This window comes from Burkholderia anthina, assembly GCF_001547525.1.
GTDB classification, from domain to species: Bacteria; Pseudomonadota; Gammaproteobacteria; order Burkholderiales; family Burkholderiaceae; genus Burkholderia; species Burkholderia semiarida.
In genome coordinates this window covers 115344-173014 of sequence record NZ_LNJP01000004.1, presented here as the reverse complement: position 1 = coordinate 173014, position 57671 = coordinate 115344, and the positions used below count along the sequence as shown (strand labels likewise).

41 protein-coding genes (1 of these 41 only partly in view) are annotated in these 57671 nt (G+C 69.4%); 11 read left to right on the top strand and 30 right to left on the bottom strand.

Annotated elements, in window-relative coordinates; genetic code table 11:
• The 4 genes from WS64_RS29930 to panE all read right to left on the bottom strand — a co-directional run.
• Positions 1 to 1438, bottom strand: the 5' portion of a protein-coding gene (locus tag WS64_RS29930; protein WP_060968946.1) for a sugar ABC transporter ATP-binding protein. 83 nt of this gene lie to the left of the window's left edge; the window shows 1438 of its 1521 coding nt (coding positions 1-1438); it begins with the start codon at positions 1436 to 1438; its stop codon lies off the left edge, out of view.
• 62 nt (positions 1439 to 1500) lie between these two features.
• Entirely contained in the window at positions 1501 to 2445 is a 945-nt protein-coding gene (locus WS64_RS29925; protein WP_060968697.1) for a substrate-binding domain-containing protein, read from the bottom strand.
• A gap of 120 nt (positions 2446 to 2565) precedes the next feature.
• The gene (locus WS64_RS29920; protein ID WP_060968696.1) at positions 2566 to 3525 is read right to left on the bottom strand and encodes an AraC family transcriptional regulator; all 960 of its coding nucleotides are present in this window, start codon (positions 3523 to 3525) and stop codon (positions 2566 to 2568) included.
• A 251-nt stretch (positions 3526 to 3776) separates the two neighbouring features.
• The gene (gene panE / locus WS64_RS29915) at positions 3777 to 4724 is read right to left on the bottom strand and encodes a 2-dehydropantoate 2-reductase (RefSeq protein WP_060968695.1); all 948 of its coding nucleotides are present in this window, start codon (positions 4722 to 4724) and stop codon (positions 3777 to 3779) included.
• 248 nt (positions 4725 to 4972) lie between these two features.
• Between panE and WS64_RS29910 the strand changes: the two genes are divergently transcribed.
• Positions 4973 to 6526 carry a methyl-accepting chemotaxis protein gene (locus tag WS64_RS29910; protein WP_060968694.1) on the top strand — a complete coding sequence of 518 codons (1554 nt, stop codon included), beginning with the start codon at positions 4973 to 4975 and terminating at the stop codon, positions 6524 to 6526.
• 18 nt (positions 6527 to 6544) lie between these two features.
• Here the strand turns inward: WS64_RS29910 and WS64_RS29905 are convergent, their stop codons facing one another.
• Positions 6545 to 7222, bottom strand: coding sequence for a LuxR C-terminal-related transcriptional regulator (locus WS64_RS29905; protein WP_060968945.1), 678 nt, complete (start codon positions 7220 to 7222; stop codon positions 6545 to 6547).
• Positions 7223 to 7599: 377 nt separating this feature from the next.
• Between WS64_RS29905 and WS64_RS29895 the strand changes: the two genes are divergently transcribed.
• Entirely contained in the window at positions 7600 to 8091 is a 492-nt protein-coding gene (locus WS64_RS29895) for a hypothetical protein (protein WP_059584743.1), read from the top strand.
• Between the two features lie 27 nt (positions 8092 to 8118).
• Here WS64_RS29895 and WS64_RS29890 read toward each other — a convergent pair whose 3' ends face one another.
• From WS64_RS29890 to WS64_RS29875, 4 genes are all read right to left on the bottom strand, one after another.
• Positions 8119 to 8625, bottom strand: coding sequence for a hypothetical protein (locus tag WS64_RS29890; RefSeq protein WP_059639752.1), 507 nt, complete (start codon positions 8623 to 8625; stop codon positions 8119 to 8121).
• 126 nt (positions 8626 to 8751) lie between these two features.
• On the bottom strand, positions 8752 to 10119 hold the full coding sequence (locus WS64_RS29885) for a sigma-54 dependent transcriptional regulator (RefSeq protein ID WP_373453017.1): 1368 nt from the start codon (positions 10117 to 10119) through the stop codon (positions 8752 to 8754).
• Between the two features lie 164 nt (positions 10120 to 10283).
• On the bottom strand, positions 10284 to 10868 hold the full coding sequence (locus tag WS64_RS29880) for a hypothetical protein (protein WP_060968692.1): 585 nt from the start codon (positions 10866 to 10868) through the stop codon (positions 10284 to 10286).
• Positions 10869 to 11023: 155 nt separating this feature from the next.
• Positions 11024 to 12397, bottom strand: a complete 1374-nt coding sequence (locus WS64_RS29875) for a chemotaxis protein CheA (protein WP_244166688.1) — start codon at positions 12395 to 12397, stop codon at positions 11024 to 11026.
• On the opposite strand from WS64_RS29875, the gene WS64_RS35440 reads away from it, so the two are divergent.
• Positions 12387 to 12698 (top strand): hypothetical protein, encoded by a 312-nt coding sequence (locus tag WS64_RS35440; protein ID WP_244166687.1) that lies wholly within the window; start codon positions 12387 to 12389, stop codon positions 12696 to 12698. The genes WS64_RS29875 and WS64_RS35440 overlap by 11 nt on opposite strands.
• Here the strand turns inward: WS64_RS35440 and WS64_RS29870 are convergent.
• From WS64_RS29870 to WS64_RS29855, 4 genes are all read right to left on the bottom strand, one after another.
• Entirely contained in the window at positions 12682 to 12963 is a 282-nt protein-coding gene (locus tag WS64_RS29870; protein WP_060968690.1) for a hypothetical protein, read from the bottom strand. The genes WS64_RS35440 and WS64_RS29870 overlap by 17 nt on opposite strands.
• Before the next feature lie 72 nt (positions 12964 to 13035).
• Positions 13036 to 13626, bottom strand: a complete 591-nt coding sequence (locus tag WS64_RS29865; RefSeq protein WP_060968689.1) for a hypothetical protein — start codon at positions 13624 to 13626, stop codon at positions 13036 to 13038.
• A gap of 111 nt (positions 13627 to 13737) precedes the next feature.
• The gene (locus WS64_RS29860) at positions 13738 to 14061 is read right to left on the bottom strand and encodes a hypothetical protein (RefSeq protein WP_059639998.1); all 324 of its coding nucleotides are present in this window, start codon (positions 14059 to 14061) and stop codon (positions 13738 to 13740) included.
• Positions 14062 to 15937: 1876 nt separating this feature from the next.
• Entirely contained in the window at positions 15938 to 16861 is a 924-nt protein-coding gene (locus WS64_RS29855) for an AraC family transcriptional regulator (protein WP_059584731.1), read from the bottom strand.
• 180 nt (positions 16862 to 17041) lie between these two features.
• Between WS64_RS29855 and WS64_RS29850 the strand changes: the two genes are divergently transcribed.
• From WS64_RS29850 to WS64_RS29820, 7 genes are all read left to right on the top strand, one after another.
• On the top strand, positions 17042 to 17503 hold the full coding sequence (locus WS64_RS29850) for a (2Fe-2S)-binding protein (RefSeq protein WP_006480868.1): 462 nt from the start codon (positions 17042 to 17044) through the stop codon (positions 17501 to 17503).
• Positions 17504 to 17505: 2 nt separating this feature from the next.
• On the top strand, positions 17506 to 19716 hold the full coding sequence (locus WS64_RS29845; RefSeq protein WP_060968688.1) for a xanthine dehydrogenase family protein molybdopterin-binding subunit: 2211 nt from the start codon (positions 17506 to 17508) through the stop codon (positions 19714 to 19716).
• Between the two features lie 447 nt (positions 19717 to 20163).
• Positions 20164 to 20562: a winged helix-turn-helix domain-containing protein gene (locus tag WS64_RS29840; RefSeq protein WP_059639757.1), complete on the top strand. Its 399-nt coding sequence runs from the start codon at positions 20164 to 20166 to the stop codon at positions 20560 to 20562.
• 435 nt (positions 20563 to 20997) lie between these two features.
• On the top strand, positions 20998 to 22155 hold the full coding sequence (gene sctQ, locus WS64_RS29835) for a type III secretion system cytoplasmic ring protein SctQ (RefSeq protein ID WP_060968687.1): 1158 nt from the start codon (positions 20998 to 21000) through the stop codon (positions 22153 to 22155).
• Positions 22156 to 22158: 3 nt separating this feature from the next.
• Positions 22159 to 22833 carry a type III secretion system export apparatus subunit SctR gene (gene sctR, locus WS64_RS29830; protein ID WP_059584725.1) on the top strand — a complete coding sequence of 225 codons (675 nt, stop codon included), beginning with the start codon at positions 22159 to 22161 and terminating at the stop codon, positions 22831 to 22833.
• A complete protein-coding gene (locus tag WS64_RS29825; protein ID WP_059640000.1) occupies positions 22833 to 23615 on the top strand; it encodes a lytic transglycosylase domain-containing protein in 783 nt (260 codons plus the stop codon). The genes sctR and WS64_RS29825 overlap by 1 nt, the downstream gene beginning before the upstream one ends.
• A 264-nt stretch (positions 23616 to 23879) precedes the next feature.
• Positions 23880 to 37403 (top strand): LWXIA domain-containing protein, encoded by a 13524-nt coding sequence (locus WS64_RS29820; RefSeq protein WP_060968686.1) that lies wholly within the window; start codon positions 23880 to 23882, stop codon positions 37401 to 37403.
• Positions 37404 to 37469: 66 nt separating this feature from the next.
• Here the strand turns inward: WS64_RS29820 and asnB are convergent, their stop codons facing one another.
• The 15 genes from asnB to WS64_RS29745 all read right to left on the bottom strand — a co-directional run bounded on the left by asnB (position 37470) and on the right by WS64_RS29745 (position 53798).
• Positions 37470 to 39437: an asparagine synthase (glutamine-hydrolyzing) gene (gene asnB, locus WS64_RS29815; protein WP_060968685.1), complete on the bottom strand. Its 1968-nt coding sequence runs from the start codon at positions 39435 to 39437 to the stop codon at positions 37470 to 37472.
• A gap of 267 nt (positions 39438 to 39704) precedes the next feature.
• Positions 39705 to 40736: an EscU/YscU/HrcU family type III secretion system export apparatus switch protein gene (locus WS64_RS29810; protein WP_060310650.1), complete on the bottom strand. Its 1032-nt coding sequence runs from the start codon at positions 40734 to 40736 to the stop codon at positions 39705 to 39707.
• Between the two features lie 16 nt (positions 40737 to 40752).
• Complete coding sequence (gene sctT, locus WS64_RS29805; RefSeq protein ID WP_059584718.1) at positions 40753 to 41562, bottom strand: type III secretion system export apparatus subunit SctT; 810 nt, start codon at positions 41560 to 41562, stop codon at positions 40753 to 40755.
• Positions 41556 to 42242: a hypothetical protein gene (locus WS64_RS29800; RefSeq protein WP_060968684.1), complete on the bottom strand. Its 687-nt coding sequence runs from the start codon at positions 42240 to 42242 to the stop codon at positions 41556 to 41558. Before WS64_RS29800 ends, sctT begins: the two co-directional genes overlap by 7 nt.
• Positions 42235 to 43611 (bottom strand): type III secretion system ATPase SctN, encoded by a 1377-nt coding sequence (gene sctN, locus WS64_RS29795; protein WP_060968683.1) that lies wholly within the window; start codon positions 43609 to 43611, stop codon positions 42235 to 42237. The genes WS64_RS29800 and sctN overlap by 8 nt, the downstream gene beginning before the upstream one ends.
• Positions 43608 to 44237 carry a type III secretion system stator protein SctL gene (gene sctL / locus WS64_RS29790; protein ID WP_059639764.1) on the bottom strand — a complete coding sequence of 210 codons (630 nt, stop codon included), beginning with the start codon at positions 44235 to 44237 and terminating at the stop codon, positions 43608 to 43610. The genes sctN and sctL overlap by 4 nt, the downstream gene beginning before the upstream one ends.
• The gene (locus WS64_RS29785) at positions 44219 to 44965 is read right to left on the bottom strand and encodes a SctK family type III secretion system sorting platform protein (RefSeq protein WP_060968682.1); all 747 of its coding nucleotides are present in this window, start codon (positions 44963 to 44965) and stop codon (positions 44219 to 44221) included. The genes sctL and WS64_RS29785 overlap by 19 nt, the downstream gene beginning before the upstream one ends.
• Positions 44962 to 45846, bottom strand: a complete 885-nt coding sequence (gene sctJ / locus WS64_RS29780; RefSeq protein ID WP_059639766.1) for a type III secretion system inner membrane ring lipoprotein SctJ — start codon at positions 45844 to 45846, stop codon at positions 44962 to 44964. Before sctJ ends, WS64_RS29785 begins: the two co-directional genes overlap by 4 nt.
• 53 nt (positions 45847 to 45899) lie before the next feature.
• Positions 45900 to 46376 (bottom strand): hypothetical protein, encoded by a 477-nt coding sequence (locus tag WS64_RS29775; protein ID WP_060968944.1) that lies wholly within the window; start codon positions 46374 to 46376, stop codon positions 45900 to 45902.
• A gap of 124 nt (positions 46377 to 46500) precedes the next feature.
• A complete protein-coding gene (locus WS64_RS29770; protein WP_006480857.1) occupies positions 46501 to 46713 on the bottom strand; it encodes a hypothetical protein in 213 nt (70 codons plus the stop codon).
• Positions 46714 to 46853: 140 nt separating this feature from the next.
• A complete protein-coding gene (gene sctD / locus WS64_RS29765) occupies positions 46854 to 48203 on the bottom strand; it encodes a type III secretion system inner membrane ring subunit SctD (protein WP_059639767.1) in 1350 nt (449 codons plus the stop codon).
• Positions 48184 to 50223 carry a type III secretion system outer membrane ring subunit SctC gene (gene sctC, locus WS64_RS29760; RefSeq protein ID WP_059639768.1) on the bottom strand — a complete coding sequence of 680 codons (2040 nt, stop codon included), beginning with the start codon at positions 50221 to 50223 and terminating at the stop codon, positions 48184 to 48186. Before sctC ends, sctD begins: the two co-directional genes overlap by 20 nt.
• A complete protein-coding gene (gene sctS / locus WS64_RS29755) occupies positions 50223 to 50501 on the bottom strand; it encodes a type III secretion system export apparatus subunit SctS (RefSeq protein ID WP_006480854.1) in 279 nt (92 codons plus the stop codon). The genes sctC and sctS overlap by 1 nt, the downstream gene beginning before the upstream one ends.
• Positions 50498 to 52714, bottom strand: coding sequence for a type III secretion system export apparatus subunit SctV (gene sctV / locus WS64_RS29750; protein ID WP_060968681.1), 2217 nt, complete (start codon positions 52712 to 52714; stop codon positions 50498 to 50500). Before sctV ends, sctS begins: the two co-directional genes overlap by 4 nt.
• A 250-nt stretch (positions 52715 to 52964) precedes the next feature.
• Positions 52965 to 53798: a helix-turn-helix transcriptional regulator gene (locus tag WS64_RS29745; protein ID WP_059639770.1), complete on the bottom strand. Its 834-nt coding sequence runs from the start codon at positions 53796 to 53798 to the stop codon at positions 52965 to 52967.
• A gap of 283 nt (positions 53799 to 54081) precedes the next feature.
• Here WS64_RS29745 and WS64_RS29740 point away from each other — a divergent pair, with 283 nt between their 5' ends.
• The gene (locus tag WS64_RS29740) at positions 54082 to 54990 is read left to right on the top strand and encodes a helix-turn-helix transcriptional regulator (RefSeq protein WP_060968943.1); all 909 of its coding nucleotides are present in this window, start codon (positions 54082 to 54084) and stop codon (positions 54988 to 54990) included.
• Between the two features lie 113 nt (positions 54991 to 55103).
• On the opposite strand, the gene WS64_RS29735 is transcribed toward WS64_RS29740, so the two are convergent.
• Both WS64_RS29735 and WS64_RS35035 read right to left on the bottom strand, forming a co-directional pair.
• Positions 55104 to 56750, bottom strand: coding sequence for an NRAMP family divalent metal transporter (locus WS64_RS29735; RefSeq protein ID WP_059639771.1), 1647 nt, complete (start codon positions 56748 to 56750; stop codon positions 55104 to 55106).
• A 122-nt stretch (positions 56751 to 56872) separates the two neighbouring features.
• Complete coding sequence (locus WS64_RS35035) at positions 56873 to 57010, bottom strand: hypothetical protein (RefSeq protein ID WP_167351651.1); 138 nt, start codon at positions 57008 to 57010, stop codon at positions 56873 to 56875.
• Between the last annotated feature and the right edge of the window lie 661 nt (positions 57011 to 57671).

Sequence of the window (57671 nt, the reverse complement as noted above, 5' to 3'; positions counted from 1 at the left end):
GCGTCGCCTCGATGCGGCCTTGCCGGAACACGGCGACGCGATCGCACATGCCGACGATTTCCGGCAATTCGGACGAGATCATGATGATGGCGTAGCCGCGCGCGGTAAGTTCGCGCATCAGCCCGTAGATTTCGGCTTTCGCGCCGACGTCGATGCCGCGCGTCGGCTCGTCGAAGATCAGCACCGACGTGTGATGGTTCAGCCAGCGCGCGATCACGACCTTCTGCTGGTTGCCGCCGGACAGCGTCGCGACCTCGGTGTGGATCGACGGCGCCTTTACACCGACGCGCCGCATCACGTCATGCGTGGTGCGCGCCTCGCTTCGCCGGTCGATCAGCCAGCGCATCGACCGGTACTTGCCGAGGTTGTTCAGCGAGATGTTGTCGCGAATCGAGAACGACGTGACGAGCCCTTCCGTCTTGCGGCTTTCCGGCAGGATGCCGATGCCCGCGCGCAGCGCGTCGGCCGGATCGGCGAGCTTCGCCGCCGCGCCGCGCACGCGCAGCGCCTTGCGATGCGCGCGCGTCGCGCCGATCACCGCGAGCGCGGTCTCGGTACGCCCCGAGCCGACCAGCCCCGCGAAACCGAGGATCTCGCCTTCATGCAGCGCAAAGCGGTTCACCGGGCCGTCGCGTTCGATCTGCAGCGCATCGACCTCGAGCACGGCCGGCGCGTCGGCCGGCCGCGCCGGCTTCGGCGGAAAGCTGCTTTCGATCCGGCGGCCGACCATCATGCGCACCAGTTGCTCGACGTCGGTGCGCGCGACCTCGGTCGTCGCAACGTACTGGCCGTCGCGCAGCACCGTGATGCGGTCGCACACCGCGAAGATCTCGTCGAGATGATGCGAGATGAAGATCATCGCGACGCCCTGCCGCTTCAGCTCGCGCATGATCGCGAACAGGTGCTCGGCCTCGGCCGGCGTGAGCGTGGCGGTCGGCTCGTCCAGGATCAGGATGCGTGCGTCGAGCGACAGCGCCTTGCCGATCTCGACGAATTGCTGTTGCGCGACCGACAGCGCGCGGATCGGCGCATCGAGATCGATCGCCACGCCCAGGCGCGCGAAGATGGCGGCCGCCGCGGCGCGCATCCGCTTGCGGTCGCGCGCGCCCCAGCGGTTGCGCAGCTCGCGGCCGAGGAACAGGTTGTCGACGGCATCGAGGTGCGGAATCAGGCTGAATTCCTGGAACACGATGCCGACGCCGGCCGCGACCGCGTCGTGATAGTCGGCGAAATGGCGTGCGCTGCCGTCGATCTCGATCGTGCCCGCATCCGGCTGGTGGATGCCGCACAGGATCTTCATCAGCGTCGACTTGCCCGCGCCGTTCTCGCCGAGCAGTGCATGAATCTCGCCGCGCGCGATCTCCAGATGAATGTCGGACAGCGCCTTCACGCCGGGAAAGCTTTTCGTGATGTGGCTGAGCCTGAGTATCGTATCCATCGGCTTCTCCGTGCGAAGGGCGTCGGCCGCGCCGCCGCCCTTCGCGTCGCGTCGCACGTCGTTCACCAGCTGAAACCTTTCGCGTTGCCGCGATCGACGACCTTCACGTCGACCGGAATCGCCTTGGGCACCGTCGCGCCCCACTTGCGCGCGATCGCGATGCCGAGTGCGATGCGCACCTGGTCGGCCGGGAACTGCGCGGTCGTCTCGATGAACTTCGAGTTCGGCTTCTGGATCGCGGCGATCGCCTCGGGCGCGCCGTCGACGCTCGTCAGCTTGATGTCCTTGCCGGAACCCTCGATCGCGGCGAGCGCGCCCATCGAGCCGCCGTCGTTCACGCTGAAGATGCCCTTCAGGTTCGGGTGCGCGGAGATCATGTTCTCGGTCACCGACAGCGCGGCGGCGCGCTCCTGCTTGCCGTTCTGCGTATCGACGAGCTTCACGTTCGGGAATTTCGCGAGCCCGGCCTTGCAGCCGCGCACGCGTTCGAGAATCGGCACGACCGGAATACCGTCGAGGATCGCGACCTCGCCGCTGCCGCCGATCGCCTTCGCGAGGTATTCGCACGACATCACTCCCGCGTCGTAATTCTTCGAGCCGACGAACGAATCGACCGGCCCGTTCGCGTTCGCATCGACGGCCACGACCACCGCGCCGGCCTTCTTCGCCTGCGTGATCGCCGACTGGATGCCGGTCGAATCGGTCGGGTTCACGAGCAGGATGTCGATCTTCTTCTGCAGCATGTCCTCGACGTCGCTCACCTGCTTGCTGACGTCGTGATGCGCGTCGGTGACGACGACCTGCGCGCCGATCGACGCGGCCGCGTCGTTCAGCGCCTTTTGCATCGTCACGAAATACGGGTTGTTCAGTTCCTGGAACGTCATGCCGATCCGCAGCGGCGCGGCGTGCGCGGCGGCGGCGGGCAACAGGGCCGCGACGGCGAGCGCGGCAACGGCCGCCAGGCGGGCGGCGCGGCGGGAAGAAGAAGCGGGCGATGCGTTCGTCATGACGGTGTCTCCAGATTGTGTGCGGCTTTTTCGTGGGTGAATGCGCCCCTCGCGGCGCAAGCGACGCGATTCGGCTGGGTAAAACGGTTGGGAAAACTCGGGCGGGCAACGGCCCGGCGATCATCCGGGCTGCGGCACGAGTTCGGGCGCGCCGGGCGTCAGCACGCGCGGCGGCAGCGGGTTACCGGTGGGCGCCGCATGCAGCGCCAGCTCGCGGCTGCGTGCGTTCAGGCGCTGCAGCGCGCGGAATTCGGACGGCGCCATCCCCTTCACCGCGCGGAACTGGCGGTTGAAGTTCGACACGTTGTTGAAGCCGGCCTGAAAGCAGATGTCGGTGATGCTCGCGTCGTCGGCGAGCAGCATCTGGCACGCGGATTCGATCCGCAGACGATTCACGTACTGGACGAACGGCATGCCCGTATGGCGATGGAACGCGCGCGAGAACGCGCTGACGCTCTGCCCGGTCAGTTGCGCGAGATCGGATTCGCGCAGCTCGGACGCGAGGTTCTTGCCGATATACGACAGCGCGTGGCTGAGCCGCGTCGGCGTGACGTCGGCCTGATCGTAGGCGGGGCTCGCGAGCAGCGTGCGTTCGGCCGCGCCGCACAGCCGTTCGAGAATCGTCATGAACAGCGCGATGCGGCGCATCCCGCGCGCGGTCAGCAGCTCGTCGAACAACGGCGCGATCGCGGCGCTCGTCGCGGCGTCGAAGCCGACCCCGCGCCGTGCATCGTCGAGCAGCGTCTGCGCGTCGCGGCATTCGGGGAATGCGTCCATGCAGCGCCGCACGAACGACGGATCGAACTGGATCACGAGATTGCGGCGCTCGACGGTTTCGCCTGCGGCCATGTCGCTGACCCAGTTGTGCGGCAGGTTCGGCCCGAGCAGCACGAGATGGCCGGGGCCGAACGAGCCGATGTGATCGCCGACGAAATACTTGCCGTGCGTCGCGACGATCAGGTGCAGCTCGAATTCGGGATGGAAATGCCAGCGGATCGTGCGATACGGATAGCCGTGCGACCAGACCTTGAACGACTCGTCGCGTCGCACGTCGACCACTTCGAGATCGGGGTGCATCATGTTGGCGTCTCCATTCCCTTGGTTCGCTGGCCGGCCTGTTCGGCTGTGCGCGCGTGCGCCGCGTGTCTCGCGCGGCGCCGCGACCGGTCGCATGGGAAGCAATGTAGGTCGATCGCGCGCGCGGCTCCACCAACTTTACGCCTGATTTTCGATACTTTTTTGCCGCCTGCGGGCGGAAATGGCGCCAGAAGGCAAATTTGTTGCAGCGCGCAACGGTGCGGCGGCCGTCCGCGCCGGTCGCACGCGCCGGCTTACGCCGCCGCGTGCTCGCGCGCCGTGCGCGCCTCGTACGCCTTCAGGTGGTTGTACGCGATCCGCAGCAGCGACAGCGTATCGGCCGCCTGCGGGTCGCGCCGCGCGAGCAGGTCGCCGATCACGTGATCGGCCTCGACGCGCGCATGGTTCTCGACGTCGCGCAGCATCGACGCGGTCAGCGGCGACGGCGTCAGCACCATCCGCTGCATCCGCTCGCTGGCCGCGGGGTCGGGCCGATGGCCGTTGTATTCGGCGATCGCGCTGCATTCGGCGAGCATCGTCTCGAGCAGGCGGCGGCCGTCCGGCGCGGCGAGAATGTCGCCGATCGACCCGCGAAACAGCGACGTGCTCGCGGCGAGCGTTGCCAGAAACACCCACTTGTCCCACATCCGCGCGGCGATGTCGTCGCTGAGCGTCGCGTCGAAGCCCGCGCCGCCGAGCACGTCGGCCACCGCGCGCACGCGCGGCGATTCGCCGCCGGCCAGCTCGCCGAACGACACGCCGTGCGTGTCGTTCAGATGCACGATGCGCTGCTCGCGATCGAGCGTCGCCGCGATCACGCACAGGCCGCCGAGCACCTGCGCGGCGCCGAAGCGCTCGCGCAGCACGTCGAGATGGCGCATCCCGTTGAGCATCGGCAGGATCAGCGTCCGCGGCCCGACGAACGGTGCGAACGACGCAATCGCGTCGTCGAGGCTGTACGCCTTGCAGCTCAGCAGCACGAGATCGAACGGCGCGACGCCGGCGCCCGCGTCGCCCGCGCGCACGGTCTGCACGTTCGCGAGCGTCAGGTCGCCGCGCGGGCTGCGGATCAGCAGCCCGTCGCGCGCGAGCGCGGCGGCGCGGCCCTCGCGCACCAGGAACGTCACGTCGCGCCCCGCCGCGGCCAGCCGGCCGCCGAAGTATCCGCCGACCGCGCCGGCCCCTACCACCAGAATCCGCATCGTTGCCTCCTTTCGGTTTCGTTCGGTGTCCGCGCGCTGCCAGTGCGTGCGCGACGCAGACCGTCTGCCCGACAGTATAGCGGCCGCTGTTATGCATATGCATAGATGCCCGCGCCCGCGTCGCGGACATCGGGAAATGACCGCTTCTAAGGGATTTCCCGTCTACGGCGACACGCATGGCGCGCCGTCAAGAGACTTATCCCGTCACGCCGTTCCGGCAAGCTTTCTCGACTGACCAACCTCACACCATGCGCAATCTTTCCCTGAATCAAAAACTCGCGTCGATGATCGTCATCCTGTGGCTCGGCCTGCTCGTGATCGCCGGGCTCGGCGCATGGCAGACCCGCGCGTCGATGATCGCGGACCGCCGCGACCAGCTTGCATCGCTGGTCGCGCAGGCCGCGAGCGTGACCGATCACTACTACAAGCTGTCGCAGCAGAACGCGCTGCCGGAAGCCGATGCGAAGCAGAAGGCGCTCGAGGCGATCGCCGCGATGCGCCACGGCGCCGACGGCTATATCTCGGTCAACGATTCGAAGCCGGTGATCGTGATGCATCCGATCAAGGCCGAGCTCAACGGCAAGGACGTGTCGAATTTCACCGATCCGAACGGCCAGCACCTGTTCGTCGAGATCGTGAAGGCCGGCAACGCGGACGGCGGCAAGGGCTTCGTCGAATATCTGTGGCCGAAGCCGGGCGCGGACAAGCCGCAGGAGAAGACCAGCGCCGTGCAGCGCTTCGCGCCGTGGGACTGGTATCTGGTGACCGGCATGTATATGGACGACGTGCGCTCGGCCGTGCTCGCAAGCGTCGGCCGCTGGTTCGCGATGACGGCCGTGCTCGGCGCGATCGCGACCGCCGTGATGGTGCTGGTGCTGAAAAGCGTGCGCGCGAACCTCGGCGGCGAGCTCGAAGTGGCGCTCGACGCCGCGCAACGCATCGCGCAGGGCGACCTGACCGCGCGCGTGGCCGTGAAGCAGGACGATCGCGGCAGCCTGCTGCATGCGCTGCACACGATGCAGGGCGGGCTGATCGACATGGTGTCGCGGGTCCGCGCCGGCACCGAGAACATCAACGTCGGCGCGAGCGAGATCGCCTCCGGCAATACGGACCTGTCGCAGCGCACCGAGGAACAGGCGGCCGCGCTCGTGCAGACCGCGTCGAGCATGGATCAGATGACCGCGAACGTGAAGCAGAACGCGGACAGCGCCGCGCAGGCCGCGTCGCTTGCCGGCCAGGCCGCGCAGGTCGCGACGCGCGGCAGCGCGGTGGTCGACGACGTCGTGCGCACGATGAACGAGATCACCGACCGCTCGCACAAGATCGGCGACATCATCGGCGTGATCGACGGGATCGCGTTCCAGACGAACATCCTCGCGCTGAACGCGGCCGTCGAAGCGGCGCGGGCGGGCGAGCAGGGCCGCGGCTTCGCGGTGGTCGCGGCCGAAGTGCGCTCGCTCGCGCAACGCTCGGCGACGGCGGCCAAGGAAATCAAGTCGCTGATCGTGTCGTCGAACGAGACGGTGCAGCACGGCGCGACGCTCGTCACGCACGCGGGCGAGACGATGGCCGAGATCGTGCAATCGGTGCGGCGCGTGAACGAGATCCTCGACGAAATCAGCCACGCATCGCGCGAGCAGAGCGCCGGGATCGAGCAGGTCAACCGCGCGGTGGGCGAGATGGATCAGGTCACGCAGCAGAACGCAGCGCTCGTCGAGCAGGCCGCGGCGGCCGCGCATTCGCTGCGCGATCAGGCCGAGGCGCTGCGCGACGCAGTGACGCGGTTCGCGTTGCCGGCCTGACGGCGCCCTGCCCCGCACTCACACCGCGCTGCCCGCCCGCCGCGCGGCCTCGGCGCTGCCGAGCCCCAGCCCCGCCGCCCGCTGGATCAGCTCGACGTCGTTGTTCGCGCCGAGCTTCTTCATCGCGCTGATCTTCTGCGCGCTGACCGTCTGCTTGCCCTTGCTCAGGCGCTGCGCGATCGTCTTGATCGGTACGCCCGCCAGATATAGGCGAATCACCTCGATCTCGCGCGCCGACAGCTTCACGGGCGCGTCGCCGCGCGCGCCGAGCGCATCGACCGCGCGCCGCACGGACGGCGACAGGTAGGCCCCGCCGCTGTAGCTCGAATGGATCGCCGTGACGATGTGGCCGACCTCGTCGAGCTTGCTGACGATGCTCACGCCGCCGTTCGCGAGGATCGACCGGAAGATCAGCGGGTTCTCGTTCGCGACCAGCGCGACGATGCCGACGTTCGGCCGCGTGCGGCGCAGCCAGTCGAACAGCGCGAGGCCGTCCATCTGCTCGTCGCCGCGAATCGCATAGTCGACCAGCACGATGTCGCAATCGACGCCGCCGAGCGACGCGACCAGTTCGGCCGCGCTCCGGTAGACCGCGACAAGCTCGATCGCGCAGCTGCTGTCTGCGATCTGCTCGATACCGGCCAGCGTCAGCGGCCAGTCGTATGCGACGACGATGCGAACGTTGAATTTCCTCATGCGCAGTTCCTGGTGGTTCACCGGCCCCGCCACGCGAAGCGCGCGCGACCGGTTGGGCGTTGAAATGACGTTCAGGCTATTTTTAGCCCGAATGCCGATTCTATGAATGTCCGCCGGGGCGCGATATCGGACAGCGTACGAATTGGCCGCCGAAAACGTAATACAGGTTTGATATTTGCGGCGTTCGACGCGCGACGACCGGCAGATGGGCCGCCGCGGGATCGGCCGGATGGCCGGCCGCACGCACCGCGCGGCCGGCCAGCGGGTAAAATTGCGCGTTTGCATGCCACCCCGGCCCGCCGGCGGCGAGCGACGCGCCGTCACCGGCCGCGCGCGCCCGCGCCTTCGCCGGCTTGCCCGTACTGCCCGCTTTCCTCATGACCGATTCCGACCTGCAATCCGACGACACCTCCATCCACGAAGACGGCCTCTGGCGCGACAACGGCTGGACGGCCCGCATCATCAAGAACGAAGACGACGACGGCTGGGCCGTCGAAATGGTCAAGGACGGCGAGTCCGAGCCCGCGCTCGTCGGGCCGTGGACCATGGGCCGCGACAAGAAGAACCCGAAACCGATGGACGCGAACGCGTTCCGCACGCTCGTGAAGACCGCGACCGAAGTGCTGATGCGCCACGAACAGCAGCGGCGCGCGATGCTGCACAAGGAAGTGACGGTGCAGGACGAAGCCGGGCAGGATGTGTCGGTGACGCTCGACATCGTGCCGGACGAGTTCGAACCGTATGCGCAGCTCAAGGCATGCGATCCGTATGGCGAACTGCTGGCCGAAGCGAAGGTGTCGGCCGGGTTCAAGCTCAACAAGGCCAGCGCCGAACGCTGGGTCGCATCGGGTTTCGACCGGCCGGCCTGAGCGCGCGCGGCGCGCCGAAGCGCGCGGTCAGGCGCCGGCGCCCCGCTGCGCGCGTGCGAGCCGGCGGGCGGCCAGCTTGCGCCGCACCAGTTCCTCGAATTGCGGCGTCGCGGCCTCCGGGTCGCGCGCGGCCAGGCCGAGCACGTTGCGTGCGAGCTGGATCGGCGTCAGCACGATGCCCCACGGCAGCCCCCACCAGCCGAGCGCGGCCGACGCGAGCAGCGCGAGCGCCTGCTTCCTGCGGCCGCAGCGGCGGCAGCACACGTGGCGCCGCGTCGCCCAGCGCGTCACGAACACGAGCGACACGACGCGATGCGACGCGTGAATATCGACCGGCTGCCCTTCGCGCAGGCAGATCGGGCATGGCCCGTAGCGCCAGTCGTCCACATACTGCCGAACCTTCGCGTCGGGCACCCGTTCGGCCTCGACGACGACCGGATGCGCCTGCGCGCATGCCGGGCCGCAATAGCGGCGGCCGTCGATCGACTGCCCGCCGACCAGGAACGTCCTGCCGCACTGACTGCACTCTGCCACGATGACCTCGGATAAGCGTGATGCGCCGCGTGCCGGTTGCGCGCCCGTCGATGCGCGTTCCGGCCGGGCCGTTTCATGTTTTAACGGCTGCCGCCGCGCGGTCTTGAGCGGCGCCGCCGCGGCGCGTCAGCCATGCAGCCCGTGCGCGGTCATCAGACGGTACAGCGTCGCCCGCGAGATCCCCAGCTCCGACGCGGCGTTCGCATGCTGCTGGCGGTGACGCAGCAGCGTTTCCTCGATCGCGTGCCGCTCGGCCTGCCGGCGCGCCTGCGCGAGCGTCGGCGGGCGCAGCGACGTGTACGCGTGCAGTTCGAGATCGGCGGCGGAGATCAGCGGGCCGTTCGTCATCACGACCGCGAAGCGGATCCGGTTGATCAGCTCGCGCACGTTGCCCGGCCACGGATAGTTGTGGATCGCCTCGATCGCGCACGGCGTGAAGCCGCGAATCCGGTACGAGCCGTCGCCGCGATAGCGCCGCAGCACGTCGTCGGCCAGCAGCATGATGTCGCGGCCGCGCATGCGTAGCGGCGGCTCGTCGATCCGCAGCACGCACAGGCGGTAGTACAGGTCGGCGCGGAACCGCCCGGCCCGCATCGCGGCTTCGAGATCGACGTGGGTCGCCGACACGATCCGCACGTCGACCGGGATCGACGCATGCCCGCCGAGCCGCTCGATCTTCCCTTCCTGCAGGAACCGCAGCAGGCTCGCCTGGCTCTCGAACGGCATGTCGCCGATTTCGTCGAGAAACAGCGTGCCGCCGTGCGCGGCCTCGATGCGGCCGATCTTGCGCTGGTGCGCGCCCGTGAACGCGCCGCGCTCATGCCCGAACAGTTCGGCCTGCAGCAGCGACGTCGGGATGGCCGCGCAGTTCACGGCGACGAACGGTGCGTCGGCGCGCGACGACTGCCGGTGGATCGCCGCGGCCGTCAGCTCCTTGCCGGTGCCGGATTCGCCGGCGATGAACACGGTTGCGTCGGTGTTCGCGACCTTGCGGATCGTCGCGAACAGCCGGCGCATCGCGCCGCACGCGCCGATCATCTCGCCGCCGGGCGGCGGCGCCTCCGCGGCCGGGTCGCCGTCCGCGAGCTTCAGCATCCCGTATGCATGGCCGACGAGATAGCCGATCGTCGTGTAGGCCGCCGGGTTGCGCACGTAGTCGAAGCAGCAGCGGCGGATCAGGCGCGCGATCGCGAGGTTGCGCAACCGCTCGCCGCCGGCGAACGCGAGCCAGCCGACACGCGGGTCGCGCAGCAGCGCCTCGAACGACGCGACGTCCGGCGACGCGAAACTGTCGAAATCGACGATGCCCGCATGCGGACGGTTCGCCCTGACGAGATTCAGCGCATCGGCCACGGTTTTGGCGCGCCGCACGTCCCAGCCGCGCGACGCGAGCATATCGACGAGCGCGGCATCGTGTCGCTGCGACAGGTAGACGAGCGGGCGCGACGGCGCGACGGGGTCGTGCCGGACCGCGATGAACGGCAGCGCGCTCATCTGCCGTTCGACCTCTCGCGGGCCTGACATGCTCGGTTGACAACAATGGTTCACGATCGCCTCGCCGCATAAGGGTGGGTATCGGAGCGGCCGTTGCCCGATCGCGCCGGCGGGGCCCGCGGCCCTGCGGCGCGGCGCCGCTCCGTCCTCGAATCGACGCCGTGTCATCGGCAGAACACGACGCGCTGCGTGTAGACCTGCGGCTCGACGACGGGCTTCGCCGATCCGTTGAGATCGTCGCGATAGGCGCGGTAGGTCTTGCCGTTTACCGTCACGTCCGACGCGCGGGCCGTCTCGATCCGGTCGAACCCGGTGTGCCGCCATGCGTTCACCCGGTCCGCCGCCGTGACGGCCGGCTCGCCCGCGATCTTCTGCGTGAGCGCGCTGCCGTCGCTCCACGGTTGCGTCCGCATGTCCTCGGCGTGCTGCATCGCGCCGACCGTCTTGCCGGTCGGCCTCGGCCCGCTCTGTGCGTCGAACGGCGCGCCTCGGCCGTACACCGGCGATTGCCACGATGGCGCGTGGCCCGCTTCCGGCATCATGTAGATCATCTGCGGATCGCCGATCATCATCATCGGCGCGCATGCCGCATTGTCGGGACGGCCGAGGGTCGACAGCGCCTGCTGCACGCTCGCGGCGTTCGCAAGCGTCTGCTCGCTCAGGATGACGAAGACTGCGGGATTCTGGAAAACCGACTGCGCAGCGGCTTGCACGCTGGCCAGCAGCAAAGCGACCAAAAAGATCCTCATGATTGAGGCCTCCTTGCATCCTCGTCACGCAAAAAGAGGTGTTGACCTCGGGGATCGGAACAACACCCGTCAAACAGGAAACGACCATCGGGCATCGGGCCGAACGCCTGCCGTGCGGCCGGCGCGCCGGTCGCACGGCAAACCGGTCCGCATGCTTACGACGAGGTACTCGTCGAGACGACGGTCGGCGCCGGCGCGACCGGCGCAGCGGGTGCGGCCTGCTGGTCGACCGTGGCCGGCGACAACGCTTGCGCCGGATCGGTCAACGCCGATGCGGCGGCGGCTACTGCGGGTTCGACCGCGTCCGGCACTTTCGCGACGGGGGCCGGCATGTCGGCCGGTGCCGCGGCGACGGCCGGCGGCGCGGCCTCCGGGGCAGGCGGTTCGGCCGATGCCTGCGGCGCCGGTTCGACAGCCTTCGCATCGGCTGCCTTCGCATCGGCTGCCGGCGCCGCGCCGACGGCTGCCGCCGGCATCGGTTCGGCCACCATCTCGCCCGCAGCCCGCGCCGTGTCGGTCGCGGCCGGCATCGGCGCCGGCGCGTTGTCGGCGACGGGCTGAGCAGGCTCGGGAGCCTTGTCCGCGACGGCCGGAGCAGGCCCGGGCGTCTTGTCGGCAACCGCCGGCGCGGGTTCGGAGGCTTTGTCGGCGACCGGCTGCGCGGGCTCCGGCGCCTTCGTATCGGCAACCGGTGCGGCCGGCGCTGGCGTGGCCTTGTCGGCCGCGACCGGTGCGGCAATGACCGCTGCAGCCGGCACGGCGGCCATTGCGGCGGCCGGTACGACCGACGCAGCGGGCGCGGCGACGGCCGCAGGCGCGGCTGCCGCCACGGGTGCCGCGGCCGAGGGGACTGCCGCGGCAACGGCCGGAGCGGCTGCGGCAACGGCCGGCGTCGCGACGGCAGGCGCGGCGGCGACGGGCGCCATCGTCGGGACAGGAACCGGCACCGGCACCGAAACAGGCGCGGCGCGCATCGACGCCGTCTCGATCGAGCGCGTCGCCGCGGGCGCCGGCGCGGCCGAGCCGAGCGGCGGCAGGCCCATCCGGTCGCGCACGATCGGATCGCGATACTTGATGTCGTCCGCGACGGTCGCTTCGACGCTGGGCGCCACGTTCGAACGCGCGAGCGGCGCGGTCGTGCCCGGACACAGGTGCCCGGTCGCCTCCACCGCGCGCCGGTTCGCGTCGCTCTGGCACAGCAGCGCGAGCGCCACGTCGGTCAACCCCATCGCACGGAATTCGCGCGCATCGAGACGCCGCACGCAGGCCTGGTCGACCAGCGTCGTGCCGCCCGTCGCGCCGAACCCCGGGAACGACACGCCGACGCTCACCGAGCCCATGCAGGTATCGGACAGCGTGGTCGTGAGGCCGGGAGCCTGGATCGACGGGTTCGTCTTGATCGTCTGCGTGCCCGAGTAATTGACGTTTTCCGTCGCCTGCGTGTTGTACGGGCTGGAGCCCGGCGCGCCGGTCGCGAGTGCGTTCGTGCTCTGCGGCGCCACGTTGCCGCCGGCCGTAGTGGACGGCATCGTCACGTTCACGTTCACGCTCGAATTGCCGCTGCCGCGTACCCCGCTGCTGCTCGTGGCATTGCCGCCGCGCGAACTCGCGGTGTTCGTGTTCATGCTCGAACCACCGCCCTGGCTGATCGCGGTCGACGACGTCGTCGACTGCGCGCTCGACGTCGAATCGGCGGTTTGCGCCTGGGCGCCGATCGTGGTCATCGCGAACATCGCCGCACATGCCACCTTGATCCTGTTGCTGTTCATTTCACTCTCCGGACGAGGTTGGACCTCCGACCCAGGCAACCGTACTAATTCCCCTGAATGACTTCAGATTTCGCTGCTTCCCCGAACTGCTTCCAGCCGCTGCCCAGCTGGGACCACGAGCCGGCCGACATGCCCTGCCATTGCCGGGTGTCAGGTCCGCCGATCGCGCTGCCCGACGAAAGCGTTTGTTGTTCTGACGGTTTGGTTGTCTGGTCACGGTTGCTTGAAGTCTGCATAGTCGATTGCCCACCATCGGCGGCACGGTCGGCGCCATACGCCGTCAGCGACGCGAGCATCAGCGCGGCGGCAATCAGGTTCTGCTTCATGCCAACTCCTTACGTGACAACACGGTGGAAAAGAGACCAGCGTCGCTGGGAAACTGGCCCCCCCACACCTGACTAATGACTGCTCCCGGTCGCGCTCGAGTCGGCCTGGCTTCCGCCCGATGCGGACGGCGAACCGGCCGGGCCGGTACTCCACGCGGTCGACGCGTTGGTGTGATTCGAGCCCGCGATCGCGCCCGACCCGCCCATGCCCGTCCACCCCGCGGCGCCGGCGTTGGCCATGCCGTGGTCGTTCGCGCCCGTGGCCGTGTAGTGGTTCGCGCCAAGTACGATCGTGGCGGTCACCCCGCCCGAAAGCGCATTCGCGTTCTCGTTCGTGCTGCCGTTTCCGGCGAACGAGCCTGCGGCACCGATACCGCCGCCTGCCGCGAACGCGCCCCCGTTCGTGCCCCAACCGCTGGCCGTCGAAGTCGAGTTGTGATACGCGGACGCCGCGCCGGCGGAGCCAGCGGGCGTCACGGTACTGCCTGCATTCGCGCCGGCCGTCGAAGTCGAATTGCTGGTATAGCTGCCGGAGCCGACCAGCACCGAACCGGAAACACCCGCCGCAACGGATTGCGTCTGGTTGGTCGTGGACGATCCGGCCGCCAATGCAGCGGACGAAATGACGGTGAGCGCGGTCGCTAAAATGACTTTGGCTTTCATAGCAATCCCTTGCCGTGAGGAAGTTCGACGGTGGCGGAGCCGAGCCTGCCCGCACGCGGCAAGGCCCGGCCTCCGCACCGCCAGCCAATGACGAACGCTACGCGTCGCGGCTTAGTGGTGATACGTCCAGCCGGTCGAGCCCGCGTTCGCACCGCTGCTGCCGCCTGCTTGTGCGCCGCCGAAGCCGAAGCCGCCGACCGTCGACGTTTGCGTGTGGTTCGTGTACGAGATCGAGCCGCTGCCGCCGTAGCCCGCCGTTGCACCGGCTGCACCGAGTGCGGAGCCGGAATCGGTCGCGGTGAAGTGGCCGAACCCGGTGACCCCTGCCATCGTCTGGCCACCGCTCGTCGAAGTGGTGCTCGACACCGTGCCGCTGCCGGCAAACGCTGCACCCGAAACCAACAGAACTGCTGCTGCAATCAGAAGCTTCTTCATGGTCGACTCCATAACGGCGTGGAGAGAATGAGCATGGAAGATCGCACGCCATCGATCCTCCTGCCTCGAGCAATCCCTGAAAAATAAGGATTGCTATCAAATTGGGAAATCATTATCGAATTGCAAACCTTCGCATTTATTTTTGGCCAGCCGAAGTCTAGTTTTATGTTTTCAATTTTTCCAAAATTTATGCGTAGGTGTTTTCTATTATTTTTATGAGCATTGATACGCTCTTGAAACGCCCATGATTACATCAACCGGAACGACGCGCACATCCTTCCGGCTCGCGATTTTCAATACCCCATCCAAAAGCGACGCCCAAACCGGCACCCGCTTTCCGAATTGAAAATTCGAGAATGTATTTAATACCGCAAAATGCAGCACCCGTTCCGCATATGCCCTTTAGCCGGGCGATAACGGGCCTGCATTGCAGCCAGACGACATGTCTGCTCCCTGAGCTGACGAAGAAAGACCTTCCGGATAATCCGGCCGACGCGCGTTCGATCTAGTCCGGCCGGCGCCGGCACTGGCCCGGCGCGATCGAAACGGCGCTGCACGGTTGAAGTGGAATCGGCGCGCTGTCCGGCACGAACAGCGTGGCCCATCCGGGAACGCTCGATGAAGTCGAGCACCGCTGTCGCCGGGTTGCGGCGCGCAACGGCAACCGCTCCAGCACGCGGCGCGCGCGGAGGGCGCGAAATCGGCAAGGCGCGACCGACGACGCTGGCACTGCGTCGCAAGCGCTACCCCGATCATTCCGACTACCCCTATGGTGCGCAAGAAACGCGCGGATCAAGCCACTGCTTATAGTGTTCATCGCCGCTTCCCCGACTGGCTTATGACGAACTGGCCGCCCCCACATCGTTGTTGCATCGTGTCGACCGCTCGCCGGTGCGTCCTGTGTCGCAAACCGCATGCCATGCGATATTCCACCGAGCATTACGCACCGAAAACAGCCGCCAGGCCTGATCATTTCGCCGGGAACGGCATTTTTTGTTTCACGAATGTATCGCGATAACGGGACGCTCGCGGCAGTGATCCTTGAACAATGCGACGCAATGCGCTGATTTGACGGACGAATTCGGCGCGCCAAGGCACGCCGGACACCCCTGCGAACGGTTGTTTCATAGTTGAGAAGCATTTCGCGACAGCGCCGGTGGTTCACGCGCTTGCGCCGGCAAACCGCGTGTTGCAGCATGCCGGCAAACCTTCCATGACGCAGGACAACGCGGATTCAGTCGCTCGATGCCCGACGCCGAATGGCCGCCGATACGGCCGGAACGCCGATTCACTCTGAATTGGGAAACGGATTTGATTCATCCGTGAGAATAGCCACACGATCATGCAGCGAGAATGCTGCCGTCCGGCGCGTTGCGGCCGTAAAAATTTAAAAGGAAAAACATGCGATCCTGGCAAAAACGGGCGCATCATTTTTTCATTTCCATTCGATTCGCCTTTCATCCATGGCGCACCGACGGGTCATTCATTGAAGCGACATATTCGATCCACCATCCGCTTGATTCTCATCACTGAAACGTGCCGATTCAAAACGGTGCTCACGTCGCCAATCTCGCAACAGCCTGGTTTATCGCGCATCTCGTCCTATCGGACCGCATCGATCCTGCGACCGACACGGACGCGTCACTGCCCCCACCATGTACGCGCGAAACACGAACGTACATACCGAACGGTCAATGCGCGGCAGCGGCCGCACGCCAATCGGCGTGTCGGTGAAAAGCCGATGAAGATCGCCACCGATCGATGCTTGCGTCGTTCAGGCATCGACGGGGTCGTCAGTGAAACCGGAGCGCAGCGCCGGCATTCCGCCAGGCAACGGTCGTCGCGAATTGACGAGCGGCAACGGGCCGGCCGCCCGTCAGCCGAGCAGCTCCTTCTTCCGCAGATGCACGACGTCGCGCATCGGCGGCGCGCCGAACAGCCGGCTATATTCGCGGCTGAACTGCGACGCGCTTTCGTAGCCGACGACGGCCGCCACCGACCCGACGTCGCCGCCCTGCCGCAGCAGCAGCCGCCGCGCCTCGTGCAGCCGCAGCTGCTTCTGGTACTGCAGCGGGCTCAGCGTCGTCACGTGCTTGAAATGATGGTGCAGCGACGACACGCTCATGTTGACCGCCTGAGCGAGCGACTCGACGCGCATCGGCTCCGCGAAGTGATCGCGGATCCATTCGATCGCACGCGCGATCCGGTGCGTCTGGCTGCCGGCGATCGCCATGTGCCGCAGCCGCGTGCCCTGCCCGCTCGTCATCAGCCGGTACAGCACTTCCTTCTCGATCAGCGGCGCGACGACCGCGATGTCGGCCGGCGTATCGAGCAGCCGCAGCAGTCTCAACGCCGCATCGAGCAGCGGCGGCGTCAGCTCGGCGAGCGCGATTCCCTCGCCTTCCGGGCCGGCTTCGGGCTCCGGCAGCCGCATCTCGGCCGCGAGCTCGACGATGCGCTGCGGATCGAGCGTCAGCGACAGGCACAGGTACGGCGCCTCCGGCGTTGCACGCGTCACGCGCGACAGGATCGGCAAGTCGATCGACGTAATCAGGCAATTCTGGGTGTCGTATTCGTATGCCTGGCCGGCCACGATCACGCGCTTCGCGCCCTGCGCGGCGATCACCAGCGCGGCGCGCGACACGCCGCAGCCGAGGTCGACCGGCCGCGTGTGCCGATGCAGCATCAGGCCCGGTACGGCCGTCGAATGCGAGCCGTCGGCCGGCGCGAAGCGGCCGATCAGCGACGCCAGTTCGCGCCGGCCGGATTCGCGCGACGCGACGATATCGGTCATGTCCATGACGCATCCTCGAATGATTTCCCGTGTCGCGCGAGCATAGCGAAACGGCTCGCGGCGTGGCGGGGATTTGCAGGATTGTTCAATAAATTTGCAGGATTGGGTAGACGCAAAAAGCGGCTGCTCGCGCACACTCCCGGCTAACCTGCCCGTAAGGCGGGTTTTCCCCATGGAGACATAAAAATGCCTACCTCGTTTGTCCTGAACGGCAAGAACGTCACGCTCGACGCCGATCCGTCGATGCCCGTCCTCTGGGCGATTCGCGAACACGCGGGACTGACCGGCACGAAATTCGGCTGCGGCATGGCGCAGTGCGGCGCATGCACGGTGCATCTCGAAGGCCAGGCCGTCCGCTCGTGCGTGCTGCCGCTCGCCGGCATCGCGGGCAAGCACGTCACGACGATCGAAGGCCTGCAAAGCAAGCCCGCGCAGGCCGTGCAGGCCGCGTGGGTCAAGCTCCAGGTGCCGCAGTGCGGCTATTGCCAGTCCGGCCAGATCATGTCGGCCACCGCCTTGCTCGAACAGAACCCGAAGCCGACCGACGCGGACATCGATGCCGCGATGAACGGCAACCTCTGCCGCTGTGCGACCTACGCCCGCATCCGGGCCGCGATCCACGATGCGGCCGCGACGCTGGGAGCCTGACCATGACGATCGAACTCGACAATACCGGTTCGGTGCGCCCGTCGCGCCGCACGTTCCTGAAAGCCGCGGGGGCAACCGCCGCCGTCAGCCTGACGATCGGCTTCGACTGGGCCGGCCTCGGCCGCCGCGCGCTCGCCGCCACCGCCCCCGCCGGCGAATTCGCGCCGAATGCGTTCCTGCGCATCACGCCCGACGGCGCCGTCACGGTCATCGCGAAGCACGTCGAAATGGGCCAGGGCGCGTATACAGGCATCGCGACGATCGTCGCCGAGGAGCTCGACGCCGACTGGTCGAGCGTGCGCGTCGAAAGCGCGCCGGCCGATGCGAAGCGCTATGCGAACCTCGCGTTCGGCACGATGCAGGGCACGGGCGGCAGCTCGGCCATGGCGAACTCGTGGCAGCAACTGCGCGAAGCGGGCGGCAAGGCGCGCGCGATGCTCGTGTCGGCCGCGGCGGCCCGCTGGAAGGTGCCGGCCGGCGAGCTGACCACCGCCAACGGCGTCGTCACGCACGCGAAGAGCGGCAAGACGGCCACGTACGGCGCGCTCGTCGCCGATGCGTCGAAGCTGCCCGTGCCCGACAAGGTCACGCTGAAGCAGCCGGCCGATTTCAAGCTGATCGGCCATCGCATTCCGCGCGTCGACGGGTCGGCCAAATCGAACGGCACCGCGCAATTCACGCTCGACACGACGTTCCCCGGCATGCGCGTCGCGCTGCTGCAGCGGCCGCCGCGCTTCGGCGCGACGGTGAAATCGTTCGACGCGACAGCCGCGAAGGCCGTGCCGGGCGTCGTCTCGGTCGTGCAGGTGCCGGGCGGCGTCGCGGTCGTCGCGACGGGCTTCTGGGCCGCGAAACAAGGCCGCGACGCGCTGAAGGTCGACTGGGACGAAACGAAGGCGGAAAAGCGCGGCTCGGACGAGATCATGCGCGAATACCGGCAACTCGCGGAGAGGCCGGGCGCGTCCGCGCGCAAGGACGGCGATGCCGATGCGGCGATCGCGGGCGCGGCGCGCAAGATCAGCGCGACGTACGAATTCCCGTATCTCGCGCATGCGCCGATGGAGCCGCTCGATGCGGTCGTCAAGCTGACGGCGAACAGTTGCGAGATCTGGGCCGGCGACCAGTTCCAGACGGTCGACCAGGGCAACGCGGCCAAGGTCGCCGGACTGAAGCCCGAGCAGGTGAAAATCCACACGCTGTATGCGGGCGGCAGCTTCGGCCGGCGCGCGAACGCGTGGTCGGATTACGTGGTCGAGGCCGTGTCGATCGCGAAGGCGCTCGGCGCGGACGGCAAGCCCGTCAAGCTGCAATGGACGCGCGAGGACGACATCCAGGGCGGCTTCTACCGGCCGATGTACTTCCACAAGCTCGACGCGGGCCTGACCGCGGACGGCCGGCTGGTGGGCTGGCGTCACCGGATCGTCGGCCAGTCGATCCTCGCCGGCACGCCGTTCGAGGCGTTCATGGTCAAGAACGGGATCGATGCGACGTCGGTCGAGGGCGCGGCGAACCTGCCGTACGCGGTGCCGAACGTGTCGGTCGAACTCACCACCGCGAAGACGGGCGTACCCGTGCTGTGGTGGCGCGTGGTCGGCAGCTCGCACACGGCCTACGCGGTCGAGGCGTTCATCGACGAAGCCGCGCACGCGGCCGGCAAGGACCCGTACGCGTTCCGCCGGGACCTGCTCGCGAAGGAGCCGCGCATGCGCGCGGTGCTGGAGCTGGCCGCGCAGAAGGCCGGCTGGGATCCGGCCAAGCCGCTGCCGAAGGGGCGCGGGCGCGGGATTGCGGTGGCCGAGGCGTTCAAGAGCTATGTCGCGCAAGTGGCCGAGGTGTCGGTCGACGCGGACGGCAAGGTGAAGGTCGAGCGCGTGGTGTGCGCGGTCGACTGCGGGATCGCGATCAATCCCGACATCGTCGCCGCGCAGATGGAAGGCGGCATCGGGTTCGGGCTCGGCGCGGCGATGCACAGCGCGATCACGCTGAAGGACGGGCAGGTCGAGCAGCGCAACTTCGACGGCTACCACGTGCTGCGGATGGCCGAGATGCCGAAGGTCGAGGTGCATATCGTGCCGTCGGCGGAGGCGCCGACCGGGGTCGGCGAGCCGGGCGTCGCGCCGGTCGGGCCGGCCGTCGCGAACGCGATCTTCGCGGCGACGGGCAAGCGGCATTACGTGCTGCCGTTCGATTCGGCGGATGGCGCGAAGGCTTGATCCCGATGCGATAGCGCGCCGGCCGCGGGCGGGGCATGCCCCGTGGCCGGCGCCGCTGTCGATGTAGGGTTCGATGTCGGCGGGAAGTTCATACAACCCATTGATTTAAAAACAAAATAAGGCAAACCCGGTAGAGTTCGATGTAGGGTTCGTTATCTGGCTGAACCATCATCCAGCCCGCCCCCGTAAACCATCCCCTCTCCCACGTTACGTCAGACGTAACGCCCGTAACGTCGGCGCGCCGATGCTACGTAACAATCCTTCACCGTCGATCCGGCCCTTTCATCGTCTGCCCGACGCTTCCCGTTAAAAATTCTTTTGAATTCAAGGCTGCCAGGCCCTCTGCGCCGCTACGCGCGGCCGCCACCCCGTGACGATCCCGCCCCTGGCCCGGAAGTTGCAGCACAGGACCCGCAAACACTCCTTTACGGACATGCGAGGGCCACCATGGATTGCAAATACCTGTACATCGACAACATAAAAATCAACTTCGTCCGCCGCACGATCGAAATCGACGACAAGGTCGTCGACGTGACGCCGCGCGAATTCGACGTCGTCGAATTCCTGCTCGACAACATGAACAAGATCGTGCCGCGGCAGGCAATCCAGGAAGCCGTGTGGGGCCGCGAGCTCGGCGTGTCGTCGCGCACGCTCGACACCCATATCTCGCGGATCCGTTCGAAACTGCAGCTCGAACACGACAAGAACCTGCGGATCATCCCGATCTACGCGGTCGGTTATCGCCTCGTGCTGTTCGGTGCGGCGATGACGCACGTCGAGCGCCACGACGCGGCGCCGATCGTACGCGCGGCGCCGCAACCCGCGATGGCCGCCGACTACGCATAACGTTTCAGCCGCGCGCCGCCCGTTCGCGGCGCGCCGGCCACGCCTCCCCACCGCGCCGCGCGGATTCGCAGCCCTTCGCGGCCTGCACGCCGCCCGGCCCGCCAGCCAGTCGCGCCCCGACCGCCGCCTCCGGGCGGCGGTTGCCTTTGAGCGGTTGCCTTTGAGCGGTTGCCTTTGAGCGGTTGCCTTTGAGCGCCCGCCCTCGCCTCCGCCCCTTCATCGCCCTTCATCGCCCTCCACCGCCTTCCACCGCACTTCGTCACGCTTCGTAGCGTCCCGCTCCCGCCGTCTCCGCGCGATGGACGCGACTACGGATTCCGGCGCGGCACGCGGCCATCGCCGTCCCTACAATCGACGCAGCAGCCGCGCGCCCCTCGGCGCCGCCGGCCCCAGAACAACCCGTCGAACCAACGCCGAATCCGCCCCGATCCCGCCGTGCCTGCGCTGTTCCTGACGAATGCCGACGCCGGCGACGCCGCGAACCGGGCCATGCCCGCCGCTTCCGAACCGCCCGCGGCCGCCGCGCCGGCCGCGGTCGCGCTCGACGCGTCGCCCTACCTGCCGCGCCTGTCCGCCGCCGCCGCGCGCGGGCTGTCGCACGCGTACTGCGCGACCGGCGCCGTTCCGGTCACGCTCGGCGAGCACGCATACGAGGTGCGCTGGCGCGTCGACGCCGAGCCGGCCGCCGACGCGCACGCGTACCGCTTCGTCGTCGGCCCGGCCGCCGGCACGCTGTGGATCGACCCGGTCGCGGAAACCGAATGGCTCGGCGACGCGGCCGACCCGGCCGTACCGGCCGTGATCCGCGCGGCGCTGCTCGCCGACCTCGCCGCGCCGCTCACGGCCGTACTGCAGGCGGCGACGCGGCAGCGCGTGGAGCTGCTGCCGCCGCCCGACGGCGCACCGGCCTGGCACGCGTCGCCGGCCGCGCTGCGCTTCGAGCTGCGGCGCGCCGACGCCGCGTGGCGCTGCCACGGCGCGCTGCTGTTCGATGCGCCGGATGCGCTGGCCGTGTTCTTCGCGGCCGCGCCCGCCGCGCGCACGTCGGCAAGCGCGGCCTACGCGAACCTGCCCGTGCCGCTCGTGTTCGAGATCGGCCGCACCGAGCTGACGACGGCCGAGCTGGCCGACGTCGTCGGCGGCGACATCATCGCGATCGAGCGCTGGCAGGCGCACGAGCAGAACCTGCTGTGCGTCGCGCGGCTGCCGGCCGCGCCGGCGTGGGAAATCACCGGACGGCCGTCGGGCAACCGGCTGACCGTCGAACGAATCAGGGAGATGCCTTTGGAACCGACCCGCACCGACTCCGCGCCGCCGACGACGCACGACGCGCCGTCCGCCGACGCGCCGCGCTCGCTCGACGGCCTCGCGGTCGACCTGCGCTTCGAGCTGCCGCCCACGTCGATGCCGCTCGGCGAGCTGAGCGCGCTGCAGCCGGGCGCCGTGATCGAGCTGCAGCAAGGCATCAACCAGAGCGTGATCCATCTCGTCGCGAACGGGATGCTGATCGGCACCGGCCATCTGATCGCGGTCGGCCAGAAGCTCGGCGTGCGCGTGGTCACGCTGACGCAGCCCGCGCCGCGCGAGCGCTGAACGATGGGCAACCTGCCGAATCCGGTCGCGCTGATCGCGGTGATCGCCGCGCTCGGCATCGCGCCGTTCGCGGCGCTGATGGTGACGAGCTACACGAAGCTGGTGGTCGTGCTCGGCCTGCTGCGCTCCGCGCTCGGGATCCAGCAGGTGCCGCCGAACCTCGTGCTGAACGGCATCGCGCTGATCCTGTCGCTGTTCATCATGGCGCCCGTCGGGATGTCGATCCGCGACGCGCTGCAGGCGCGCCACTTCGATGCGTCGGGACAGTTGTCGACTTCGGACATCGGCGCGCTCGCCGATGCCGCGCTGCCACCGATCAAGGATTTCCTCGTGTCGCATACACGGCAGCGCGACCGCGAGTTCTTCGTGCGCACGGCCACCTCGGTATGGCCGAAGCACCGCGCGGACGGCATCAAGGACGACGACCTGCTCGTGCTGGTGCCGAGCTTCACGCTCGCCGAGCTGACGAAGGCGTTCCAGATCGGCTTCGTGATCTATATCGTGTTCATCGTCGTCGACCTGCTGGTCGCGAACATCCTGCTCGCGCTCGGGATGCAGATGATCTCGCCGACGACGATCTCTGTGCCGTTCAAGCTGCTCTTGTTCGTCGCGCTCGACGGCTGGTCGCTGCTCGTGCACGGGCTCGTGCTGTCGTATCGGGTCGCCGGAGCCGGATGATGCGCGCACGCGCCCTGCGAACCGCCGCCGCATGCGTTTGCGCGTTGATCGCGCTCGCGTGCGGGCAGCACGGCGTCGCGCATGCGGCCGGCAGCGCCGCCGGCTTCGCGCAACTGGCGCGCGCGTGCGCGCCGAACGTCGACCCCGATACGCTCGCCGCGCTGGTGCGCACCGAGTCGGGCTTCAATCCGTATGCGATCGGTGTGGTCGGCGGCCACCTGGCGCGCCAGCCGGCGTCGCTCGACGAGGCGCGCGCGACCGCGCGTGAACTCGCGTCGCGCGGCTTCAGCTACAGCGTCGGGCTCGCGCAGGTGAACGAGCGCAATTTCGCGAAATACGGGCTCGATGAAACGACGATGTTCGAGCCGTGCCGCAACCTGCGGGCCGGCGGCGCGATCCTGACCGAATGCTTCGCCCGCTCGTCGAATACCGGCCGCCCGGCCCAGGCCGCATTGCGCGCGGCGCTGTCGTGCTACTACAGCGGCAACTTCACGACCGGCTTCTCGAGCGGCTACGTGAGCCGCGTCGTCGCGAGCGCGCAGCGCAACGCGCACGAAGGCGGCGTCGAACCGATCCCGGTCGTGCGCGACGTGCCGCCGCCGGCGCGACAGCGGCGCATGGACGCGGCCGCGACCACGCCGCCCGAACGCGCGCGCAGGCTGCCGTTGCCGGCCGCGTCCGCCGATGCGCCGTCGTGCCATGCGCGCCCGGTCGTGATGATGTGCCGCGGCTTGCCGGCGAGCCAGGCGAAGCGGCTGTGCGTGCGGTGTCTCGACCCGTGAGCGCTTGATCGCGCGCGGCTCCGTGCGCTCGCACCCGCGCCGCTTTCAGGGGTCCGAACGACGGCGCGCGGCATGGCGGCCGCACGCCGGGCCGGCCTCGTAGTCCACCTCGTAGCCCGCGCGGCGCGCAGGCGCCGGCCGCTTCCCGCCGCTACGAAACTGCGGTGTTCCCGCTGCCGGGTGCGTCCGTACACTCGAACGATCACGTCGCGGCGTGCAGGGCGCCGCGCGTGCCGCGCGTCGCGCGGCTCAACGGAGACGAGCATGCTGTTGATCGACGGATTGGGACTGGGTGTGAACTGGCAGCGCTTCCTGTCGGAAACGCTGAATCCGGTCGTGGCGCCGCCCCCGCCGCCTCCGCCGCCGAAGAAGGACGATCCGGCGGCCGGGCCCGCGAACCCCACCACCGCCCCGCCGATTCCCGTCACCGCGTCGCTGGCCACCGATCCGTCTAAGCCGACCAACGCCGAGATCCAGTCCGCGACGTCGCTGATCCAGAGCATGGCCGCGCAATATACGGCGCCGCCGCCCGACATCACCGTCGAGAACGACAAGACGCGCGCGGTGCAAAAAGCGATCCAGAACGCGCAGACGAAGTACGACAACGCGTCGCAGACGCTACAGGGCGCGCAGAACGTGCTGCATCTGGTCAACCGCGATCCCGAGTCGACGGCCGACGACCGCAAGACCGCGCAGGCCGACTACGCGAAGGCGCGCACGGCGGCCGACACCGCGCAGCGCGAGCTGAACGTGACGACCGACGCCGGCTACATGATCCTGTACGGCGAACAGGCGAACGCCGACATGCCGGCCGGAATGAAGATCGACGACTCCGGCAAGGTGACGGACCCGGGCGACGCGCAGCACGCGGCCGACCAGCAGTTCAAGACGCTGCTGGCCGCCTTCCCCGATCATGCGAACGATCCGAACTGGGTGCCGCAGCCGGGCGACTGCAAGAATCCGCTGCAGATCCGGCTCTACGACGATTGGCAGACCGCGAGCGCGAAGGCGGCCGTGGGCGCGTCGAAATACTTCGCGGACGTCGCGAATTCCAACCTCGCATATACGCAGTTCCAGTCGTACCTCGCCGATCCGGACTACAAGGCCGCGCTGGATGCGGGCGTCGGGCGGTTGAACGACGCGCTGCAGCCGCTGGAGCTGCGGGTCACGATGCCCGACGCCCCCGCTTCGCAGGATGCCGCACAGCAGGCCGTCACGGCCGCCGCGAAGGATGCGAACTATGCGAACGCCGCGTACGGCGCGGCCAACGACAGCCTGGCGCTCACGAACGCGCAGCAGCGCTACGATTCGGCCAGCGGCAAGGAAGGGCCGACGGTGATCGTCCCGAACGAGGTGTCAAACGCGAAGACCGCGCTCGCCCGCGCGCAGACGGCCGCGAACACGAGCGGCGGCTATCTGCAGATGCTGTCCGCGCAACGGCAGGTCGACACGCTGCAGGCCGACTATACGAAGAAGCTGGACGCATCCAACGCGTGGCACAAGGACAATCCGCACGCGATGATCAAGGATCCGCAGGTCGATCTGGACCTCGGCGATGCGTATGCGAAGCTCGATCAGGCGAAGCAGCAGGCGAGCATCGCGCACGACGGCTTCGTCGTCGCGTACGGCGCGACGCTCGCGCAGCAGTACGACGATCAGGCCTCGCAGATCAAGGCGAAGGTCAACCCGCCATCGATATTCACGAAACCCGCGCTCCAGTCGCCGCTGCTGACGCCGTCGCTGTCGACCGCGAACGGCCTGCCCGGCCTGCCCGCGTCGTCGTTGTCGACGGCCGCGTCGGCCGCCCCCACCGGCACGCCGTCGCTGCCGAGCGCATCGCCGCTGGCCTCGCCGACGTTGCCGGGGTCCAACGGCGCGTCGTCGCTGCCCGCGTCGCCGCTGCTCGACCGGCCGTTCCTGCTGCCGCAATCGTCGGGCCCGTCCGCCGCGCAGGCGGGCCCGACGATGCTCGACGTGAAGCGCATGCAGACCGTCGCGGGCGCGATCCGCGCGGCCGACAGCCGGATGTCGGATTCGGTCAACGAGCGCGCGACCCAGCTCGCGCTGTCGCAGGCGCGCATCAAGCAGACGCAGGCGAAGAGCACGCTCGAGTCGGTGCAGAAGCAGTATGACGACTGGGCCGCCGCGAATCCGCCGCCCATGCGTTTTCGCACCGTCGCGGGCGACGACATGATCCCGGCGCCGTCAGCGCCGCGCCCGAACCTGTATCAGGACCAGCTCGACAAGGCGAAGGCGGCCGTCACGCAGGCCGACAACGCGGTGCAGCGCCTGCAGCTGCTGAGCGAGACGTCGCATCAGCAGGTGCTGATGGACCGGTTCGACGCCGGCCTCGACGAACGGCTGCGCTACGCGGCGCCCGGCTCGGACGAGGAGAACGACTACAAGAAGGCGCTGCACGATTTCTACGAAGCACATCGCGGCGAATTGTCGAACTCGCTGCTCGACGCGGCCAGCGCGAGCACCAACAACGGCGGCACGATCGCGTTCGGCAAGCTGACCGACAACGAACAGCGCAACCTGATCGGCGTCGCGCTCGGCATGCAGCCGGACGTCCGGAACGATGCGGCGTCGGGCGACGGTTCGGACCTCGTATCGCCGACGAAGGACGATGTCGCGCGCTACACCGACAAGGAAAAGCTGAAGACGATCAACAGCGTGCGCGACAAGCTGCTGGAGATCGGCGGCGGCGCGACGACGCAGGTCAGCGTGTTGCCGATGGTCTACGCCGCCAAGGAGGCCGGCATGACCACCAGCGCGCTGTTCAAGGTCAGCGGCAAGGACGGCACGCAGTACGTCGACGAGACGGCGAGCAACTACGACGACATCAACGACTACATCGATAACAACGAGCTGTCGACGGACGGCACGGTCGACATCGCGACCGGCCACAACGCGGACGGCACGCTGCAGCTCGTGTCGAAGGCCGCGCATCACGAAAGCGGCTTCGACAGTTTTCTGAACACGCTGACCAGCACGGGCCTGAACATCGGCATGATGGTCGGCGGGATGGCGCTCGAAGGCCTCGGCACGCTGCTCGACGGCACCGGCATCGGCGCGATCGTCGGCGTACCGCTGAACATCCTCGGCGCGGGGATGATGTACACGGCGATCGGCGCGACGATGACGAGCGCCGGCCTCGATCTGGCCAACCGCGCCGACCACGGGCGCAGCCTCAATCCGTTTACCGACCCGGGCGCGCGGGCCGACTTCATCAATCTCGTGCCGATGGGCGCGGCGGGCGCCGCGAAGCTCGCCGGCAGCAAGCTGTTCACGCGCGCGGTCACGACGCTCACGCGCACGCCGAAGGTCGCGTCGGTGCTCGCCACCGGCGCGCGGACCACCGCGGTCGTGACGGGCGTGGGCGGTGCGCTCGAGGCGTTCGGCGAAGCGGGCTACGACTATTTCGTCACGGGCGACAAGAAGGCGGCCGGCGAGCAGCTCAAGTCCGGGATCACCAACGTCGCGCTGATGGCGGCCGGCGGCCTCAAGGAACGCGCGGTGACGTCGGTGCGCACGCGCACCGGCCGGCCGGTGCCGATTCGCGGGGCCGACGGCAAGACCGTCGCCGTCGACAGCCGGATGATCGGCCGGATACTCGAGAGCGGCGACGCGTCGTCGCTCGCGGCCGGCCGCACGCGCGTGACGCTCGACGGCGAAGCCGTCAAGGTGTCGCCGGACGGCACGCTGCGCGTGGGCGACAAGGTGCTCACCTACGACAACACGCCGATTCGCGTGCTCGACCGCGCATCCGCGAAACGCCTGCCGCCGGGCAAATCGGTGGTGCTCGGCGAAGACGGCACGCTGTCCGTGGTATCGGTGTCGCCGAAGGCATGGACCAACGGTACGCGCGTCGACGACGTGACGGGCACCGGCGAGCGCATGTCGTTCGGCCCCGACGGCGAGATGAGCGTGACGCCGAAGATCGTCGCGAAGACGCCGCTCGACGTGCTGCAACACGTGCTCGACCAGGCGAGCGACGCCTACCGGCAGACGGCCGCCGGCGCGCAGGCGCCGCGCCGCCTCGCGCAGACAGCGGCCGAAGGCGAAGCCGCGAGCGTGTCCGCCGATGCGCGCAGCACGCGACGCACCAGCGAGGAACGCGCCCGCGTGCAGCAGCAGCGCGACCAGACCGATGCCGAACGCAGCACGACCGCGAGCGCCAACCGGCGCAGCGCCGATACGCAATCGATGCGCTGGCGGCCGGTCGCGGCCGACGAGCCGGCCGGCCCGGGCACGCGCGCGAAGCCGGACGGCGCGCCGCCGCGCGTCAACGCGAAGGTCGTCGATCTGACGGAGGACGCGCCCGTCACGCGCGCGGCGACGTCCGATCCGGCCGGCATCGCCGTACCGCGCGGGCCGCGCGCCGAGCCGATGGAGCTCGGCAATCGCACGGTCTACGTGGTGCGCAGCGGCGCGACACCCGACGCGCCCGGGGCACGGCCATCGTCGCCGCGCCCGCAGGATCTCGAGGAACCGGTGATCGTCGTCGCCGGCGAACACGACGCGGCGCTCGCACCCGAGCTCGCGAACCGCTGGCAGAAGCCCGTCTATGCGGCCGCGCCCGACGCATTCGGTGCGGACGGCCAACTGCGCGCGGGCGCGCGCGTGCTGCGCTTCGATCCCGCGCCGGAGACGGCCGCGGCCCCTGAAGCCGGCCTGCCGGACGGCATCGCGCCCGACGAAGCGCCGCCCACGTCGCCCCGCGCGGCCGCCGACGACACGGTGATCGTGCTGGCCGGCAAGCGCGGCCCGAACGAACCGGCGATGCCGCGGACGGCCGCGCCGCCCGAGCCGGTCCATGCGCTCGACGGCGTGTTCAGCGCGCCGAACCGCGTGCTCGTGCTCGTCCAGCCGGAACGCGCCGGCGCGCCCGAGCGAATGGCGCAACGCGACACCGCCGCGGCCGACCGCGGCGCACGCGCGCTCGACGACGCGCACGGCCAGGCCGCCCGCGCGCCGGCGGACAGCGAACGTCGCACCGCGGCGAACGACGACGTCGGCCTCGCCGCCGCGCACCCCGAAACGACCGAGACGGCCCCGCCCGATCACGGCGCATCGAAGCCGGGCTGGGTCACGCGGATGCAGATGCGCTTCGGCGGCGCGGCGCTGCCCGAAGCCGCGCAGGCGCTCGCGATGCAGTCGGGCACGCTCGCCACGCAACTGCGCATGCTGCAGGACGCCGGCTGGCGCGTGACGCTCGGCAAGCGCGGCGGCGGCAGCCGCATCGACCCGCGCAAGCGCCGCGTGACGATCGACGGCGCGCTCCAGCATCCGGGCAGCATCACGTACACGCTCGCGCACGAGGCGCGCCATGCGGTCGAGGCGATGGCCGGCGTGCTGAACCTCGACTACGGCAACCGCAGCCGCTTCACGCGCAAGGCGCTCGAAGCCGAGGCCCGCGCGCAGATCAACGCGTTCGAGGCACGCTACGAAATCGAGCTCGCGGGCGGCGGCGACATTGCCGCGCACGTGCGCCTGCCCGATGCGATCGAGCGCGAAGGCGCCGCGTGGCGCGCGCCGTCGCACGACTATGCGGGCACGGTCGGACGCCTCGTCGACGCATTCGCCGATGCGCCCGTGTCGGGCCGCGACGGCGAGACCTACCGCGACTTCTACGACGACGTCTGGTCGCGCCAGAAGCGCCGCGGCGGCATCCCGCGCCGGATGCCCGCGCCGCAGACGCACGAGACCGGCGGCGCGCCGCACGGCGTGCGCGGCTTCGACGAACGCGTGGCATGGAGCCGCGCGCATGCCGAATATGCGTCGCCGTTCGGCGACGGGCCCGTGCCGGCGGTGGCCGACCTGCAGGCGGCGCGCAGCCGCCACTTCACGATGCTGCAGGACCAGGGCGTGCTGATGCTGCACGCCGATACGCTGGCGGACGGCACGCTGCTCGCGGGCGGGCGGCCGGCCGGCGTGCATGAATACGCGCTCGACCAGGCGCCGTCGTTCCTGGTCAAGGACGGCTATTCGATCGTGCTGTCCGCGAAGCACGGTGGCGATGCGGCGGCCGCCGGGCTCGCGAATCTGTGGCAGCGGCCGGTGTATGCGCCGCCCCCGCACGCGGTCGGCGAACGCGCGGCGCTGCTCGACACCGGTGTGTTCCGCCGCTACGACCCGGCGCCCGCGGCGCCGCACGATCTCGGGCCGCTCGCGGCCGATGCCGAAGGCGTGCACGTCGAAGGCAATCCGGCCGCGCGGATCGACGTCGAGCGTCACGTCGGCGAACTGCTCGGCGCCGGCGCCGAGAAAACCGTGTTCGCGCTCGGCCACGATGCCGCGCTCGCGGTGTACGACACCGGCCCGCATACGTCGGAAGCGCGTCAGATCGACGCGGCGATCGACGAGAGCATCGCACTCGACGATCTCGCCTCGTACGGCCTGAAGACCGTGACGATGGATGGGCCGTTCTCCGCGCTGAACCGCGTCGCCGTGCTGTACCGGCCGCTCGGCGTGTTCCACAGCTTCGGCTTCGAGACGGGCGCGCTGCCGCGCGTGGTGTCGCGCGCGGCGCTGGAGCACATCCAGCGGATTCGCGACGTCGTCGAACGCACGGGCATCGGCTTCGACCTGCAAGGCCTCTTCACGCGCGGCGGCGATTTCCTGCTGAGCGACCCCGGTGCGATCGGCATGGGCGCGAGCGAGCACTTCGCCGCGCTGGAACGGCTCGCGGTGATCGAGCGCGCGCTGACGCAAGGCCTCGAGCGCGGCAACATCGAACTCGCGCATCCGCGGCTGGCGGAAACGCCGCCGCCCGATGCGTTCGTGCAGAAGCCGTCGGTCATCACGCGCGTGCGGATGCGCTTCGGCGGCGCGCCGCTGCCGAAGGAAGCGTACCGGCTGATCGACGCGTCGAGCCTGCTGTCGCAGCAGCTTCGGCTCGGCGCCGACGCAGGCTGGAAGGTCGTGCGCGGCAAGCCCGGCGGCGGCAGCAAGATCGACACGCGGCGGCGGCGCGTCACGATCGACGGCGGCCTGCAGTCGGCCGGATCGATGGTCTACGTGCTCGCGCACGAAGCCCGCCATGCGCTCGAGGCCGCGACCGGCACGCTCGGGCTCGACTACGGCTCGACGCAGCGCTACGTGCGCAGCGCGCTGCTCGCCGAGGCGCGCGCGCAGGTCAATGCATTCGCGGTGCGCGACGAGATCCGCGCGAACCTCGGCGTCGACATCGGCCGCCACGTCGCGCTGCCCGAGGCGATCGCCAACGAATACGGCCGCGCGCGGGCCGGCGACGCCGCGTCGCTCGCGCGCCTCGCCGACGCGTTCGAGCACAGCCCGACGTCGCTCGACGGCGGCGTGACCTACGGCGAGCTGTATCGGCGCCATGCGCAGGCCGCGCGGCGCATCGGCGTCACGATGCCGGCGCCGCGCGAGACGGCCGCGACGCTCGCCGAAGAAACGGCATGGTCGCGCGCACGTCCGGTGAAGGCATCGCCGTTCGACGGCAAGCCGGTCGCCGGCGTCGACGCGCTGACGCTCGACCGCTCGGGCCCGCTGTCGTACGACCGCGACGGCCGCATCGTGATCGTGCATGGCGTCACCGATGCGCAAGGCCGCCTCGTCGATCCGGACGGCCGGCCCTACACGCCGGTCGAGGTCACGCTCGCGCACCGCTCGGTGCTCGGCCTGCCCGGCTCGTCGGTGATTCTGTCGGCACGCAACGGCCGCGACGCCGCCGCATGGCTCGCGAACGTCTGGCAGCGCCCCGTCTACGCACCGCCGACGATCGCGGTCGGGGTCGGCGCGGAGGCACGGCTCGGCCACACGAACGCGTGGCTGCGCTACGATCCCGCGCCGCACCAGCGCCCGGAGCTGGGCGCGCTCGACGTGGACGGCAACGGCGTCCACGTGAGCGGCGATCCGGCCGCGCGCGTGCCGGTCGAGCGCTTCACCGGCGCGGCGACCGGCGCCGGTATCGAGAAGACCGTGTTCGAACTGGGCCGCCGCAATGCGATCGGCCTCTACGAAGGCACGGACAATCGCGCGATTCTCGACCACATCGAATCGATCCGCCTCGAACAGGAAGGCCTCGCGGCGCTGCGCGCGCACGGCCTGCGCACGCTCACGGTCGGCGGCCCGTTCTCGGCATTCGATCGCGTGGCCGTGATGTACGCGCCGTTCGCGTCGCTGAGCAGCCACGACGTGATGGCCGGCGTGCTGCCGGCGCGCGTCACCCGCGACGCCTTCGCGCAGCTCGAGCGCGCGCGCGACGTCACCGCGCGGCACCGCCTGTACTACGACTTCGAAGGCGTGTTCGACGCGCACGGCGACTTCTACCTGAGCGACCCGTCGACGGTCATGACCGATGCGCCGAAGCTGAACGTCGAAGGCATCGTCCGCGAGATCGGCGCGCTGCGCGCGACGCTCGAGGACGGCATCGCACGCGGTGCGATCGAGCTCGCGCATCCCGGCATCACCGAACACCTGCCACCCGACGCGTTCGTGCAGAAGCCGTCCGTCATCACGCGCGTGCGCATGCGCTTCGGCGGCGCGCCGCTGCCCAAGGCCGCCCATGCGCTGATCGACCGCTCGAGCCTGTTGCGCCAGCAGGTCGCGCTGGCCGGCGAGGCCGGCTGGAAAATCGTGGTGGGCCGGCCCGGGCGCGGCAGCCGGATCGATACCGCGAAGCAGCGGATCGTGCTCGACGGGCAGTTCCACGGCAGCGGCACGCTCGTCTACACGCTCGCGCACGAAGCGCAGCACGCGGTCGAGACGATCACGCGCCGCCTCGCGCTCGACCGCTCGTCGCCGGAGGCGCTGACCGACAGCGCGCTGATGGCCGAGGCGCGCGCGCAGGCGAACGCGTTCGCGGTGCGCCGCGAAATCCTCGACGACGGCGGCATCGACATCGCGCGGGACGCCCGCCTGCCCGACGCGATCGCACGCGAAGCCGACCACGTGCTGCCCGGCGACGAAGCCGGGCTGCGCCGGCTCGCGGCCGCATTCGGCGACGCCGCGCCGTCCGTGCCGGGCCACGCGACCTATCGCGCGTACTACGCGAGCCAGGCCGACGCGATGCAGGCGCTCGGCATGCCGCGCGAGATGCCGGCGCCCGCGCCGCAGCCGGCGTCGAACGCGCCCGTGCCAGCGGCAACGGCGGACGCCGCAAGCCGCCAGCATGCGCTCGATCACCTCGCGTCGCACGGCAAGCGCGACCTGATCCGCATCGACGGTTCGCAACTCGCGTCGCTCCAGCAGATGAAGGATGCGTTCGGCACGAATGCGCACGTGCTGATCGCGGAGCACGAACCGCGGCCGGAGGCCTCCATCGACGCGCGCCACGCGCAGCCGAAGTTCGTCGCGAGCATGCGCACCGACGAGAACGGTACGTTCGTCGACAAGGCGTCCGCCGATCCGGCCGTGCCGATCCGCGACGCGGTCTATCGCGCGCTGAAGGACAACGGCCAAGCGGAACGCGCGGACGTCGATTTCTACGTGTCGCCCGTGTCGCTCGCGGAACTGCGCGAGTACGGCGGCGCCGCGCGGATCACCGCGCGCAGCGACGGGCGCGCCTGGGAAGCCGAACAGGCGGGCGCGACGCCCGACGCGAACGTCGTCACGACGCTGAAGTCTCTCGCCGACGCGCCGCGCTTTCGCCGGCCGAAACAGGCGGCGAAAGCGGCCGGCGACGGCGCGACGCTTTACGCGATCGACAAGGAAACCGGCACGGTGCTCGGCTACGCGACGCGCAACGCCGCGCACGACTGGACCTATCACGAATCGACCTCGCTCGGCGACGCGACGATCGCGCCGCGCGATCTCGGCGCCGCGTTCCGCCGGCGCGCGCACAACCTGTCCGGCGGCCGGCGCGGCGTGCGGTTCGTCGTGACGGACGTCGCGCACGACACGGTCGAGCGCTACGGCGGCTTCGCGCCGGCGGAGATGCGCAAGGCGCTCGGCGACGAGAAGCCGCCGATGCAGAAACTCGGCACGCGCGTGCAGCGCGGCCTCGCGAAAGCCGATCCCGGCGTGCGCCGCAAGATCGCGGAGATCGAGGGCGCCGACAGTCCGTTCCTGCCGCCGAAGCTCGTACCGGACAGCGAGCAGCTCGCGATCGACTTCAGCGGCGCGAACACGCTGCACCTGATGCGCGCGCTGGAGCTGAAGGCTCTTCGCGGCGATCACTACGTGTACGTGTACGAGACCGATCATCCGGTCGCCGAATCGCTGCACACGCGCCGCGGCATCATCGCGATCCACGACGGCAACGCGCGCTGGTACGACGACGCCGAGCAATTGCGCGACCGGCCGGACGCGGGCCGCCCGCTCGACGAGATGCCGCTCGGGCGCGGCCCGTTCGGCGCGAACCAGCACTTCCTGCTGTCGACGCTCGCGCCCGATGCGTTCGACCCGCGCGCGACCGCCACGCAGAAAGCCGCGCTCGCGCAACGGCTCACGCAGTTGCTCGACGAGAAGTCGTATTTCGATGCGCTGCCGCAGAAGTTCGACCTCGCGACGCGCTGGATCCGCACGCAGATCGCCGGCCAGATCGATCGCGTGAAAGCCGCGCAGGCCGACCTCGCCGCCGCCCAGCAAGCCGCGCGGCAGGCCGCGCAGCCGGCGGGCGGCGCGACGGGCTCCACCGGCCCCGCCAGCCGGGTGCGCAATGCGCTGCGCGGCAAGGGCCGCCGGCGCAACCGCCGCGCCGCGAATGCGTCGAACGCGTCGAACACGCCGGCCGCGCCCAAGCCGCCGAAAACGCCGGCGGCCAAGCCGCTGACGCTGCGGCCCTACCAGCCGAGCCTCGGTTCGAGCACGGTCGCGGAATGGGTGATGCGCTACGGCGCCGCGAAGGTGGCCGACTGGTTCCCGACGGTCGACCGCGTGAAGGCGCTCGCCGCGCGCAGGCACCAGCCCGATGCCGGCGGTCTCGCGCTGACCGACGAACCGCAGACGATCCTGGCCGACGCACCGATGCTGAAAGCGCTCGGCATCCCCATCGGTCTCGCGCGCGAGGTGTCGAGCATGCCGTCGCGCGGGCCGGTGGCCGATCCCGGCGGCGATCACAACCGGTTCGTGAAGTGGATGCAGGCGTACGCCACGCGCCACAGCGCGGCCCGAATGATCGACAAGCGCGCGATCCAGGCGTTCGTGCGCGCGCCGGCCGAGATCCAGGACCGCGTCGCGCCGATGGCGCGCGCGTTCAACCTGCGCGACGATCCCGCGCTCGCGGTGCGCTACGTCGAGCAATACGGCGGCGCGATGCCGGTGGTGTCGATTCCGGTCGATCCGCACACGCTCGCGGCGGCGCGCGGCGGCAAGCACGATCCGGCGTTCATCCGGCGCGCCCGCCAGTTCGGCTCCCCGATCGGCGCGCGCTACAACGAGGCCGACGCGACGATCACGCGCGAGGCGCCGGACGGCACCACGCGCACGCTCGAGCTCGACGACATCGCGCATCTGCACAAATGGCTCACCGCGGCGTCGCGCCATGGCTTCCAGCTTCGCCTCGAAGCGGCGTCGGGCCGCCCGCTCGTCTCCGCGGACGACCGCCGCACGATCGCCGGCACCAACGACAGCTACGCCGAATACACGCGGCTCATGACGTCATTCGAGACGTGGTCGCACGATCATGCCGGCGAGCCCGCGCCGAACGTGATGCTGAGCTTTCACGGGTGGGACGCCGTGCTCGAACCGGTGCCGGGCGCCGGCCACGTCGAGCTGCTCGATGCGCTGCTCGACCGCAAGGCGATCGACTGGCTGCACGTGGGGCTGTCGTACGGCACGCACGGCGCCGACTTCATCGCGAACCAGGACCTGACGCGGGCGCTGGCGGAACGGATCGTCGACTATTACCAGACCGACCGTCACGGCAAATTCGCGCGGCTGCACGGCGCCGATGCGCTCACGCGCGTATTCGAACCGGTGAGCCCCGAGACGTTCGCGAACCAGCAGCAGGTGCTGTTCGCGGAAATCGCGCGCATCGGCAAGTCGAAAGGCCTGTCCGACGACGCGCTCGCGACGCTGCGCGGCGAACTGTACGAACGCAACACGACCGCGCTCGTCAACCAGGCGCGCAAGGCGACCATCGAGCATGCGATGACGCAGTGGGCGTCGGCCGATCATCCGCCCGCCACGCGCACCGAAAAGCTCGCGCGCCGCTTCGGCGAACGCTGGCTCGCGGAAACCGGCAGCCGCGCGCCGGGGCGCGGCACCGTCGTGTCGACCGCCGATCCCGCGGGGCCGCTGCCCGACAGTCGCGCGTACTGGCAATCGGTGGTCGAGCGCGAAGCGCTGAAGAACGATCCGTCAAAGCCGATCAGCGTCGGCCGGCAGATCGCGGCGAATCCGAAACAGGCCAAGATGATCGAGGAGCTGCAGGCGCTCGCGCAGATCAACGCGCTGCGCGTGCATCGGCCATCGTTCCGCAAGGCGGAGCTGTGGAAGTCGATCGGCTTCAGCTCGCTCGTCACCGGCGCGGGTGCGCTCGTGATCGCCGATACGCTCGGCGCGACGCACGTGCTGCGGCAGGACATGCTGGGCAGCGCGACGTCGTCGTTCCTGCTGGGCTCGCGTCTGGGCCGCGTGTTCCAGGTCATGCACCAGGGTGCGGTGCGCAGCCTGCAGGCCGGCGATCCGAAGGCCGCGCAGGCGGTGCTCACGCGGCTCGAAGTGACGCTGTCGCGGCAGTTGCGCTCGGGCGCGCACGATTACGGCCAGAACCGGCGCGCCCAGCTCGAACAGATCTCGAACGAAGCACGGACGCTGGCGGCGCAGTATGTCGAACTGAACCGCGTCGGGCTGATGAGCTTCGACGACGCGACCACCCACATCAAGGCGCTCGCCGCGGACGTGCTCGCGCAGATGCAGGGCACCGTCGGCGGCACGTCGCTGCAGCAGCTCCATACCGGCAACCCGCGTCACCTGTTCGGGATCGCGGGCCGCGCGGGCGCCGCGATCACGTCGACCGCGACGCTCGCGGTCGGCATCAGCGGCGTCGTGCACGCGCACGGGGCGTTCGATCTCGCCTACGGGTCGGCCGCCATCGCGAGCGGTGCGTTCGGCGCCACGTATGCGGGCCTCGTCTATACGATCGGCGCGCACCGCGTGAATGCCGACAAGCGCAGCCGCATCGTGCGCTTCACCGATTCGGCGAGCGACTTCATGGCCGTCGCGTACGGCGGCCTCGGCACCGGCGTGCAGTGGAGCGGCGGCCATTACGACCTCGCGATCGCGACCGGCGTGTCCACCGCGCTGCTGCTCGGCGGGCGTCTGAACACGCATTTCCCGAACGCGACGCCGCTGATCAACAAGATCCCGACGGCCGTCGTGCTGATTCCGGTCGGCGCGTTCGCGTACAAGCTGATCGAAGGGCTGTGGACGACGTTCTTCGGCTCGGGGTCCGGTTCGTCGAATCAGTCGAATCAGTCGAATTCGTCGCAATCGAATCTCGCACCCGGTGCGTCGCCGAGCGCGTCGCCGAGCGCTTCGGCCAGTCCTTCGGCGAGCGCTTCGGCGAGCGCATCGCCCGGTACGCCGCCTGCCGCGCCGGCTTCGCCGTCGGCCAGCGCCACGCCGTCGGCCGCGCAGCCGTCCGGGTCGCCGCAGCCCTACATCGTCGTCGCCGGCGATTCGCTGTGGGTCGTCGCCGACCGGCATCGCCAGTCGCTGCTCGACGCCGCGCACGTGTCGCGCGCCGATCAGCAGGCGATGACGCGCGGCGAGCAAGACAGGCTCGCGCTCAACGAGATCCTGCAGCTCAATCCGTCGGTGTCAGGCGATCCGAACCGCCTGGCGGTCGGCACGCCGCTGATCGTGGGCTGATCCCGGCGCGCGGGCCGCGTGGCGCCGCGCGCGCCGGTCGCGCGCGGCACCCCGCATCACGCGACATCACGCCGCCCGCTGATGTTCCAGCCACGCCTGGAACATCAGCACCGTCCACAGCTGATGCTGCCAGTTCATCCGGCCCGTCTGGTGCTGGCGCCACAGCCGCTCGACCGCCGCCGCATCGAAGAAGCCTTCCTCGCGCAAGCGCGACGGCCGCAGCAGCGCGTCGGCCCAGTCGCGCAGCGCGCCGCGCAGCCAGTGGTCGACCGGCGCGCAGAAGCCCTGCTTCGGCCGGTCGATCAGCGCGGCCGGCACGTAGCGGTCGAGCAGCCGGCGCAGCAGCGCCTTCGACTGCCCTTCGGGCAAGCGCACCGACGCCGGCACGCGCCACGCGAATTCGACGACGTGATGATCGAGGAACGGCATGCGCGTCTCGAGGCTCACGGCCATCGCCGCGCGATCGACCTTCGCGAGGATGTCGGTCGGCAGGTACGTGAGCGTGTCGATCGCCATCGCCTGCTCGGCGAAGCTCAGGTGCGCGGGCCACGCGGACACCGTGTCGAGCGGCGTCGGCGGCTCCTGCCCCGACAGCGCGATGCGCTCCGGATGATGCACCGACGACATCAGCAGCCGGTACAGCCCGATGCGGCTCTCGGCCGTCATCACATGGCCGAGCTTGTGCAGCCGATCGCCGATGCGCGACGACGATTCGCGCGCCTCCACGCCGCCCCACGCGCCCTGCGCGACGGCCGCGAGCTGGTCCGCGTGATCGGGCCGCAACGCGTGCAGCGCGGCGGCGATCCGCGCGCGCACGGCGGCCGGCACGCGATGCAGCTTGCGCCACAGGCGCGGCGTCAGGAAATAGCGCGTGTAGCCGCCGAACAATTCGTCGCCGCCGTCGCCGGACAGGCTCACCTTCACGTGCCGGCGCGTCAGTTCGGAGACGAGAAAGGTCGGGATCTGCGACGCGTCGGAGAACGGCTCGTCGTAGATCGACGGCAGCTTCGGCACGACGCCGAGCGCATGGTCGGCGGTCACGTAAAGCTCGGTATGGCGCGTGCCGAGATGGCGCGCGACCGCCTTCGCGTAACCGGCCTCGTCGTAGCCGGCCTCGTGAAAGCCGATCGTAAACGTGTCGACCGGCGTCGCCGATTGCGCCTGCATCAGCGCGACGATCGTCGACGAATCGATGCCGCCCGACAGGAACGCGCCGAGCGGCACGTCGGCTTCCATCTGCCGCGCGACGGCCTGGCGCAGGATCGTGTCGAGCTGGTCGACGGCTTCGTCGGCGCTGCCCTCGAACGGCTGCGCGCGGCCCGCCTCGATCGCCTGTTCGAGCGTCCAGTAGGTGCGCAGGCGTGGCGTGTCGCGCGCATGTTCGAACTGGATGTACGTGCCGGGCGGCAGCTTGCGGATGCCGCGATAGATCGTGTAAGGCGCGGGCACGCTCGACTGGCGCAGGTACAGGCACAGCGCGTCGCGGTCGATCTCGCCGTCGAAGCCCGGATAGCCGCGCAGCGCCTTCAGCTCGGACGCGAACACGAGCGCGTCGCCGATCCGCCCGTAGTAGAGCGGCTTTTCGCCGATCCGGTCGCGCGCGAGCGTCAGCACACGCGACGCGCGGTTCCACAGCGCGAACGCGAACATGCCGGTCGCCCGGCGCAACGCGGCCTCGACGCCCCACGCGACGATCGCCGCGATCAGCACCTCGCTGTCGGAGTGGCCGCGCCACGCCGGTGCGCGCCCCGCGCGCTCGAGCTCGGCGCGCAGTTCGCGATGGTTGTAGATTTCGCCGTTGAAGACGAGAACGTAGCGGCCGCACGCGGAAGCCATCGGCTGCCGGCCGTGCACCGACAGGTCCACGATCGCGAGCCGCCGGTGGCCGAGCGCGATGCCGGCCTCCGGGTCGACCCAGATCCCCTGTCCGTCGGGCCCGCGGTGCGCAAGGCTCGCCGTCATTCGCGCGAGCGTGCCGCGCGCTGTCTCCTCATCGAAGGCGACGCTATTCAGAAAGCCGTCGATTCCGCACATTGATATGTCCGCCCCTGTTGACCTGTTCCGTCACGTACGGCACGACCTCGCGGCCGCCGTCGGGCGTGACGGTCGAGCCATATTACGAAGAAATAAATCAGCAATAATTCACCAGTGAATGTCGGCGGCGTCCGGAAAAAAATGGACGTCAAGTGCCGCGTGCGGATGGTCGTGCAACGGGGCCATATCGAATCGGATGAATTGGCCGGCAAACGTGGCGGACAAAAAAGGGGGGGCCGCATGCCGATGCGACGCCGCAACGCCACGTCACGCGGCGCCGGTCGCCCATTTCAGCAACTGCGCGACCTCGCGGAAATGCTGCGGCTGGATCGTGCCGTTCTCGGGCGTGGTCTCGTACAGCGCCTGCGCGAGCCCGACGTTCGCGAGCGTCGGGCGCAGCGCGTCGCGGGCCAGCCGCACGATCCGCTCGGCCGCGTCGCCCTCGCCGCGCGCGAGCACCCACGGCAGCGAGCCCATCCCGCCGTAATAGAGCGCGACCGCGACGCGCGGCGAATAGACGACCACCGACGCATAGCCGATCCGGTCGGGCAGCGACGCGAACTGCACTTCGCGCGCGAGCTGGCGGCGCTTCGCCTGGATGTGCGGATCGCCTTCGTCCTCCTTGTGCTCGCGCCGCACTTCGTCGATCGACATCTTCATTTTCTGGTTGAATTCATGCCGTTGGTGCACGATGTCGATCAGCGCCATCACGATATAGATCAGCGCGGCCCAGCCGAACAGCAGCATCAGCAGCTTCACGATCAGCGCGAGGATCGATACCGGCCGCGTGAAGCCCGACTGCACGGATGGATCGAGCGATTCGACGATCAGCCAGCCGAGCGTCGCGACGAGCAGCGCCGTCTTCAGCAGCATCTTCGCGAGGTTGACGAGGTTGCGCAGCGACCACAGGTTCTTCATCCCCTCGGCCGGGTTGAGCCGCGACAGTTGCGGCACGAGGCGGCTCCACGCCATCACGCCGCCCACCTGCACGAAGCCCGCGAGCAGCCCGGCCAGCAGCCCGGCCGCGACGATCTGCGCGGACTGCGTGGCCCAGTCGCGCGCGGCGCCGTCGATCAGCACCGCGAGCCGCGCGGCGGGGTCGGCCGCGCCGACCGCGTCGAACACGAGCCGGAACAGCGCCTGCAAGCGCGCGAACAGCGAACCGATGCCCACCGCGAGCGCCACGCACACGCCGACGAAGAACGCCGACGACACCGTTTCCGCGCTCTTCGGCACGTCGCCTTTCTCGCGCGCCTCGCGCAGGCGCTTCGCGGTCGGCTTCTGGTCCTTTTCGGCCATCGCGGCTCCCGCGCGCTCAGCCGCCGCCGTGCGCGGCGAACAGCGCGCGCAGCAGCGCCACGAGCCCGCTGTCGGGGCTCAGCAGCGCGTGCAGCGACGCGTACACCACCGGCAGGAACAGGATCATCATCAGCATCGCGAGCGCGCTTTTCAGCGGCTGCGAGAACACGAAGACGTTGAGCTGCGGCACCGCGCGCCCGACCAGGCCGATGCCGAGCTCGACGAGCACCAGCACGATCGTGACCGGCGCGGCGAGCTTCACCATCCATTCGAAGATCGTGTCGGTCTGGCGCACGATGAAGGTCTGCAGCATCGACGAGAAATCGGGGCCGAGCGAGCCGATCGGCCACCATGCGTACGACTGCGCGAACAGTTGCACGAGCACCTGCAGCCCGCCTGCCGTGACGAACAGAGCGATCGCGACGAAATTCAGGAATCCCGAGGTCGGTCCGCCCTCGTGCCCGCCCATCGGATCGAAGAACGCGGCGCTGCCGCTGCCGGTCTGGAAGTCGATCAGGTAGCCGACGCCCTGGATCGCGAACAGCACCGCGCTGAACGCGCCGGCGAGCAGCATGCCGACCATCGCCTCCTTCGCGACCAGCAGGCACCACATCAGGAACGGCAGCGCGGCCACCTGCGCGGCATCGATCGCCGGCGCGACGAACGCGGCGATCACGACCGCGATTCCGTTGCGCACGAGGCCCGTGATGATCTGCTCGTTGAATACCGGCACGACCAGCATGATCGGCAACAGGCGCGGCATCACGTAGAGCAGCGGCCGCAGCATGCCGGCGACGTCGTTGAAACCCGCGGCCTGGTCTAGCATCGGCGCTCCGCGGCGGCGGGCGGGGCGGGATCGCCAGCCGCGTCAGGCACCTCGGGCACGTCGGACAGCACGGTTTCAGCGGCGATGTCGGCGCCCGCCTCCGTTTCGGTCATGGCCGCATCGAACGCGGCCGCGGCCGCCGGCGGCGTGGACGCATGACGTGCCGCGTCGCCCGCGCCGGCCACCCAGGTGCCGCCCGTCGCGAAGCGCCGCACCGCGTAGCCGTCCGCGACGTCGTCGGCGTCGCGCTCGACCCGCGCGGCGCGCGCGTGCAGCGCCTTCTCGCCGGCCTTCTCCAGCTTGTCCTCGGCGGCCTTCGCCTTGCGCGCGGCGCGCTGCAGGTCGGCGAGCGTCGCTTCGTGGCCGCGATGCACGTGCGCGGCCTCGCTCACCGACGCGTTCGCGTTGCCGATATGCCGGTCGAACGTGCGCGTATCGGCCGCCGCGTCCTGCAATGCACGCGCTTCACGCACGTCGTCGGCCAGCCGCGTCTGGATCGCGGCCTTCGCGGCGACCTGCTGCGCGAGCTGCGCCTGCGCGGCCGCGAGCGCCCGCCGGCTCTGCGCGGCGATGCCCTGCTGGCGCGCGGCCGCGACGCGCGCGATCTGGCTGCGCATCTCGCGTACGCGCTTCAGGCGGGCGAGCGTCGCGAGCACGAGGCGGTCGTCGGCTTCAGACATGATCGTTCGCCAGCTTCGTCAGCTTCGCGAGCAGCGCGTCGAAGCGCACGTCCTCGTCCGACGCCTGCGCGCAGAACGCGCCGATCGCGTCGCGCGCGCGCAGCGCGAGATCGCCGAGCCGATCGCTGCCTTCGCGATACTCGCCGATCTGCACGAGCAGCTCGATCTCCTGGTACTTCGCGATCAGCTCGCGCACGCGCGCGGCCGCATGCTGGTGCGCGCGGCTCGCGACGAGCGGCATCACGCGCGACAGGCTCGCGAGCACGTCGATCGCCGGATAGCGGTTCGCGAGCGCGATCTTGCGCGACAGCACGATATGGCCGTCGAGGATCGAGCGCACTTCCTCGGCGATCGGATCCGATTCCTCGTCGCCTTCGACGAGCACCGTGTAGAGCGCGGTGATCGACCCGTGCGCGCCCTGCCCAGCGCGTTCGAGCAGGCGCGGCAATACCGCGAACGTCGAAGGCGGGAAGCTGCGCCGCGTCGGCGGCTCGCCGCTCGCGAGGCCGACCTCGCGCTGCGCGCGTGCGAAGCGCGTCAGCGAATCGACCAGCAGCAGCACGCGCTTGCCCGCATCGCGGAAGTGCTCGGCGATCGCGGTCGCGACCAGCGCGGATTTCACGCGCTCCATCGCGGGGCGGTCCGACGTCGACACGACGACGATCGAACGCGCGCGCACCTCGGGCGACAGGCTGTGCTCGATGAATTCGCGGACCTCGCGGCCGCGTTCGCCGACGAGTGCGATCACGTTCACGTCGGCCTGCGCGCCGCGCGCGATCATCCCGAGCAGCGTGCTCTTGCCGACGCCCGAAGGCGCGAAGATGCCCACGCGCTGCCCGACGCCGAGCGTCATCAGGCCGTCGATCACGCGCACGCCGGTCGCAAACGGCGTGTCGATCATCTTGCGCGTGAGCGGGTTCGGCGGGTCCTGCTGCGTCGAAACCCACGCGGCGCCCGTCACCGGCCCGCGATCGTCGAGCGGCCGGCCGAGCCCGTCGAGCACGCGGCCGAACAGCCCCTCGCCCACCGGAAATACATGCTCGCGCCCGGACGGCACGACGGTCGTCTCCGGCGACAGCCCGGCCACGTCGCCGAGCGGCGTGAGCAGCGTCGTCTGGCGCGAGAAGCCGACCACCTCGGCAAGCAGCGTCGGCTGGTTCGGCGTGCGCAATTCGCAGATCTCGCCGAGCCGCGCGCGGATACCCGTCGCATTCAATATCTGCCCGACCGCATGATTGACGCGGCCCTGCACCGACACCGGCGAGAAGAACTCGAGCCCCGCGTCGAGTTCGCCGACGAGGCGGCCGCGATCGAACGGCGCGCCGTCGTCGTCGCCGAACGTTTGCCGATCGTCGAGCGGCCCGTTCATCGCGCGGCGCCCTTCAGCGCGTCGCGGCGGATCGCCTGGCGCAACGCGTCGATCTGCAGGTCGAGGCTCGCGTCGATGCGCCCGGAGGGCGTCTCGACCGTGCAGGCGTGGCGTTCGAGCTGCGCGTCCTCGACGATGCGGATCTTCTGCCGGTTCGACTGCCCCGCGAACGCGCCGTCGAGCGCGTCGCGCATCTCGTCCGTGCGCCCGGGCGCGACGCGCACGATCAGGAACGCCTCGTCGCGCACGAGCGGCGCGATCCGCGCGAGCGCGGCCTCGTACAGCTTCTGCGTGCTCATCTCGCCGACGATCGCGCGCACGGCCTTCACGACGATCTCGGCCATCGCATCCTTCATCGTCTCCATCGTGCGCGTGGCCGCGAGCGCCTGCGTGTACGCCTGCGCGGCCTGCTCGCGCTGCGCGCGGCGCATGCCTTCGTCGTAGCCGGCCGCCTGGCGCTTGTCGAATTCGCGCTGTGCGTCGGCGACGATGCGCGCGGCCTCTTCATGCGCGGTCGCGATCACCGCGGACGCGTCGAGCAGCGCCGCGTATTCGCGCTCCTTGAGCACCTTGCGCTCCGACAGCAATTGCAGGTTGTCGCTCGTGATCAGAAAAGCCAGTCCCATGACGCAAGCCTCTCGGGAATCAGAAACAGGAACATCAGTTCGCCGAATTGATCGCGCTGCGCGCGGTTCAGCCAGTACGGCGCTTCGTCGTCGATCGCGCGGTTGAATTTCAGGCGCACGCGCCGCGCCACCGCGTCGCCGGCCACGCCGATGAAATCCGCGAGCAGCCGGCCGCCGCGCGCGCGGATCACGACCGGCAGCGCGGCGGGATCGGCGCGCCACGGTTCGAGCGTTTCGGCGATCGCGCCGAATTCCGGCGCGCGTTCGAGCGCGAGTTCGAGCGCATCGCCGCCGAGCCGCGCCGCCACTTCCGCGCGGATGCGCCGCCCGGCCAGCGCGTCGCGCAGCCACGCGCGATGCAGCAGCAGCCCCGCATACGCGGCCAGCTGCTCGAGCGCCGCGCCCGGCAGCAGCGCGAGCCGCGCGCACGGATTCGCCACGTCGAAGTCGTGCCGGTCGGCCACGCCGTTCAGCGCGAGCAGGTGCCGCGCCAGCAGCTTGCGGCCGGCCGCGCCGAACGCATCCGGCGAACGGTAGCGCGCGGGCCACTCGGCCGGCACGCGCGTCACGTGCAGATAGCGATCGGGCCGCAGGTTGAAGTCGCACACGAGCGCATGAAACGCGGCGGCACGCGCGGCAGGCGGCGGCGCAAGCGGGTGCGGCCACGGCAGCGGCGCCGCGTGGAACGCGGCCGCTTCGCCCGGCGGCAGCGCGCGCGGATCGCTCATGCGCCGTCGCGCGCGCCGTCCGGCGTACGCAGCCCGCCGCCCGCCTGCTGCGCGGCCGCACCGCCGCCGTTCGCGCCGCGCGGCGCGCCGAGCAGGCCCGCGAGCCGCGCGCCGAACATCCCGCGCCGGGCGGCCGACAGCGCGATCACCGCGCAGGTCAGCAGGATCAGCGCGAACACGAGCCAGCCGAGCGGCGAGCGCAGCCGCAGGATGTCCGACACCGCGCTGCCGATCCCGTCCACGCGCGTCGCGCGCGCCGCGGCCGGCTGCAGGAACAGCGACACGTTGTCGTACTGCAGCCCTTCGATGCTGTGCGCGACGAGATCCTTGACCATCGGCGCCATCGCGCGCAGGTCGACACCCGGCCGGTAGCGGATGTACACCGCCGCCGACGACGGCTTGATCTTGTCGGCGAGCGGATCGTTCTCCGGAATCACGACCTGCACGCGCGCGACCACCACGCCCTCGATGTCCTGCAGCGTGCGCGACAGGTCCTGCGACACGCCGTACAGGTAGCGCACGCGCTCCTCGGCCGGCGTCGACACGAGGCCCTGCTTCTGGAACAGCTCGCCGAGGCTCGCATAGCTCGGCTTCGGCAGCCCGTTCGCGTGCAGCACCGTGAGCGCCGCCTGCATGTCGCCGTCCGCGACGCTCACGAGCCACGCGTTGCGGTCCGACGTATCGCGCGCGTCGTTGTCCTTCGACGCGCTGATGCCCGCGTCGCCGAGCACCGCGATCATCTGGTTCGCGTCGCGCTCCGACAGGCCCGAGTACAGCTCCTTCTGGCACCCGGCCAACAGCACGAGCAGCCCCGCGAGCAGCGCGCGCGCCGCCCGGCTGCGCCACGCATGCGTGCGCGGCGTCGAATCGATCGTCGTCATCGTTTGTCCGCTTCAGGGCGCGTGAGGCCGTATCCTCCGGCCCGCACGCGCTTTCACTCCTGCGTCTTCAGCACCGTATGCGTGAAGCCGTTCGCCGCCTGCGCAACCGACAGGCTCAACTGGTATTCCGAAATCGTGGTGGTTGCCGTCCACTGGAAATCCATCGCCTTCACCATCGTCATCAGCGGGTCGCTGCGGCTGTCCGCCATCGACGTCAGCATCTCGGTGCGATGCTTGTCGATGTTCGCGTACCGCGAATCGAGATCGTTGCCGTACGTGCGCAACCGCTCGACGAGCGACGACGGGTTCGCCTGCGCGGGCGTCATCCGCACGGCCGGCGCCGCATCCGCCGACGCGCGCGACATCGCGACGCCCGACGAAGACGGCGCAGCGGCCGGCGACGCGCCCGGCTGCATCAGCGCATCGAACTGGCGCACCTGCGCCGGATCGGACGTCGCGCCCGTTTGCTGAGCGGCGCCCGCGAGCGCGGCTGCGCCCGGCGGCGCCGCGCCTACGCCTGTTACCGACATGATCGTGTCCTCCTTGACCGGCAGGGCCGGAAACGGGCCGGCCGGCACGCGCACACGCCACGCCGGGCGCCCGTCATGGGCGGCTCCGGCACGCGGCGTCGCGCGGCACGGCCGGCGACCGGCGTCACGCGCGGCCGGCGGAACTCAGGTGTTGCGCAACCTGGGCGTTCGCCGTCCCCTCCTGCGCGGTCACTGCGTTGCTGGTTTCGAACGTCGCAGTCGATTGCTGAACCTGGAAATTGATCTTCGTCAGTTCGAGCTGCGTCTTGGTCAGGTCGTCGGCCTGCTTCTGCACGTCGCCCGTGTTCGTCACACCACCTGCTGCCGAGGTACCCATGCTTCGCTCCTTTACGTGAACCACACTCCACATTCCGGCGGCGGCCCCATGCCCCGCCGGCGACGTGACGCGCCGCATGCATGCGGCGTGTCGCGTGATGCGCGCATCGCGAAACGCGCTGCGCCTGATTCGTCGCGACGCTAATGCGCCGCCTCCTTCGCCGATACCCCGACACCGGCCGCCGGCTCGCCGGGCAGCAGCGTCGGTCCTGGCACCGGCCGCGCGACGCCGGCCGCCGCGCCGCTCGCGAGCGGCGCCACGGGCGGCGCGCTCGCCTGCTCGGGCGCGCTCGCCGGCGCGCCGCCGAGCGGCATCGTGATGCGCTGACCGTTGCGTGCGAACACCACTTCGTCCGGGCCGATCGACACGACCGTCGCGCCTTCCTTCATCCGCGCACCTTCGAAATAGCGGCTGCCGTCGACCGTCTCGATGTAGCGCTGGTCGCCGTCGCCGGCGAACACGGTCGTGATCTCCGGAATGCCCGCCGTGCCGCCGAGCGTCGTCGCCGTGCGCGGCGCGGCCGCGTCGGCATCGCGCACGTGATCGACCACCTCGAGCGCCGGGCGCGCATCCTTCATGTAGTTGCGGATGCGCGGCTCGATCTGCGCGCGCGCGGCCGCCCCCGTCAGCTCGATCCGGCCGCGGCCGAGATACGTGACCGTCAGCGCCGTGTCGCTGAAATAGGTCTGCGCGGTCGCGACCAGATCGCTGACCACGTAGATGTTGCCGAGCGCCGCGTTGTCGACGCCCGCGACGATCTGCGCGACGCGCTCGCGCGCGGCCGGGTCGCTCACGTAGCCCGACACGATCACGCCGTCGTCGCGCGGTGCGACCGCCAGCTCCGGATACGCGTGCAGCAGTTGCTGCAGCCGGTGCGTGCGCGCGAGCACCGATTCGTGCTGCCACGGCAGCCGCCCCGACCACGCGACGAAGCCGTAGCCGAGCGCGCCGAGCAGCACGCCGACCCACAGCGCGACCAGCGCGATCACGAGCCGCCGGCTGCCCAGCCGCCGCAGCCCGCCCGTGAGCCAGCCGAGCCACGCGGCCTCCCGCGCGGCGTCCGGCGCATCCGTTTCGTCGGGCACCGCGACGCTCGCCTGCGCATGCCGTGCGATGCCGAGCCGGATCGAGCCGACGGTCACGACGTCGTTCGGCGTCAGCGAGCGGCGGCCGGCGCCGAGCGGCTCGTCGTTGAACAGCACCGGCGCGCCGGTGTCGCCGCCGTGGTTCTGCACGGTCACCGCGAGCGCGCCGACCTGCAGGCACACCTGCTTCGCGCCGATCTCGCGATCGGGCAGGATCACTTCGCAGTCGGCCGCCGTGCCGACCCAGTTCGCGCCGCGCGCGAGCGACATCGTGCGGCCGTACATCGGCCCGCTCAGGAAGCACAGGTTCCACGGCGACGCGAGCGCGGCCGAACCGGCCCCCGCGCCTGCCGCGCCGCCGGGCAATGCGCCGTCGCCGTGCGGATCAATGATGCTCGTCGACATGCGTGACCACTCCTGCGGTCGTCGCCGCCGGCTGCGACGCCGCGCCCACGGGCGGCGGCAACGCGGGCGGACCGAACTTCGTGCCGGGCAGCGGCTTCGGCGTCAGCGGCACCGTGACGTCGTTGTCCGGCGGCCGATACATCGACATCCCCTCCGGGTTCGCCGGACCGTCGACGCCCGGGTTCACGGGCGAGCCGTCCGGCGCATACATCGACGCGTTCGTCACGACGCGCGGCGTCAGCAGATAGAAGCGCTCCATGTGGTTGCCCGACTTGTCGGTGTACTTGAACAGGTTGCCGATCAGCGGGATGTCGGACAGCCAGGGCACGCCGCTCTTGTTCAGCCGCACCTCGTCGTCGTTGAAGCCGGCGATCAGGAGGCTCTTGCCTTCATCGATCATCGTCTTGGTGACGATGTTGCGCTGCTGGATCACCGGCACGTTCGACACGGCCTGCCCCGGCACGATGTTGCCGTCCTGGATGTCGATCGACATCATCACGCTCTGCGGGCTGCCGGACACGGCCGCGGCGTTGCGGATCGCCTCGTCGACGATCATCGGCGTCACCTTGATGCTGGTGCCGGTCGTCACGCTGTACAGCGACGAATCCTGGTAGCCGGGCACCTGCACGTAGAACTGCGTGAGGTTCTCGAGGATCGCCTCGGTGTTGTCGAGCGCGAGCACCTTCGGCTTCGATCGCAGTTGGGCCTGACCCTTCTGCGCGAGCGCGTTCACGCGCGTGAGCAGGTAGTTGCGCAGCGAGCCGCCGATCGACGCGGTCAGCGCGATGCCGGTCGGCATGAAGGTGCCCGTCTGCCCGGTTTCCGACGTGCCGATGCCGAACGTCAGCGGCGGGTTGCCGACGCCGTTGTACTGCGTGTTGCCGTTCAGCGGGTTCTGGCCGTTGCCGATCTGCACGTCGCCGTGCGTCGTGTGCAGGCGCCAGTCGATCCCGAGGCTGTCGAGCGAATCCTCGTTGATGTCGATGATCGTCACATTGATCTCGACGATGCGCGGCCGCTCGTCGAGCTGGCCGATCAGCGACTGGTAGCGATACATGTTCTCCGGCAGGTCGCGCACGATCACCGCGTTGATCGCCGGATCGGCGACGATCTGCGGCAACGTGTCGCCGCCGCCGGTCGAGAACGGCGAGAAGCCGCCGCCCACGCTGCCGTCCGTACCGCCATAACCGCCCTGCCGCGGGCCGCCGGAGATGTCGGGGAAGTCGAGCCGCGGCACCGCGATCGTCAGCCCCGAGCCAAGCTTCACCTGTCGCGCGGCCTGGCCGAGCGGCGTGCTCGCCGGCGCCGCGGCCGTGTCGCCGGTCTTGCCGAACAGCCGGCGCAGGATCGTCGCGACGCCCGGCACCGTCACTTCCTTGCCCGAGCGGTTGATCGTGAAGTCCGACGCCCAGCCGTATTTCAGCCGGAACGCGCGGATGTCCGCATGCGCGCCGTTCGCCGACGGATCGCCGACCGAGCCGATCGCCTGCCGCACGAGTTCGACATAGCGGCGCGGGCCGGCCACGTACACGCTGTTCGAGCGGTCGTTGATCACCAGCGTGTAGCGCTTGTCCGGAATCTGCATCGCCTGCAGCGCACGGCCGATTTCGCCGGATGCGTTCGGCGGGATCGGGATCATCTGCGTCTGCGACTGGTCGGCCGGATCGACGTACAGGAACGAGCCGTCGTAGTACCACGTGAGCCCGTAGGTCGAGCAGATCGTGTCGAGCGTCTGCTGCGGCGTGCCGGAAAAGCGGCCGCTGATCACGCCGTCGACCTTCGGGTCGACCACCGCCGTCACGCCCTGCGACGACGCGAGCTCGCGGATGAAGTCGCCGATCTTCTTGCCGTTCGCGACGATCGTGAACGGCTTGTTGCGCCAGCGCAGGTCCGCGGCGCGCGCATGCTGCGCGGGCGCCATGCACAGCGACGCCGTGAGCAGCGCGGTCGCGCACACGGCAAGCGCGGCCCGTTGCAGGCTGCGCGGTTGAAACCGGATCGAGGCGACGCGTCGACGCATCAAAGGACTCCTGTTGAAGAAACGAACATGCGTTCCAGCGCCTGCTGCGCGAAGCGCAGCACTTCGCCGCCGAGCCAGCCCGACAGCAGCACGAGCGCGACCATCACGGCGATCAGCCGCACCGCGATGCCGATATTGGCGTCCTGCACCTGCGTGACGGCCTGCAGGATCGCGACGACGAGGCCCGTGACGGTCGCGATCAGCACGATCGGCAGCGACAGCAGCAGCACGAGCATCAGCGCCTGGCGCGTCAGGTCGAGGATCGTCGAGCTCGTCATTGCACGGCTCCCGGCGCGCGCACGTCGGCGCCCGCGCCGACCGTGCCGTCGTCCGGCGGGTTCTTCACCCAGCCGACCGTATGCAACTGCACGTCCTCCTCGACTTCCTGGTACGACAGCACCGCGAGGTCCGGCAGCACCGGCTGCAGGATCGTCTTCACGTAGCGGCGCGCGCCGAGCGCGACCATCACCGCGAGCCGCGCGGCGCCCGGCGCGTTGCCGTGGCCACTGTGGCCGCCGGGGCCGGCCGCCTGCGCGGCCTGCACGATCGCGCGCACCTGTTCGCCGATGTCCTGCTTGACCGCGCTCGACAGCGCGAGGAAATTGCCCTGCTTCGTGCGCATCACCGCGCGCTCGATCCGCTCCTGCAGGTTCTGCTCGAACAGCACGACCCGCAGCTGGCGCGCCGTGCCCGCGTGGCGATCGGTGATCATCCGGCGCAGGTCGACGCGCACGAGTTCGACCAGCGCGATCACGTCGTCGGGCTCGTTCGGCGCCCACGTGATCAGGCTCTCGAAGATCACGCGCAGGTTGCGGATCGGCACCTGTTCGGCGAGCAGCCGGCGCAGCACTTCGGTCACGCGCTGCAACGGCACGAGCCGCGTCAGTTCGCCGACGAGCTCCGGGTGATCGCGACGCACCAGATGCACGAGCGCCTGCGTCTCCTGGATGCCGAGCAATTCGTCCGCATGCTGGCGCACGATCTGCTCGACGTGCGCGGCCAGCGCGCTTTCGCTCGACAGCCACTTGCCGTCCGGCGCCGCGCCGTCGGGCTTGATCCACAGCGCGGTCGCGAACGGGCCGAACGCCTCGGCCGGCTGGCGCTCCGCACGCTCCGGCAGCGGCGCGACGCCGTCCCACAGCAGCCAGCCCGGCTTCAGCGCGCCGTGCGCGGCGAGCACGTCCTGCAGGTAGATCCGGTACGTGCCGGCCGCCGCGCCCTCGTCGTCGTTCAGCGTGATGCGCGGAAACACCGTGCCGATGTCCGCGTCGACGCGCGCCTTCGCGCTCGACAGCGCCGCCTGCAGTTGCGCGAGGTTCAGGCCCGTACGCAGGTCGTCGGACAGCGACACCGCGATCAGCGACGTGACGCCGGCCGCGTGCGACACCTTCGCCGGCTGGCCGTCGTCGGCCGCGCCGACGCGCCCCGCGACATGAATCAGGTTGAAGCTCGGCGCGGACGTCTTGCGCTTCAACTGCGTGAACGCGAAGGCGCCGAGGCCGAGCGCGATCAGCGCGAACGACCATTTCGGAAAGCCGGGCACGACCAGAAAGCCGCTCAGCACGAATGCCGCGATCAGCAGCGCGCGCGGGTGCGCGCCCAGTTGCTCGCCGAGCTGTTCGCCGAGCTGGCGCTGCCGCGCATCGCGCGTCGCGACGCGCGTCGTCACGATGCCGGCCGCGATCGATACCAGCAGCGACGGAATCTGCGACGCCATCCCGTCGCCGACCGTCAGGATCGCGTAACGCTGCAGCGCCTCGCCGATGTCCATCCCGTGCATCAGCGTGCCGACCGCGATCCCCGCGACGATGTTGATGAACGCGATCACGAGGCCCGCGATCGCGTCGCCCTTCACGAACTTCATCGCGCCGTCCATCGCGCCGTGCATCTGCGATTCCTGCTCGAGCTTCTCGCGGCGCTCGCGCGCCTCGTCGGCGCTGATGATGCCCGCGCGCAAGTCCGCATCGATGCTCATCTGCTTGCCCGGCATCGCATCGAGCGAGAAGCGCGCGCCGACTTCGGCCACCCGCTCCGACCCTTTCGCGATCACGATGAACTGCACGACCGCGATCACGAGGAACACGACGCCGCCCACCACCACGTTGTTGCCCACCACCAGCCGCCCGAACGCGTCGATCACGTGGCCGGCGTTCGCATGCAGCAGGATCAGCTTGCACGACGCGATGTTCAGCGCGAGCCGGAACAGCGTCGTAAACAGCAGCAGCGCGGGAAACGACGAGAAGCTGACCGCCGACGGCACGTAGGTCGACACCGTCAGCAGCACGACGCTCGCCGCGAGATTCAGCGAGATCATTCCGTCGAGCGCCGCCTGCGGCAGCGGCAGGATGAACAGCGCGACGACCGCGACGATGAAGGTCGCGAGAAACAGGTCGGCGCGCGGCGAGGCGCCTCCGAGGCGCCGTCCGGACACGCCGCGGCCGGCGGAAAACAACCGCTGCCAGTCGCGGGGGAGCGCCTTCGGTTCAGCCATCGTGCCGTTGTCCTGTCGTTATCGCCGGCTGGCACGGGCAACCCTTCCCCGTGCTGCGCGGACCGTTGAATGGGACGAGTGTAGCGACGGGAAACCGCGGAAAAAGAAGCGCGCCTCGTAGCGTGAAAGCGCGTTTTCCTCAGACGATCGAATCGGACTACGAAACCCGGCGGCCCGCTCGGGCACGCGCCGCCGGAACCGCTTCCATCGCGCGCCGCGGGCGCCGGCGCGTGTGTCCGGCAGGCTTGCGTCAGGACGGCAGCCGCCGCGCGGCGAGATACGCGAGCTGCGCGCGGTTCTGCACGTTGAAGAGCTTTTCCAGCGAGCGGATGTGGTGCCCGACCTTGTGCAGCGACGTGCGCAGCGCGCTCGCGATCTCCTGGTCGGACAGCCCGTGCACGAGCCGGTCGAGCACCTGCTGCTGCTCGTCGGCGAGCGCGAAGCCGCGCATGCGCGCGACGCGCGCCTCGAGGAACGGCAGCGCGACGCGATGCACGGCAAGGCTGACCGACAGCGCGCCGCCGATCACGCGATCGTCGATCCATTCGGTGCCGTGCGTTTCCGACGTCAGGTTCACCGCGACGCGCAGGTCGAGGCGCGGCGCCGACAGGCTGAAGATCACGCCGCTGTTCATCGCATGCGCGCGCAGATGGCCGGCGAGCGCCAGCACCTTGCGGTCGCCGCTGCCGTGCGCGGCCGCCTCGATCTCGTCGAGCCGCCACGCGACCGGAAAGCCGCTCTGCCGCACCTGCGCGAAGCGCGGGTCGCTGTCGTACAGCATCCCTTCGATGAACGGCTGCATGAACGTCGCCGGCGCGAGGTCGCGCAGCAGATGCGCGCGCAGAATGCGCCGCCCGATCATTTCGTAGGCGCCGTAACCGAGCGTACTGAATCCGATTTGCCGCAATCGCGCATGGCATTGCGCGAAATCGAATGACGCGAGGTCGGTTTTACCGGGTGCTATTTGAATACCGGTAAAAACGTCACGCTCGATTGCGTGATATTCGTTCGAATAAGCGGCCGCGGCCGCTATATCGGCTTGTGAGAACCATTCGACGCGTGGTGCGCCGTCAGCATATGTCATGAGGAGCCCACCCTTTCCCATTATGTGAAACTGCGCCCCGTCACGATCTGGTCTTTTCTTTATGATTTTCTGGTCGTCGTTATATGCGCGCGAACATGAACCTTTCGCCGACATTAGTATTACGGCATATTACCCACACACCGGCATTTTTGTACAATGCCCCCGCGTTTCGTCAGGGATGACGGTCGGCGCAGATCACAACGATGCTCGGTCGCACCGCCGCGAATGCCGTACACGATACGGCCGCCGCCAGGCGATGCGCGTCGATTCCGAGGGATGGCTCATGTCCGATATTGCATTGCACGAAGAAGCGGTCGCCCCAACCACCTTGCCGCGCGCGTCGCGCGGATCGGACGCAGGCGCGGACGCGCTGCGCGAGCGCACCGTGCAGGTCGTCTGGTGCGACGACGTCAAGCGCGGCGACGTCGCGCAGCCGCACGCGCCGAAGCTCGGCGTGGCCGATACGCTCGCGCACGCGCAGAGCACGGCCGAGCGCAACCGGATCGTCACGAGCCTGCTGCATCTGACAGGCTTCTCGACGTTCGCGTACTTCGCACTCGAATTCACGCGCGAGCGCGTCGAAAGTCTCTACCTGCACGAGGCGTTCACGCCGGCCACCTATCGCGGCGACTACGTGCGCCACAACCATCACGACGTCGATCCGCGCACGCTCGGCGCGCGCGTGTGCAACATGCCGATCGTGTGGGACCTGCAGCAATTGCGCCGCGAGCACCGCGAGCGCGACGACGCACCGCGCGTGAGCCCTGCCGCGCTCGACGGCTTCCTGCAGACGATGCAGGACGACGGGATGTGCAGCGGCATCATGTATTCGATGGCCGTGCCCGGCACGCGGCTGCACGCGTTCATGAGCTTCACCGCGCCGCGCCGCACGCGCGAATGGATCACGCCGGCAACGATCGAGCAGGCGCTGTCGATCGGGCTGTCGGTACACAAGTTCGCGTCGCCGCAATTGATCTCGACGTCGCGCGAGCGCGCGGTCAACGGGCTCACGCCGTTCGAGCAGGAACTGCTGTTCGGCATCGCCGAAGGCGCGTCCGACAAGGAAATCGGCCGGCGTCTCGACACCAGCGCGCACAACGTCGACTATCACCTGCGCAAGCTGCGCAAGCGCTTCGGCGTCGCGAACCGGATCCAGCTCACCTATCTGACGTCGAAGCTCGAGTTGATCTGACGACGGCGGCGCAGTGCGGTTTCGCGCCGACGAACGCGTCAACGCACATGCGGCCTCGCGGGCCGGCATGTGCGGGTGGCGGCGCGGCGCCGCTTGCTGGCGGACGATCGCCGTTACTTCATCAGCGTCATCTGCACGACCTTCACGATCACGAGGCCGACCGCGATCACCAGATAGCCGCGCAGCACGGCCATCCAGATCCGCGTCGCGAGCGTCATGTTCCGCGGTTCGAGCGTATCGAGCGGCGGCATGCGCCACGTGTCGCGCAGCGAACGATCGACGGCCGGCTCGACGACGCGCCTGTTGCGGCGAATCAGTACCGTCGCGAGATAGCCGGCGATCGCGAGCACGGTGCCGCCCACCAGCACGTCGACGATCGCCTCGCCGCTGATGTCCGGATACATCACCGACGCGGTCAGGATGATCGACAGCAGCACCAGCACCCAGATCACCGCGCCCGTAAATATGTTGAGCTTCGTCGAATTGACCCAGGGCCCAAGCACCTGGCGGTCGTTGCACAGCACCAGCAGGAACACCGTCGCGCTCGGCAGCAGCACGCCGGCCAGCGTCTGCACGGCTTCGGTCAGCAGGCCGAGCGGGCTGCCCGGGATCAGCACGAGCGCGGCCGCGGCCGCGACGATGCCGAAATAGACGAGATAGAACCCCTTCGCGTCGGTCACGCCGCGGTGCAGCGAGTGGCGGATCCGGAATACGTCGCCGATCGCGTACGCGGTCGACAGCGACACGGCCGCCGCGCCGATGATGCACGCGTCGAGCAGCGCGACGGCGAACAGCGTCGCGCTCGTGCGGCCCGCATACTTCTCGAGGCCCGCGATGACGCCGCCCGCGTCGGTGAAGTTGCCGGCTTCCGGATGGCCGCCGAACAGCGCCGAGCTGAAGCCGATCATCGCGACCGCGCCGACCAGCACGAACGCGATGCCGATCCACAAGTCGGCCTTTTCATATTTCATGAAGCGCGGCGTGATGCGCTTGTCGATCACGTAGCTTTGCTGGAAGAACAACTGCCACGGCGCGACCGTCGTGCCGACGATACCGATCACGAGCAGCATCACGTCCGACAGCTTCGCGTGCGCGGGCCAGTTCGGCACGAAGAAATCGCGCGTCATCTGCGCGACGGGCGGGTGGATCGACACGAGCACCGGCACGAGCAGCAGGCTCAGCACGCACAGCCCGATCGCGAACCGCTCGAAGCGCCGGAAATCGCCGGTACTCACCGCGGCCATCGTCAGCGCGGCGGCCACGCACACGCCGGCCACCTTCGGCAATCCGAAGAAATCGAGCACGAAGGTGATGCCGATGAACTCGGTGACGATGGTCAGCGCGTTGAGCAGGAACAGGTCGATCACGCTGAACGCGCCCCAGAACTTGCCGAAGCGTTCGAAGATCAGGCGCGCATGGCCGACGCCCGTGACCGCGCCGAGGCGCAGCACCATTTCCTGGTTCACGTACAGCACGGGCACGAGCAGCAGCAGCGTCCACAGCAGCGTCGTGCCGTAGTTCTGGCCGGCCTGCGTATAGGTGCCGAATGCGCCGGCGTCGTTGTCGCCGACCATCACGATCAACCCCGGGCCGATGATCGCGAGCAGCGTGCGCAGGCGCGCCCACCACGTGCCGCGCGCGCCGGTGTCGTGGTGCGAGATGGTGCCGAGCGCACCGCGGATGTCGCCCAGATGGGCTTCGTCGAGCACGGCGCCGCGCTCGACCGCGATCGGTGGAGAGACGTTGGAGGGCGTGGACATGATGTGTTCCGTACGGCTAAGGGTTATGCGATTCGATGAGCGTGTGACCTTGGAATACGCACGGGGCGGCCCCTCGAAGGCGGCCGCGCGTGCGCATGCCGAGGCGCGCTCGGCGCTTATTTTCAGTGGATCAATGCTTTGAGCTGGTCCAGCAGACGGGAGAACACCCGCGGACGGGCGTCGAGCGTCAGCATCGCGTCGTAGTGCTGGCGCGATTCCGTGACGTGCGGAAGGTTCGACAGCAGAAGGCCGAAGTTCATGGTCTGGCTCCGTGCGGCGACGGCAGCGTGCCGGCCGCGTGATGGGCGCGGGGCCAGTCCGGGGCCTGAACGACGTGTCAGGCTAGTCGGCCGGATTGCCCCCGCGACCCGGGTTCGAAAGGGTCTGCGTATGCGACGGGCATAAGGGACAACTGTCACTGTCGTTCATGGCGGCTCCTGTGCGGTGTTCCGGGGAACACGGTTGACCGCCGTCCGGCCGGCGGGCCGGCATTCGCGCGCCCGGAGAACGGATGCGTGAACGCGGCCGCCTGCCTGGCGGCGGTGAAACCGGGCAACGCATGCGAGAACGCATCACGCTAACCGGCGCGAATCAGGGTGCACGTAGGAAGTGGCTGCGGAATACTGCTGCGCGCACCGTTTGCCTGGCAGACAAACGGCGGCTTCGATGAGGCGCGGACGTCGGTCGCTCAGGCGGAAATTTCGTTCGAAGATCGACTACTGCAGGCGTCCAAGGCGGCGGCCCCAAGAGTGAAGATGGCGGATTCTATGGATCGCGCGAAAGCGAAGTCAACCCCTTGAAACCCCATTTTTCGAAATAAATTCCCCGCATGATGCGACTGAAAGATTTGCCCTTGAATTGACGTTCTGAAACCTTTCAGCGTCGTCACGACGCAACGATGCGCCGATGCGCGGGAGCAAC

Coding starts and splice junctions, on each gene's coding strand:
- WS64_RS29925 (WP_060968697.1), bottom strand. CDS start 2,445: ATGACGAACGCATCGCCCGCTTCTTCTTCCCGCCGCGCCGCCCGCCTG.
- WS64_RS29920 (WP_060968696.1), bottom strand. CDS start 3,525: ATGATGCACCCCGATCTCGAAGTGGTCGACGTGCGACGCGACGAGTCG.
- panE (WP_060968695.1), bottom strand. CDS start 4,724: ATGCGGATTCTGGTGGTAGGGGCCGGCGCGGTCGGCGGATACTTCGGC.
- WS64_RS29910 (WP_060968694.1), top strand. CDS start 4,973: ATGCGCAATCTTTCCCTGAATCAAAAACTCGCGTCGATGATCGTCATC.
- WS64_RS29905 (WP_060968945.1), bottom strand. CDS start 7,222: ATGAGGAAATTCAACGTTCGCATCGTCGTCGCATACGACTGGCCGCTG.
- WS64_RS29895 (WP_059584743.1), top strand. CDS start 7,600: ATGACCGATTCCGACCTGCAATCCGACGACACCTCCATCCACGAAGAC.
- WS64_RS29885 (WP_373453017.1), bottom strand. CDS start 10,119: ATGAGCGCGCTGCCGTTCATCGCGGTCCGGCACGACCCCGTCGCGCCG.
- WS64_RS29880 (WP_060968692.1), bottom strand. CDS start 10,868: ATGAGGATCTTTTTGGTCGCTTTGCTGCTGGCCAGCGTGCAAGCCGCT.
- WS64_RS29875 (WP_244166688.1), bottom strand. CDS start 12,397: ATGCCGTCCACTACGGCCGGCGGCAACGTGGCGCCGCAGAGCACGAAC.
- WS64_RS29870 (WP_060968690.1), bottom strand. CDS start 12,963: ATGAAGCAGAACCTGATTGCCGCCGCGCTGATGCTCGCGTCGCTGACG.
- WS64_RS29865 (WP_060968689.1), bottom strand. CDS start 13,626: ATGAAAGCCAAAGTCATTTTAGCGACCGCGCTCACCGTCATTTCGTCC.
- WS64_RS29860 (WP_059639998.1), bottom strand. CDS start 14,061: ATGAAGAAGCTTCTGATTGCAGCAGCAGTTCTGTTGGTTTCGGGTGCA.
- WS64_RS29855 (WP_059584731.1), bottom strand. CDS start 16,861: ATGGACATGACCGATATCGTCGCGTCGCGCGAATCCGGCCGGCGCGAA.
- WS64_RS29850 (WP_006480868.1), top strand. CDS start 17,042: ATGCCTACCTCGTTTGTCCTGAACGGCAAGAACGTCACGCTCGACGCC.
- WS64_RS29845 (WP_060968688.1), top strand. CDS start 17,506: ATGACGATCGAACTCGACAATACCGGTTCGGTGCGCCCGTCGCGCCGC.
- WS64_RS29840 (WP_059639757.1), top strand. CDS start 20,164: ATGGATTGCAAATACCTGTACATCGACAACATAAAAATCAACTTCGTC.
- sctR (WP_059584725.1), top strand. CDS start 22,159: ATGGGCAACCTGCCGAATCCGGTCGCGCTGATCGCGGTGATCGCCGCG.
- WS64_RS29825 (WP_059640000.1), top strand. CDS start 22,833: ATGCGCGCACGCGCCCTGCGAACCGCCGCCGCATGCGTTTGCGCGTTG.
- WS64_RS29820 (WP_060968686.1), top strand. CDS start 23,880: ATGCTGTTGATCGACGGATTGGGACTGGGTGTGAACTGGCAGCGCTTC.
- asnB (WP_060968685.1), bottom strand. CDS start 39,437: ATGTGCGGAATCGACGGCTTTCTGAATAGCGTCGCCTTCGATGAGGAG.
- WS64_RS29810 (WP_060310650.1), bottom strand. CDS start 40,736: ATGGCCGAAAAGGACCAGAAGCCGACCGCGAAGCGCCTGCGCGAGGCG.
- sctT (WP_059584718.1), bottom strand. CDS start 41,562: ATGCTAGACCAGGCCGCGGGTTTCAACGACGTCGCCGGCATGCTGCGG.
- WS64_RS29800 (WP_060968684.1), bottom strand. CDS start 42,242: ATGTCTGAAGCCGACGACCGCCTCGTGCTCGCGACGCTCGCCCGCCTG.
- sctN (WP_060968683.1), bottom strand. CDS start 43,611: ATGAACGGGCCGCTCGACGATCGGCAAACGTTCGGCGACGACGACGGC.
- sctL (WP_059639764.1), bottom strand. CDS start 44,237: ATGGGACTGGCTTTTCTGATCACGAGCGACAACCTGCAATTGCTGTCG.
- WS64_RS29785 (WP_060968682.1), bottom strand. CDS start 44,965: ATGAGCGATCCGCGCGCGCTGCCGCCGGGCGAAGCGGCCGCGTTCCAC.
- sctJ (WP_059639766.1), bottom strand. CDS start 45,846: ATGACGACGATCGATTCGACGCCGCGCACGCATGCGTGGCGCAGCCGG.
- WS64_RS29775 (WP_060968944.1), bottom strand. CDS start 46,376: ATGTCGGTAACAGGCGTAGGCGCGGCGCCGCCGGGCGCAGCCGCGCTC.
- WS64_RS29770 (WP_006480857.1), bottom strand. CDS start 46,713: ATGGGTACCTCGGCAGCAGGTGGTGTGACGAACACGGGCGACGTGCAG.
- sctD (WP_059639767.1), bottom strand. CDS start 48,203: ATGTCGACGAGCATCATTGATCCGCACGGCGACGGCGCATTGCCCGGC.
- sctC (WP_059639768.1), bottom strand. CDS start 50,223: ATGCGTCGACGCGTCGCCTCGATCCGGTTTCAACCGCGCAGCCTGCAA.
- sctS (WP_006480854.1), bottom strand. CDS start 50,501: ATGACGAGCTCGACGATCCTCGACCTGACGCGCCAGGCGCTGATGCTC.
- sctV (WP_060968681.1), bottom strand. CDS start 52,714: ATGGCTGAACCGAAGGCGCTCCCCCGCGACTGGCAGCGGTTGTTTTCC.
- WS64_RS29745 (WP_059639770.1), bottom strand. CDS start 53,798: ATGACATATGCTGACGGCGCACCACGCGTCGAATGGTTCTCACAAGCC.
- WS64_RS29740 (WP_060968943.1), top strand. CDS start 54,082: ATGTCCGATATTGCATTGCACGAAGAAGCGGTCGCCCCAACCACCTTG.
- WS64_RS29735 (WP_059639771.1), bottom strand. CDS start 56,750: ATGTCCACGCCCTCCAACGTCTCTCCACCGATCGCGGTCGAGCGCGGC.
- WS64_RS35035 (WP_167351651.1), bottom strand. CDS start 57,010: ATGAACTTCGGCCTTCTGCTGTCGAACCTTCCGCACGTCACGGAATCG.